Here is a 56,592-nt window from a genome sequence, read left to right as displayed (position 1 = left end):
CGGTGAAACCGTGGGTCAGTACGGTTTTATACGGCGCCTGGCCGTAGGCTGCGGTAGACGTCAGCAGCGAGGACTGGAACCAGCCGCGGTGCTGGTCGGAGCCTTCCAGGTACATATCCGCCGGGAAAGTCAGTTCTTCGCGCGCCTTGCACACCGCAGTGTGGGTCACACCGGAGTCGAACCATACGTCGAGGGTATCGGTCACCTTGACGTAATCGGCAGCGTCGTCGCCCAGCAGTTCGGCAGCGTCCAGCTCGAACCAGGCATCGATGCCGGATTCTTCAATTTTCAGCGCCACTTGCTCGATCAACTCAGCAGAACGTGGGTGCAGTTCGCTGCTGTCCTTGTGAACAAACAAGGCGATTGGCACACCCCAGGTACGCTGACGAGAGATACACCAGTCAGGGCGATCCGTCATCATGCTTTCAATACGCGCCTGACCCCAGCCCGGACGCCATTCAACGGTGTTTTTCACTTCGTGCATGGCCTGATCCAGCAGACCCGCCTGGTTCATGGAGATAAACCACTGCGGCGTCGCACGGAAGATGATTGGGGTCTTGTGACGCCAGCAGTGCGGGTAGCTGTGCTTGATGTTGGCTTTCTTCAGCAGAGCGCCTTTTTCGGCCAGAATGCCCAGCGCGCGGAAGCTGCCTTTGTCGGCAGTGCTCAGGCCAGTCAGCTCCAGAGCTTCCAGCGCCGGGTTGCTGATAAAGTTACCAGCGCCATCAACCAGCATCTGCTCAGAAGTGATACCGAAGGTCTGACACACGTTATAGTCGTCGGCACCGTGCATTGGCGCAGTGTGAACAGAACCGGTACCGGCGTCTGCGGTGACGTGGTCGCCCGTGATCACAGGTACTTGCTTGGCAGAACCGTCAGCCGCCGGCATGAACGGGTGTTTCAAAGCAAACGGTGCCGCTTCGCCCGCTGTTTTTTGTTCTGCAGTCCAGCCGAAGTCTGCGCCCTTGGCGGTGGCCAGAATCTCATAGCCTTCCGCATCTATGCCGTAACGACCCATGGCATCAGCCACCAGGTCGGCGGCCAGAATCAGCATTTCGTTCTGCTCTTTCAGCAGTACCAGCGAGTATTCCAGCGTTGGGTGAACGGATACCGCTTCGTTGGCAGGCAGGGTCCATGGCGTGGTGGTCCAGATCACCAGGCTAACCGGCTTGTCAGCCAATGCAGCATCGGCACCAAATACGGCCAGAATCGCTGCGCTATCAACAAAGTTGAATTTCACGTCGATGGCGATGGACTTCTTGTCCTGGTATTCCACTTCGGCTTCCGCCAACGCAGAACCACAGTCAGGACACCAGTTCACTGGCTTGAAGCCCTTGTGCAGGTGGCCCTTGTCGATGATTTTGCCCAGCGTGCGAACAATATCGGCTTCGGTTTTGAAGTCCATGGTCAGGTACGGGTTTTCCCAGTCACCAAACACCATCAGACGTTTGAAGTCGGCACGCTGACCATCCACCTGCTTGGCAGCGTACTCACGGCAGTGGTTACGGAATTCGCTGGCGCTGACATTAACTCCGGCCTTGCCTACCTGTTCTTCCACTTTCAGTTCGATCGGCAGGCCGTGACAGTCCCAGCCCGGAATGTACGGGGCATCAAAACCGCTCATGGTACGCGACTTGATGATCACGTCCTTGAGGATCTTGTTCACCGCGTGGCCGATGTGAATGTTGCCGTTGGCGTACGGAGGGCCATCGTGCAGGATAAATTTGTTACGACCAGCGCGAGCTTCACGAATTTTCTGGTACAGACCCATTTCTTCCCAGCGCGCCAGCATATCGGGCTCGCGCTTGGCCAGGTTGCCACGCATCGGGAATTCGGTGTCAGGCAGGTTCAGGGTCGCTTTGTATTGGCTTTCCACTTTATCGTTCATATCAGCTCGTCGCTTCTGATGTTCGTTTATTCGGTTGGTCGTGCCGACGTCATCACACTGCGAGTGCGGCGTCCGATGGCACGGAAGGAATGAGGCAAGGAAGCAAAGTACCGTTTGGCCGCTACCTTATCGTCCTCGATGGCCTGTTTCAGTTCATCGAGGCTGTTGAATTTTTTCTCGTCACGGATCTTGTGCCAGAACGACACCGTCAGATGGTGGCCATAAAGGTCACCGCTGTAGCCAAACAAATGCACTTCCAGTGACGGTTCCGGGATGTCCGTGATACTGGGCTTGTTGCCGACGTTGGCAACCCCCAGGAATTCTTCACCGCTGTCTTCGTCGAAGGCCTGTACCGCAAACACCCCTTGAATGGGCAAACGATGACGTTTCAGCAAAATATTGGCGGTGGGAGTATTAATCGTGCGCCCCAACTGACGGCCATGAGCCACCCGGCCCGACATCGAATACGGTCGGCCCAGCAGCTTTTCGACTTCCGTCAGCCGGTTGTTTTCCAGCTCCTGACGCACCCGGGTGCTGGACACACGCTCGCCGGCCATCAAATAGGTAGAAGAATCTTCAACATCGAAGCCGTGCAGTTTGCCCGCTTGTGCCAGCGCCTGATAATCGCCTTTGCGATCGCAACCAAAACGGAAATCGTCGCCGACAATCAGGTGACGCACACCCAGTGCATCAACCAATACCTGGTTAATAAATTCATCTGCCGACATGGAGCGCAGCGCCTGATTAAACGGCAGGCACAGCACGTAATCGACATGGTCGGCGTCCAGGTCCATCAGTTTTTCGCGCAAATTAGCCAGCCGCGCCGGTGCTTTTTCGAGGGCAAAAAACTCTTTCGGTTGAGGCTCAAAGATCATCACCAGCGTCGGCAGCTTGTGAGAGTCCGCCACCCGGTGCAGCGCCTGCAGGATCGCCTGATGCCCCAGATGCAGGCCATCAAAATTCCCGATGGTTGCAGTACAACCGGAGAACTCAGCGGGAATATTGTGCAAACCGCGTAACAAACGCATGGGAACGATGGGTCCTTTTTAATAGGAAATCTGGAGCAAGCTCAAACCAAGGGGCGAGATTATAGCCAAGCCGCTGCTCAGGTAACAGCCAAAGCAGCGTTTGGTCGCGGGTTTCTTGCGAATTCCGGCGCAAACACACTGATGCATCAGGCCCGTACAGCACCTGAGCGTCGTGGCTCAGTTGAAAAGTGAGCCTTTCAAGTGGCGAGGTCGCAAACCCGCCGCAATCAGCGTAACGGCGTAGGCCCCTGCTCCGGCAATCACCAGTATCGCCATCTGCACGATGCGCTGGCTTGACGTAATATCCAGCCAGACGGCGGCATCACCCATCAGCCAATAGATCAAGCCAACCATCACACCATTGGCCAGCAACAACTTACAGCCGAAGCCAAGCCAACCCGCCTGATGCGACAGCACACCCTCGCGGCGCAATACCCAGTACAACATCACGGCATTGAAATACGAGGAAATCGCCGTCGCCATCGCCAGGCCAACATGGGCAAACGAGAACACCAGCAACAGGTTGAAAACCATATTCACAACCATTGCCTGAATGCCAATTTTGACCGGGGTTTTGGTGTCCTGACGGGCATAGAACCCCGGCGCCAACACCTTGATCAACATAAAGGCCAGCAACCCGGACGCATAGGCTTGCAGGGCCACGCTCATCTGCTCAACGTCATAGGCTGTCATTTCGCCGTGATAGAAAATGGTCGCCATCAGCGGCTTGGCCAATACCATCAACGCCAGCGCCGCCGGTACCGCCAGCAGCAAGACCATCCGCAGGGCCCAATCGAGGGTTTTGGCAAAGCTGCCGGTATCATTGGCAGAATGCTTGCTGGACAACGACGGCAAAATCACCACCCCGATCGCAATGGCAAAAATCCCCAGCGGCAGGTTATTCAGGCGATCGGCATAGTACAGCCAGCTGACACTGCCACTTTCCAGAAAAGACGCCAGCACGGTATCCAACAGCAGGTTGATCTGGCTGACCGACACCCCGAACAAGGCCGGAATCATCAGTTTTACAATCCGCTGAACGCCCTCGTCCTTGCGGTCGTACACCGGCATCACCAGCAAGCGCAGACGCAACAAAAACGGCAACTGGAACAGCAGCTGAATCAAACCGGCAAAGAACACCCCCCAGGCCAGCGCAAACAGAGGCTCATCAAACCAGTCGGTGCCAAACAAGGTGACGCTGATCAGCGTGACGTTCAGCAACACGGGCGTGAACGCTGGCACCGCAAAGCGGCCATAACTGTTCAATACGCCGGCGGCAAAAGCCGTCAGGGCAATAAACAGCAAATAAGGAAAGGTAATACGCAACAGGTCGCCAGTAAGGGCGAACTTGGCCGGGTCCTGGGCAAAGCCTGGCGCAAACAACCAGGGCAAATAGTCGGCAAACAACAAGGCCACAACCGTCAGGCCGAGGATCGACAATCCCAACGCCCCGGATACCCGCGACACCAGCATTTGCACATCTGCCAATGTGCGCTGGGTGCGGTACTCACTCAGCACCGGCACAAAAGCGACGGAAAACGCACCTTCCGCAAACAGGCGACGGAAGAAATTGGGAATTTTAAAGGCCACCAAAAACGGATCGATGCGAGTACCAAAATACTGCGCCACCACCACGTCACGCACCAGGCCCAACACCCGGCTCAACAAGGTCAGCACGCTAACAATGGACGATGATTTCAGCAGGCTGCCGCCTGATGACGGGGCTTTTGCCGCCTTGTTCGTCGTCTTGTCTGTCGCCTGCTCTGTTTCCGTGTTGGCGGATTCCCCGGCGCTATCCGGTTTCCCTGTCGTCATTATTTGCTCTCGTTCGCTTTTCGTTAGCCCTTTCAGCTGTCTGACCCTTAACCACCCTGGCCCTTAACTGTTTTGGCCCCTCAACTGCTTTGGCCTTTCAGATGCTATGAAATGGTACACAGCCTGTTTCAGGCAGACACAAAAAAACCCGCACTGCGAACAGGGCGGGCTTTTTTTGGCGTCCCGGAAAGAATTAACCTTTCAGAGATACAACCTTGGAGTTCAGACGGCTCTTGGTACGTGCAGCAGTGTTCTTGTGCAGGATACCCTTGTTAACCATCTTGTCGATGTAAGGCTGTGCTTTAACCAGAGCAGCTTGTGCCTGATCGTATTCACCAGTGGCTACAGCAGCGTGTACTTTCTTGATGTAAGTGCGCACCATGGAACGCAGAGCTACGGTACGAGCACGACGCTTGATAGCCTGACGGGCGCGTTTACGAGAACCAGCAGAATTTGCCACAGTCGGCTCCTCAAAATTGGGTTCGTTTTGATAAAGGCGCCAGACAAAATGCAGGCCACCTGAGAAATAGGGCCGAGATTATCCCGACCCATTCATCAACTGTCAAGCACTAGCACCAATCAAATCGGCGTCCGGCGTCGACAGCCAATCGATCAGTCGATCACAACCTTGTCGAATGACTTCACCAACTCATCCACGGCTTTCATCTGGGCCAGGTACGGCTCCAGCTTGTCCAGCGGCAGTGCACATGGGCCGTCACACTTGGCTTCGTTCGGGTTTGGATGCGCTTCAATAAACAGACCACCCAGACCCAGCGCCATACCGGAGCGAGCCAGTTCGAAGGCCTGCTGACGACGACCACCGGCAGAATCGGTACGACCGCCCGGACGCTGCAAGGCGTGAGTGGCATCAAATACCACCGGCGCCATCACTTTCATGTCGTCCATACCCAGCATATCAACCACCAGGTTGTTGTAGCCGAAAGAAGAACCGCGCTCGCACAACATCACGCGCTCGTTACCGGCTTCGGCAAACTTCTTGATGATATGACGCATCTCGTGCGGTGCCAGGAACTGTGGCTTTTTAACGTTGATTGCAGCGCCGGTTTCAGCCATCGCAACCACCAGGTCGGTCTGACGGGCCAGGAACGCTGGCAACTGAATCACGTCAACCACTTCGGCAACCGGAGCCGCCTGGTAAGGTTCGTGAACGTCGGTGATGATTGGCACATTGAAGGTCGATTTGATCTCTTCAAAGATCTTCAAACCTTCTTCCATGCCCGGACCACGGTAGGAGGTAACGGAAGAGCGATTGGCCTTGTCGAACGATGCCTTGAACACGTACGGAATGCCCAGTTTACTGGTCACTTCAATGTAGGTTTCACAAATTTTCATCGCCAGATCACGGCTTTCCAGCACGTTCATACCGCCAAACAGAGTGAACGGCTTGTTGTTGCTGACGTCCAGTTCACCAACCTTTACGGATTCAATCATCGTCGTCCTCAGAGATTCCAAAAATAAAAACAGCCCATCAGATGCATTGAACACCCAGCAAGCTGTCGGAGTATAAGTTATTCCAACGGTGGCTCAAGCTAGGGACCCTCTGAATAACTCTACACAGCTCTCGGCTCTGGCTTCCTGCTTCGCCCTACCTCCTGCATCCATGCAGTCGTGCGCGAGTCCTACAGGGTGTCAGAACAAGGCGGCGAATGCAGTGTAATGGCCAGTCCTTTCCAAATTCGCCAACGCCGTTATGGCGGCCTGCAGGCCGCGCCCAACGGGGAAGACAGGGCATTGCTGACTCTGTGTCGCTGATTTTTGACTTGACCCGTCAGGCCTGCAAATCAGCTTCGTGATTCAGCGTCGCCCCGTCATCCAGAGCGGGCACTGAGTTATTCAGAGGGTCCCTAACCTACATCATCACCAGGTTATCACGATGGATCATTTCCGGCTCAGACACCACACCCAATGCAGCTTCCAGACCAGAGCTCGGCGTGCGGAGGATTTTGACGGCCTCGGAGCGGGAATAGTTCACCAACCCCTTGGCAATCAGCTTGCCACGGGTATCGCGACAGGCAACCACCTCACCACGTTCAAAACGACCATTCACCGCCGTCACACCAATCGGCAACAGACTCTTGTGGCCATCTTTCAACGCTCGCACTGCGCCATCATCCAGAATCAACTCACCACGGACCTGCAAGTGACCAGCAATCCACTGTTTGCGCGCAGCCACCGGGTGCTGGTCCGCCAGCATCAAGGTGCCAATCAGCTCACCGTTGCGCAGCCGGGTCAGCACATCATCAATGCGACCACCAACAATCACGGTATCCGCTCCAGAGCGCGCAGCCAGCGTCGCCGCACGGATCTTGGTCGTCATACCACCACGACCCAAACGACCACCACCGCCAGCCATATCAGCGTATTGCGGATCAGAAGCTCGCCCTTCCAACACCAACTCGGCGTCAGGGTTGGAACGCGGATCAGCGGTAAACAAGCCGTCCTGATCGGTCAGAATCACCAGCACATCGGCTTCAATCAGATTGGCAACCAAAGCACCCAGAGTGTCGTTGTCACCAAAACAGATTTCGTCGGTCACCACGGTGTCGTTTTCGTTGACGATTGGCACCACACCGTAACGCATCAAGGTACGCAGCGTGCCACGGGCATTCAGGTAACGGGTACGATTGCTGAGGTCATCATGAGTCAGCAACACTTGCGCAGTGGCTCGCTGATGCTTGCCAAACGCGGTTTCGTAGGCCTGCACCAGCCCCATCTGACCAACCGCCGCAGCGGCCTGTAACTGATGCACCTCATCCGGTCGTTCGGGCCATCCCAGCTTGGTCATACCAGCGGCAATGGAGCCGGATGAAACCAGGACGACTTCATGCCCCTGCTGCTGCAACTGTGCCATCTGATCGACCCAGGATTGCATACCTTCGATATTCAATCCCTGGCCATCATTGGTCAGCAAGGCACTGCCAATTTTGATCACCCAGCGCTTTTTTCTGGCAAGGCGCTGTCTGTTTTGTCGGTACTGATCGACTGCGGATGTCATTGAATGGTGAGTTCCCAAAAACCCTGATTGCGGGAAAGCCTGTCATGTCAGGCCGGTTAGCGGACCGGTAAATACCGGCGGTTTAGCCAAAAGCAATCAGCCCCGCAATGCGGGGCTGATGCACAAAACTGCTGAAATCATTCCTGAACGTATACTACTTCGACATCGTAGTCGTCGTCATCGTCTTCCGACGCAGCGCGACGCGCAGCGCGCTCGGCACGGCGAATTTCTTCCAGTTCTTCAATACGCTCGCGGGCCTCGACTTCCACCTGCTCGCGCTCGTCCAGCAACTGCTGGGCAAACTCTTCATCTTCCAGCGCACGCTCACGGCGCTCTTCGATGTATTCCTGAATATCACAGCTCAATTGGAAGGTGCCTTCACGGTTGAGTGCAGAAATCCGGTACACAGGGCCTTCCCAGCCCAGCTTGTCGATGATTTTCTGACAGGCTTCTTCGCGCTCGTCTTCTGGCAGCATATCCAGCTTGTTCAACACCAACCAGCGGTCACGCTGACCCAACGCCGGAGAGAAGTGCTCCAGCTCATCGGCAATCGCAGTAACACAGTCTGCCGGATCGGCATCATCCAGCGGCGCCATATCGACAATGTGCAGCATCAAATGAGTACGCACCAGATGCTTGAGGAAGCGAACACCAAGACCGGCACCCTCAGATGCGCCCGGAATCAATCCCGGAATGTCAGCCACCACAAACGAGCGATGCTGTTCGATGGATACCACACCCAGGTTTGGCACCAGCGTTGTGAACGGGTAATCCGCCACTTTTGGCTTGGCTGCCGATACCGCACGGATAAAGGTCGACTTACCAGCATTTGGCAAACCCAACAGGCCAACATCCGCCAACACCTTCAGCTCCAGCTTCAGGTTACGGGACTCGCCCGGCTGACCAGGCTTGGTTTGGCGTGGTGCCTGGTTCACACTCGATTTATAACGGGTGTTACCCAAACCGTGGTAACCGCCATGAGCCACCATCAGGCGCTGACCAATTTCAGTCAGGTCACCCAGTGTTTCACCGGTATCTTCATCAATCGCCGTGGTACCAACCGGCACCTTCAGAACAACGTCTGAACCCTTGGCCCCCGTACAGTTACGGCTGGAACCCGCCTCACCGTTTTGAGCACGGTAACGACGGGTGTAGCGGAAATCGATCAATGTGTTGATGTTCTCGTCGGCTTCGAGGTAGACGGAACCACCGTCACCACCATCACCACCGTCGGGACCACCCTTCGGGATAAATTTCTCGCGACGAAAGCTACAACAGCCATTGCCGCCTTTTCCCGCTTCAACAGAGATTCGTGCTTCGTCAACGAACTTCATTTACAACCCCTGAAAACAAACAAAAACGCCCCAACTGCGAACAGCCAGGGCGCTTTGTCGTTATTTTTTAAATAACGGCGTCTACTGACTGATAAAAGTCAGCTTACGCAGGAACAACGCTAACGGTCTTACGGTTGTTAGGACCTTTAACCTCGAACTTCACTACACCTTCAACGGTGGCGAACAGAGTGTGGTCACGACCAACGCGAACGTTGTCACCAGCGTGAGTAGCAGTACCACGCTGACGAATGATGATGGCGCCTGCTTTGGCAACCTGGCCGCCGTACAGCTTGACGCCAAGGCGTTTGCTTTCGGAATCGCGACCGTTACGAGTAGAACCTACCGCTTTTTTGTGTGCCATGGAATAGCTCCTCTGCAAAGGGTTCTGGCCGCCCCGGGGCGTTTCAAAAACCAGATCCCTTGTAGTTAATCTTTAAAGAATTCGGATTAGCCAGCGATGCTGGTGATCTTCAGCTCGGTGAACCACTGACGGTGGCCAGCTTGCTTCATGTGGTGCTTACGACGCTTGAACTTCATGATCTTCACTTTCTTGTGACGACCGTGAGTAACGACTTCAGCAGTCACTTTAGCGCCTTCAACAACAGGAGCGCCGATTTTAACGTCATCGCCGTTACCAATCAGCAGAACCTTGTCCAGTTCAACAGCTTCGCCAGTAGCCACTTCCAGTTTCTCAACTTTCAGGGTCTGACCTTCTTCTACACGGTACTGTTTACCGCCAGTTGCTACTACAGCGTACATAATGTTCTCCGCTTTTTCGAAATACCAGGGGACGAATTCAACCCTGATGACTGTCCGATTCGGCTACTTGGCGTATGATCTGGCTTGCCGGTGGCAACGATCATGACGAACCTGCTTCTACTGGGAACGCTCTGGTTACCATATGGCAGGGAGCACAAATTCGGGGCGCGAGACTATACCCCAGCACGCCAACCGTTGCAAGCCAATGAAATAAGCTGTTTCTTGACAGTCACGGCCCCGCTCCATAGGATTTGCGGCAATTTTTCAGGGACCACAACACCATGCCTGCTTCACTTGATTTGCCTGCCGACATGACACCCGCTATGTCACTCAATGACGTACTGGAACTGGTACAACGCGATTTTTCTGCCGTCGACAGCCTGATCAACGAACAACTGGAATCCCGCGTACCGCTGGTTGAAAAGATCGCCAACTACATCGTCAACAGCGGCGGCAAACGCGTGCGTCCATTAATGGTATTGCTGGCTTCCCAGGCACTGGGCAAATGCGACGAAGGCGCAGTGAAACTGGCTGCCATTATCGAATTCCTGCACACCGCCACGCTGCTGCACGATGATGTGGTCGACACCTCCGACATGCGCCGTGGCAAACCAACCTCCAACGCCAAGTGGGGCAACGCACCATCGGTGCTGGTCGGCGACTTCCTGTACAGCCGCTCGTTCCAGATGCTGGTTGAACTGGGCAACCTCAAGGTAATGCACATTCTATCTGGCACCACCTGCATCATTGCCGAAGGCGAAGTGATGCAGCTGACCAACGTCAAGAACCCCAACATCACCGAAGAACAGTATTACACTGTGATTCAGGGCAAAACCGCACAGTTGTTTGAAGCATCCACTCACGGTGCCGCGGCACTACTGGAAGCACCGCAAGAGATTCAGGAAGCCCTGCGCCAGTACGGCAAGGAACTGGGACTGGCGTTCCAGCTGATCGATGACGTTCTGGATTACGAAGGCGATGCCGCCGAACTGGGTAAAAACGTTGGTGACGACCTCGCCGAAGGCAAACCGACCCTGCCGCTGATTCACGCCATGGCGCACGCAGATGAAGCCGGTCGCAAACTGGTTCGACAGGCGATTCGCAAAGGTGGTCTGGACATCATGGACGAGGTCATGGCCGTGGTAAATGCGACCGGTTCGATGGAATACACCCGCCAACAGGCCTATAACTGCGTCCAACGGGCCGAACAGCAACTGGAACTTTTGCCCGATTCAGAGGCCAAAGAAGCCTTGCGTGCCTTGGCACGCATTGCGGTCAGCCGTACCAACTGATTCGCCGGGTTGTCGGCGCATAACGAGATTGGAGTACACCATGCGTCAGAGAACCCTTGAAACGGTTTCTGCACATGCCTTTTGGCCGCTCAACGCGAGTCCAACCATCAATCGTGTTCTAGCCACTCTGGCAACACTACTGTGCCTGCTGCTTGTATCACAGGCACATGCCGGTCTGTTTGATCAGGAGCCCGAATTTCTGCCAGTCGATCAGGCTTTCCCGCTGGATACCCAAACCGACGGCGGCCTGTTGGTCGCCAACTGGAATACAGCCCCCGAGCACTACCTGTACCAGCACCGCATATTCCTGCAGCAAGATGGCCAGAAGTACCTGCCGAGTTACTTTTCCCTTGAAGGCAAACCCAAGTTCGATGAAGCCTTTGGTGACATCATTGCCTACTACGGCCCGCTGGAAGTGCTGTTTCCACTCGACCAGCTGAAAGCCGGTCCAGCGACCCTGAACTATCAGGGCTGTGCCGATGCAGGCCTGTGCTACCCACCTCAAAAGGTAGTCATCGACCTTCAGCCTGCTGACATCGAAGCCGCCAAATCCAATGCTGCAGCCAAGGCCAGCGCAGCTGAAGCACAAGCCAACCAAACCACCTCAAACACCAGCAACCAGAGCAGCATCTCTAACAACGCCACCCAGAACACCACGGCTTCCAGCCCACGAAACTCATGGTTTGAAGGCTCCGCCTGGACCACCATCGGACTGTTCTTTTTGCTTGGCATCGGCCTGACATTCACGCCGTGCGTGCTGCCCATGATCCCGATCATGACGTCTGTTGTGATGGGGCAAAACCAACAGATATCCGCCCGCCGTGGCTTTGTGCTGTCGACCACCTATGTGCTCGGCATGGCCATTACCTACGCCGCCGCCGGTGTTGTTATGGGCCTGCTAGGTGCAGGGGCAAACATTCAGGCCTGGATGCAAACCCCTTGGGTGCTGATGCTGTTTGCCGCCTTGTTTGTACTGCTGTCGCTGGCCATGTTCGGCGTCTATGAACTGCAATTACCGAGCGCCCTTCGCAATCGCCTGAACAGCGCCAGCCAGAAACAATCCGGCGGCCACATCGCCAGCGTTTTCCTGATTGGTGTGCTATCCGCCCTGGTGGTTTCTCCCTGCGTATCCGCTCCTCTCGCCGGTGCACTGGTCTATCTCAGCACCACCGGCGATGTGCTACTGGGCGGCGCAGCCTTGCTGGCACTCGGCCTTGGCATGGGCGTGCCACTGATCATTCTCGGCACGACGGGTGGTTCGGTATTGCCAAAAGCTGGCGGCTGGATGGAACAGATCAAAGTGTTCTTTGGCATCCTGCTGCTCGGCGTCGCCATCTGGCTGCTAAGCCGTATTCTGCCGGGGCCAATCGTCCTGTTGTTGTGGGGCGTTCTGGCACTGGTCTACGGCGTGGTACTGGGCGCCTTGGAGCCTGCCAGCGGCAAACAACGCGTAATCAAGGGCGTTGCCCTGCTACTTCTGGTTTACGGCATTGCGGCTACATGGGGCGCCCTGCAAGGCAACCACGACCCGCTCAAGCCATTGGGCAATACCATAAGCTATACCGGAAGCAACACCGCTTTTGAGTCAAACACGAATACCTCGCGAAACAGCGGGCAGTCGCTGTTTTTCAAAACCGACTCAGTCGAGGAGGTTAAGCGACTGATCGACAACAGCCAGCAACCAGTGATGCTCGATCTGTACGCCGACTGGTGCATTAGCTGCAAAGTGATGGAAGACGAGATTTTCTCCCAGCCCGACGTGCAACAGCGGCTTTCCCACGTGCGCTGGGTACAATTGGATGTCACCGACAACACCGACGAACAGATTGCCTTCCTGCAAAGCGTGGCGGTATTCGGACCTCCGACCATTCTGTTTTACGAAAACGGCACCGAACTTGCGTCATTACGACTGGCAGGAGAAGCCGACAAAGCAGAATTCCTGCAACACATAAGCCCGCTCAGCCAGCCCTGAGCGGCTTTAGGTACAACCCGAGCCCTCACACCGATAAAACCCGGCAGCGGCTTGAAAGCGTGTCACACCACCCCAACTTTAAGCTCCATACTTCCTATTTATGGAGCATCCCATGCTGTACACCTGCCCATCCTGCGCCGCCATCAATCGCATTCCTGCAGACAAACAAAACCAGCAAGGCCAATGCGGCAAATGCAAACAGGCACTCTTCAATAGCCAACCGAGCGAACTGAACGACGCCGACTTCCAGCGTTTTATCGACAAAAACGAACTACCGGTATTGGTAGACTTCTGGGCTGAATGGTGTGGCCCATGCAAGATGATGGCACCCATCTTCAAGGATGTGTGTGGTGATATGCAGCACCAACTGAGGTTTGCCAAAGTCGATACCGAGAAGGCTCAACTGGTCAGCCAGCGCTACGCCATTCGCAGCATCCCGACGCTGATTCTGTTCAAGGGCGGTAAAGAAGTGGACCGACTGGCCGGCGCCTTACCGGCACCGCAACTGAAGCAGTGGATTGCAACCGCCCTGCAAAAAGCCTGACGCTTTATGACAAGATCGACAGCCGTGACCTGAATCAAGCTATCGAACAGGTGTCCAAGATAGTCTGAAAGCAAATCGAACAGGAGGCTTCAATGAGCATTGAACCACATGATCTGCACCACGACTTTCCGGAATTCAACGAGCAAATCAGCGAGTTGAAAGTCAGCAACCGTCACTTCGCCAAACTGTTTGAAGAGTACACGGCGATCGACAAGGAAGTGCATCGCATTGAGGAGCAAAAAGAAGCGGCCTCAAACGACGCACTGGAGCAACTGAAGCTGCAACGAGTGGCCCTGAAAGATGAGCTGTACAGCATGCTCAGCAAGGCGGCAGCAACGGCCTGAGCGCCAAAACGACCAGCACCGCAAATAGCAGCCAATAAAAAACGGGACATCAGTCCCGTTTTTTAATCATCCAATCCAGCCCGTACTGACGATCAGCCAGAAGTAGCAATCAGATTGGCGCTTTCAGCTTTCTTCTTGTTGTGACCTTCCCACACACCCGTCACTTCCTCACCAGCCGCCTGAGCGTCTGCATGGTAGGAAGAGCGAACCATTGGGCCAGAAGTCACGCGGCTGAAGCCCATTTGCTTGGCGATATCACCCAACTCCTTGAACTCTTCCGGGGTAACAAAGCGGTCAACGCCCAGGTGGTCACGGCTTGGCTGCAGGTACTGACCCAGTGTGATGTGATCGATGTTATGGGCACGCATGTCCTTCATCACTTCAATCACTTCTTCGTTGGTTTCACCCAGGCCCAGCATCAGACCGGATTTGGTCACCACATCCGGACGACGAGCCTTGTACTCTTTCAGCAGTGTCAGAGACCACTGGTAGTCAGAGCCTGGACGGCTCTTCTTGTACAGACTTGGAACGGTTTCCAGGTTGTGGTTGAACACGTCTGGCGGCGTCTGTTCAAGAATATCCAGCGCCACTTCCATACGACCACGGAAGTCCGGCACCAGCACTTCAATCTGGATGTTCGGGCTACGCTCGCGGGTTTCGGTGATGCAGTTGGCAAAGTGCTGGGCACCGCCATCACGCAGGTCATCACGGTCAACCGAAGTAATCACCACGTAACGCAGACCCATGTCGGCAATTGCAATCGCCAGGTTCTTCGGCTCATCCAGATCCAGCGGGTTCGGACGGCCATGACCAACGTCACAGAAAGGACAACGGCGAGTACAGATGTCACCCATGATCATGAAGGTTGCGGTACCGCCACCAAAACACTCACCCAGGTTCGGACAGCTGGCTTCTTCACATACAGTGTGCAGCTTGTGCTTGCGCAGCTTTTCCTTGATTTCAGCAATCTTCGGGGTAGCAGGGATACGAACCCGAATCCAGTCCGGTTTACGTGGCATTTCCTCGGTTGGAATTACCTTGATCGGAATACGCGCTACCTTGTCGGCACCACGGAGCTTTTGACCCTGAATGGTTTTTTGCTTTCTTTCTGTCATCGGTTACCCCTGCCTGACGAACCTCAGGATCACTGTGGCTCGAACACTAATTCGGATACTTTGAGAACGGAGCGGTAGCTCCGGACGGAATTGCGCGGATTATGCGCAAACCTCCGCTGTTTCGAAACCCAATTGCTTGATCAGCTGCTTTTCCAACTGCTCAGCAACGGCTTGCCAACTGGCCGCCTCTGGGTCTGTCGACTCATTTTTTACCTGAGTCATCTGTAGCCCGGCATAACCGCATGGGTTGATGCGCAGAAAAGGCTCCAGATCCATATCTATGTTGAGTGCCAGTCCGTGGAAGGTTTTGCCATTGCGGATACGCAGCCCCAGTGAGGCAATCTTGCGACCGTCAACGTAAACGCCCGGCGCGTCCGGTTTGGCTGCGGACTCAATGCCAAAATGCTTGAGCGCTTCAATGATGGAATCTTCCATTACGGTCACCAGCTGACGCGGGCCAATGCCCAGCCGCTTGATGTCCAGCAACAGATACACCACCAGCTGACCAGGACCATGATAGGTCACCTGACCACCGCGATTGGTCTGCACCACCGGAATATCACCCGGCATCAGTACATGCTCGGCCTTGCCTGCCTGGCCCTGGGTAAACACCTTGGGATGCTGCAACACCCACAGCTCGTCCGGGGACGTCTCATCACGGTTTTCGGTGTAGTCGACCATCTGGTCGTAGGTGGACTGGTATTCCACCAGCCCAAGGCGACGAATTCGAGCGGTTGCCATTTACAGAACCATATGCACCAGTTGATGGTCCTTCAGCTGCTGATGCAGAGCCTTCAGCTGCGCTTCACCCGTTGCAGTGATGTATACCGTCATGGAGCGGAAATTGCCTTTTGAGCTGTCCCGCACCATCACCTTGGCATAATCGAAGCCAGGGGCATGCACTTCAAAGATCTCCAGCATCAGATCCTTGAAATCGTCCGTACCCTTGCCAACCACCTTGACCGGGTAGTTTTCACAAGGAAATTCAATTTTTGGTGCTTCCTGCTCCGCTACTTGCTTCCCGTCTGCGCCAATCAGTGCCATTTTGTTACCCCAGCAAACGCGCGAAGAATAGTTGAATCTGGCCCATCAAACGGCCAAAGAAACCGGCTTCCTCAACTGCGTTCACCGCAATCAGAGGACGCTCGGCAATCAGTTCACCGTCTTTTTTGACGGCCAGGGTGCCAATGGTTTCGCCAGCAGCAATCGGAGCTTCCAGATATTCATTGGTTTGCAGTTCCACGTCCAGATCACCGACCGTGCCGCGCGGGATTGTCAGGAACAAATCTTCCTGCAAGCCCAATTGAACCTGATCCTGCTCACCCAACCAAACCTTGCGCTGCTCCAGCACATCGCTGGCGCTGTAGAGCTTGTGAGTCTGGTAATAACGGAAACCGTACGCCAGCAGCTTTTGGGTTTCCTGCGCTCGCGCAGCGTCGCTACGGGTACCCATCACCACCGCAATCAGACGCATGTCGTCACGCACAGCGGACGCCGCCAGACAGAAACCGGCTGCATCGGTATGGCCGGTTTTCAGACCATCTACCGACGGGTCACGCCACAGCAGCTTGTTGCGGTTTGGCTGACGAATGTCGTTGTATTCAAAGTACTTCTCGGAATACAGGCCGTAGTAATCCGGGTGATCGTTAATGATGTGCAACGCCAGCGTGGCAATATCGTGGGCCGTGGAGTAATGATCATCCGCAGGCCAGCCGGTGGCGTTAACAAAATGGCTGTTGGTCATGCCCATTTGCTGGGCGTATTGGTTCATCCATTCAGCGAAGGCATCTTCAGAGCCAGCGAAGTATTCCGCTACCGCTACCGACGCATCATTGCCGGATTGGATGATAATGCCGCGCAGCAAGTCGATCAGCGGCACTTCGGTGCCCTCGCGCACGAACATCTTGGAACCGCCCTTGCGCCACGCCTTGACACTGATCGGCACCAGCGTGTCGTCCGTCACATTGCCCTGCTCCAACTCGTGGGCAGCAATGTAGCTGGTCAGCATCTTGGTCAGACTGGCTGGCGGCAGCTTCTCGTCGGCGTTGTGCTCGACCAGAATATCGCCGCTCTGGGCATCCATCAGAATATAGGCCTTGGCATCCAGATCAGGAGCACTTGGCACAATCACAGCTGCCGAAGAACAGGCAGCACCAAACATCAAAATCAAACTGGCAAATAAACGCATCGCTTTGAACATGTTACCGGTTGAATGAAAGCCGGGCATTGTAGCACCGGCTGTGGAATATTGCAGCGGCCGCTCTGCTGCGCCATCGGCATAATTCATAACGATCGAGCCGCCACGAATGACAAAATGAATGTCGCCGCTGTAACAGAATGGTCACGCAACCGTAATATTGGTAATTAAGGCCCCTCTGAACAACTCAGTGCCCGCTCTGGATGACAGGACGAAGCTGAATCACGAAGCTGATTTGCAGGCCTGATGGATCAAGTCAAAAATCAGCGACACAGAGTCAGCAATGCCCTGCCATCCCCGTAGGGCGCGGCCTGCAGGCCGCCAGAACGGTGTTGGCGAATTTGGAAAGGACTGGTCATTCCGCTGCATTCGCCGCCTTGTTCTGACAACCTGCAGGGCTCGCGCAGAGCAGTGCAGAGTTATTCAGAGGGTCCTTAGGGCCAGCAAGCCAGCACCACCGACACCAGCACCACCGACAGATGACTCGTGAGCCAGAAAGACCCGCAGTCACACAACTGTCACGGGATACGGGTGACTACTGAACCTAGACTCGCCCCAATTACAACCTTGATCCTGAACTCAAATAGGACCGGAAGTTCCATGCAACGATTTGTCATTCGCAGCCTTCGCCGGCTGATCGCAGGCTCATTGGCAGCAGGCAGCCTGATGGCGCTGCCTGCTCATGCCGCTGGCGGCTACGCCACCCCGGACTATCAGCAAGGCGAAGCCTGGCTGGCCAATCGACTCACCATGCCCGCCCCGGCCACTCGCGCCCGCAACCTGATTCTGTTTCTTGGCGACGGCATGAGCGTCACCACACTGACGGCGGCACGGATTCTCGAAGGCCAACAGCAGGGCATGCCTGGCGAAGAAAACTTTCTGTCGTTTGAGCGCTTCCCCTATTCAGCACTGGTCAAAACCTACAACACCAACCAGCAAACCCCCGACTCCGCAGGCACCATGAGCGCCATCGTCACCGGCGTTAAAACCCGCGCGGGCATGCTCAGCATCGGCCCCGAACAACTGCGCGCCAGCTGCGAAGGCCAACAAGCCCACGAACTGACAACATTATTGGAATACGCCAGCCAACAGGGCATGGCTACCGGTGTAGTCACCAGTGCCCGACTGACCCATGCTACTCCGGCAGCCACCTATGCCCACACATCAGAACGTGATTGGGAAGCCAACAGCGACTTGTCAGATGAAGCTATTGCCAATGGTTGTGAAGACATTGCCAGCCAACTGATCAGCCGTGGTTTCGCCCACGGCCTCGACCTCGCCATGGGAGGTGGTCGCCGTAACTTTGTGCTGGAGACTGCAGGTGGCGTACGCACCGATCAGGATTTAACCAGCCAATTCACCCAGCAGTATCCCGAAGGCCAATATCTGGCGAGCCGAAATGACCTGTTCCATATGTCCGCCCGCACCCCGATTCTGGGCCTGTTCGCCGACAGCCACATGGCTTATGAATACGACCGTGATGACAGCCAGCCGTCATTGCAGGAAATGACCTTTGCGGCCTTGCAGGTATTGCAACAACAGACCCGGGGCAGTGATCAGGGCTATGTACTGATTATTGAAGGCGCACGGATTGACCACGCCCACCACGCCGGTAATGCCTATCGCGCTCTGACCGACGCCATTGAAATGGCCAAGGCGGTCGACTTTGCCGACCGGATGACAAACGACGCTGACACATTAATTGTGGTGACTGCCGACCACAGCCACACCTTGTCATTTGCGGGCTACCCCGACCGAGGCAACAACATTCTCGGGTTAGCGAAGTACAAGGGCGTCAGCACCAAAGCCGACGACGGTGCCCCCTACACCACACTGGGTTACGCCAACGGCATGGGAGCCAGCACCTTGCCGCCACAACAAACCACCACGGATACCCCACGCCAACTGGGAAGAATCCCCTGGCACGACGACATCAATTGCAGCCATCCGAATTTCTATCAGGCAGCACTGGGTCAACGCAGCAGCGAAACCCACGGCAGTGACGACGTTGCCTTGCACGCCAAAGGGCCAGGCAGCCAGTGGTTCCGTGGCCTGCTGGAACAAAACACCATTTTTCATCTGACCAGCCGCGCGCTGAACCTGACCACTCAAACGCCGGTAGCGGCCCAGTCCGGGGAGAACCTGTAACATGACGTATTTATTCCCCAAATCATTCCCTCGCTATCAGGGTCAGAAAAACAGCACCATGACCGCGGCACTGTTGGCCTGCACTGTTACCGTATTAAGCGGATGCGCCTCCACACTTCCGGATCAAGACTCTGCACAGCACACTGACAACACACCATTGATGTCAGGACTGACTGCAGTTACAAGCCCAACCACCACCAATGAGTGGTATCAAAATGGCCAACAGCAGGCCGACCGTCGCCAGCAGCAGGCCGCCAATACCGGCATGGCCAAAAACGTTGTACTGGTGATCGGCGACGGCATGGGGATCACCTCCCTGACGTCTGGTCGAATCTACAGCGGCCAACAGCTGGGGATGGATGGCGAGGAATACCACCTGAGCTTTGAAAGCCTGCCTTACTCAGCACTGATCAAAACCTACAACACCGACCTGCAAACCCCGGATTCCGCCGGCACCATGACTGCCCTCATGACAGGAACCAAAACCCGCGCCGGCGTCATCGCGATCAATGCTGACGCCGAGCGCAGCAACTGCGCCAGTAGCCATGGCACCGAGCTGCACACCCTGTTCAACGACGCCCGCCAGGCTGGCAAAGCCACCGGCGTGGTCACCACCACCCGCCTGACCCATGCCACCCCAGCCGTTACTTATGCTCACAGCCCGGAGCGCAACTGGGAAGCCGACAGCCTGTTGCCGGCAGACGCCATCGCCAATGGCTGTCAGGACATTGCCGCGCAGCTGATCAGCAGCGACCTCGACATCGCACTGGGTGGCGGCCTTGGCATGTTTGTGCCTGAGGCCGATGGCGGCGTTCGTGCCGACGGTCGTCACCTTGCCAACGAATGGCAACAGCAGGCGGGCCATCATTACGTAAGCACCCGCCAACAACTTCTGGAAGCCGACTTGAGTGACGGCGAGTGGCTCGGGCTGTTTGCTGAATCGCATTTGCCCTACGTTGAAGAACGTGACGAGAACGTGCCGAGTCTGACCGACATGACCAAAGCCGCGGTAAAACGTCTGTCGAACAACCCGCAAGGGTTCAGTCTGGTGATCGAAGCAGGCCGTATTGACCACGCCCACCACGCCGGTAATGGTTACCGCGCCCTGAAAGAAACCGAAGAACTGCACCAGACGGTCGACTGGCTGATCAACAATCTGGACCTCAGCAACACTCTGCTGCTGGTCACTGCGGATCACAGCCATACCCTCACATTGGCGGGCTACCCGACCCGAGGGAACCCAATTAACGGCGTGGTGAAAACCAACAACGAACACGGTCAACCACTGTCAGAGCCGAGCCGACTGGAAGATGGCCAGACCTACACCTCGATGAACTACCGCAACGGCCCGGGTGCCGTCAGTGTGCCGCGGCCGGACATCACCGAGCAGGAAGCCCTGTCGAAAGATTACCTGCAACAGGCGTTAGTGCCATTGGAGTCAGAAACCCATGGCGGTGAAGACGTTGCCGTGTATGCCGTCGGCCCTTTCGCACACCTGTTAGGTGGCACCATGGAACAACACTGGATTTACCACCTGATGCGCTACGCCATGACCGGTGAAGCACCAGAAAATTGATATAACAAAGCCCTCATAGAAAGGACTCCAATTGGCACTTCACGCCAGTATGCCTGACAGCTGCTGGCGTTTTTTATGGTAGAGACCCTCTAATAACTCGGAGCCCGATTTGGAAAGGGCCAGCCATTCCGATGCACTCACCGCGGGGTTGTTGTAAAAAACCCATGACAACCTGCAGAACTCGCGCACGACTGCATGGATGCAGGAGCTGCGCAGAGTTATTCAGAGGAGCCCTACAGCTACTGGCGTTTTTTGTGTCTGAGGGGCCCTACAGCTACTGGCGTTTTTTTTATGGCCGAGAGATTGTTAGCGGATCAGATCAATTCAAAACATCAGACGGCCGCAGTGAGAAACTGCGGCCCGGGTGCAGGGAAATATGAGGGGTATCCGCCGTCTGGCGGAAGCTTTGGCGTAACCGAAAAGCCGGATCAACACGCCGAATACAAAGCGTCAAACGCACCGTCAGCCAGCGGTAGTCATCCTGATTGGCAGCATGAATAATGACCGACGCGCCGTTTTCAACCACGGCTTCACACACTGGCTGTAGCTCGGTTTGGATCGTGGCCCGACGCTCGCTGATGGCATCCTGAGGTAAGGTAAAACGCGCAAAAGCCGGTGAATTATCCTGCTTGCGATTACGGAATTGGCGATGAACCCCATCGTCCAGCAAAGCAAGATCCACCAGCTCCAAATCAGGGGCAAACGTATCCGAGCTCTCTTGCCTGTCGACGAGTAATTCAGACGCTTGAGAGGAGATCAGAGGGGAAATAACAGCGGGCATCGGCAAACTGTCTTCAGCAAACATCGTACTTTCAGTCGCACGACGTTCGGGCGAACCCGTACCAAACGCCAGATTCGTCGCTCCAGCAGGGTCGGCTTCGCCCTCATCGTCGGCCCACCGGGTCCGCTGATCCACCCGTCGTTGAAGTTCAGCAAGGCCAGGCTGCAACGGTGTCATTTGCCAAATCTGATCCAGAATCCGCTGCACCTGACGTTGCCGACCCGCTTCAAACGCCTGTTCGGCAACAGCCATGGAACGCTCTGCCCACCGATACGCCAGCGGCAGTATGCTCCAGTCTTCAGGCCAGCGCTGACGAACCTCCTGCATGGCGTACAACAGTCGGCTACGATCCGTATCAGATAATTCAGGCGCGCTTAAACGCTGGCGAATCGCCGCCAGAGCAGCGGTCAGTTCAGGGGCCAGCTCTTGACGGGGCACTTTATCTTCACTGCTTTCGCTCTCTGTTTCCGACGCAGAGGCAGCTTCTGACACAACCACAACGTTCGACACGACCGAATCAGCATGCTCGTCCGCAGCATGCAACAGAGGTGCTATCATGGCCAGCAACATGCCCCACAAAAACATGCCCCACAAAAACATGCCCCACAACGGCATGGCCCACGAAGTAACCAGCCCCAGCGGAGCCATCCGGATACAAGACATCATAAAAGAGGAAAGATTGATCCCATGTTACTGCGTATTGGCACCATCGCGTTTACCTTGCCAGTCGTGCTGCTACTGATTGTCTACAGTATCGACCTCAACCACATCACCGACTGCGAGCAATTGGGACTAACCTATTCCCCCGCCAGCGGCCAGTGTGAATCTGGCGACGTAGAGCTAAGGACCCTCTGAATAACTCGGTGCCCGCTCTGGATGACAAGGCGAAGCTGAATCACGGAGCTGATTTGCAGGCCTGACGGGTCAAGTCAAAAATCAGCGACACAGAGTCAGCAATGCCCTGCCATCCCCGTAGGGCGCGGCCTGCAGGCCGCCAGAACGGTGTTGGCGAATTTGGAAAGGACTAGTCATTCCACTGCATTCGCCGCCTTGTTCTGACAACCTGCAGGACTCGCGCAGAGCTGTGCAGAGTTATTCAGAGGGTCCTTCACGAGCTATTACAGCCGCCACACTCTGTTGATTAACCTGTCGATGCTGGTGGCCACCGTGGGAACGTTTGCCATGATCTGGGGAATGGTTCTGAAGGGGATGACCCGCTCCCAGGACACCCACTGAGCTTTTCCACTCCAGACTATTCCCAGCAGAGCAGCTCAGGCACAGCACTTTTTGAACTTGGAACCAGAGCCGCACGGACAGGCATCGTTGCGACCGGGTTGCAGCCGGAGCCACTGCGGCTGGCCATCCAGGTACTTCCAGCCGTCCGCTTGCTTCACAAAACGAGACTGCTCGATCAGCTGGTGCCAGCCATCTTCGGCATGAAAGGTCGCCGCAAAGGTCACCTGCCCCTCATCACCAGACTCCGACGCCTGCTGAACCTGCAATTGAGTCCAGCGCGTGCCCGCTTCGGTGAACGGGCCTTGCGGACAGGTATCCGGGTGCCAGCTTTGTTGAATGTAGTCATCCAGCCCCAACGCGAATGCACTGAAGCGTGAACGCATCAAAGCCTCTGGCGATTCCGCCGGCGTGCCATTGTGCAACCGCTGACAGCAAGCCGCGTAGTCTTGTTGGCTACCGCAAGGACACAGCGCCGTCATTGCATCTGCCCGCGCACAGCACCCAGCAAACGGGTCACCGCCTGATCCAGTTTTGAACTCTGCTTGCCCGACGTGAACACCGACATCATGCGGTCACGCATGCCCGGCAGGCTCATCATGTCGGCCACCAACGCGTTGAATACGTCGTCGCCACCGGCGTTGGAAGCCAGTACTTCGAGAAAATCGAGCAGCAGGTCACCGCTCAAGTCGGCCCAACAACGGCTGGAAATCGCCGCAAGCACTTCCACCTGCACCGCTTGCGGATGGCGCAAAATCGCCGCCAGCAACAAATGCCGTTGCTCCAGATTCTGGCTGTGCGACAGCGCCCGCGCGAAGGCCGCCAGGTCATTGGCAGTAGCACCGGCCTTGATCACCGCCGCCAAACGATCATTCACCGCGGTCGTCACATCCTGAGCCGCTGCAATGTTCTCCATAAAGCCCAGCACCACGTTTAGTGGCACGGTCGGCAGGTACGGAATGGCGCGTGCCAGCAATGCTTCGTTGTTGTCCTTGTCGTGATTGGCGACCACTTCGGCCAAGCCTTGCAGGCCCAGTTGCTGCCAGTTTTCCCAACCAATATCACCGGCCAGATAAGCCCGTGTAGTGTCGTAGAAGCGGCTGTTTTCAGCACCCAACTGACGCCCCGCCAAAGCGTGGAAAAACGCCATCCGGTTGCCATCCGGCTTGAAGCTGAACGGTGCTTCACCTTCGCCCTTGTCGGCTTCCGGGCTGGCCATGCGCTGGGCAATGTAGCGAACAAAGCCATCACGGGCCTGGGCGTCCAGCAAGCCTTGCTCATCAAGCGGCAGTTTCAAAAACCAGATGGCGTGCTGGCCCGGTTCGTTCGGATGCCAGCTCAGCAAGCCCAACCAGGCGTGCTTCAAATAAGGCGACGGGTACGGGCGCTTTTGCTGCTCGATATCGTCGAACAGTCCCGCATCCAATGACTGGATACGACGACCCATATCGAAAATACACAAGTTGGCGCCACGCTGGCGAACCAGTTCTGAAATGGTCACAGAAAGCCTCGTCAAACCCTGAATGGAAAGCGGCGCAGTGTAGCAGATGCGATAGCCACTGACTGCACCGTGCATTTCAACCAGCCGGGCTGCGGGTTACCATGGCTGCCCCAAGAGGATTTTCTGGAGCAAGATATGATCGTCAGTATTGCCGCACTGTTGGCCGGTTTTCTGCTGGGAGGCGCGTTGGTGAGCTTCTGGCTGAGTCAGAAATGGAAGCAACAAGTGGCGGCGGCCGAACAAAGCCTGAAAGAAATTGCCGAGCAGCACAAAGCCGAGCAGCAGCAAAGCAAGGAATTGCAACAGCAGGTAGCCGACCTCACCTGGCAACTGAACGAAGCCAACAAGACCAACCGCTACCTGCAAAGTCGTCTGGACGGTAACGCCCAAAACGACAACTGATCAGAACGCCGCCGATTGCAACGACGCCCGTTTTTGCTTGGCCATTCGGGTGAACAGTCGGCGCGCCAGATCGGCCGACTTTTCGCCCGGATTACTGGTCACCGTCGCCGTCATCAACGACAACTCGCCAATGCCTGGCCATTCGGTTTCGCCCAGATGACGCCGAATCCGCTCCATCAGCACAATCGCGCCATCTTCGGGGCAATCCGGCAACATCAGCACAAACAGGTCATCTCGCTGGCGAAATACTTCATCACCAGCACGCACATCGTCTTGCAAGGCTCTGACAAACGCGGGCCATAAACGCGAGAACAGCCGCACATTGGTCTGATTCTTGAGCTGGTCGTAATCGTCAACCTGAAAACCAATCAGCGACAGCTGCTTGCCGTTGTAACCACTGCGCAACAGCTCCTGCTGCACCATCGGTTCCAACTGCCGTTCGGTGTAAGCCAACGACTCCCAATCCTTCAACGCCAGCGCATTGAGGGACGCATCCCGCATCCGTACCATCACCGCATAACAGGCCACCGAGCCGGTAATCATGGCGTACTGAGCGGTGCCTTGTAGGGCCAGCAAAGGGTCAACCGACAACAGTCCTATCAGCAATACCAAAGCTCCCAAACCGGCCGCAAACACATGGGCGACTTTTTCTCGCAAGCAAAAATACCCCACCAACGGCGGCATCAGAATCTGGTGCCATACCAACTGCGGATACTCTGGCAACAGGCATAACGCACCGGCGGCACAGATCACCAACGCAGGCAGCACCACGGAATCGTTGTGGGATTTATGCTTGCGCAACCACAGCAGCACCGCCGCCAGCAACAGCACAGGTATCAACACCATTTGCCACAACACCTTGTCGTAGCGACCCAGCATAAAGTCCTCGAAGGTGTTCCAGCTGTACACCAGCACCATGAACACCAACACACTGCAACGCAGCAGCGGCTGCTGGCGGTGTCGTTCAGCGACTGAAATCATTCACCGCCTCCTCAATCCGCGCCAACAGCGATTCCTGATCGTCATCCGGTTGGTAGTGCAAGGCCACCATCGGCAGCTCATCCGGATTGCCCAGTACCGGCGCCATGCGGGTTTCAATCATTTGCATATCGAGACTTTTGCCGTGAGGCATCAACACCACGAAATCTTCGGAATCCAGCTTGTAGACCTTGTGAAACGGCAGCGCGTACTGGCGCAGGGCATCGGCAATATCACAAAGATGCTGCTCCAATACTTCCCGCCCCTGGGTTTTCCACGGCTGCGGAATCACCACCACCGCCAGCAGCAGACGACTGGTTTGACGGTCGGCGCGAGGAATTTCCTTGGCCAGATCCTCAATCAACTGACGCTCGGTATAAGCCCGGGTTTGCGGGTCCTGACCCAATTGCGCCAGCATGTGTGCTTCACCCCGGTCGTTGAGCCAGCCAAAACACAGCGCGGTTGCAGCACTGACCAGATAAGTCGTCAGAATCTGACCTCGAGCCCCCAGATCCCCCATCAGCACCAACATTGAAAACAGCGCCGAAAATACCGCAATGGCCATCGCCGCATGCGCCCAGCGCACAGCAAATACCAGATAGAAAGGCAGCCAGTAGGCAGCATGAACCCCCAACAGGTCTTCCATCACGCCAGAAATGGTCCAGCCTGCCAGCGCAATCACCACCAGCCATTCCGGCCAGCTGCTGTCGAACGGACGGTCGCGCCATAAAAGAAAACCGCCATAGGCGGCCAACAATGCTGCCAGCCCACCAATACTGATGGAGTCCAGCGTGCTGGTTTGCAGATAGTCGACCAGCGCCAGCACCGACAGCGCTGCGGCCATTAATAAACAGTAGGTCGCCACCAGCCGGATCGACTGATGCCTTAGAAAATAGGGATTATGCTTGCCTGTGAGCATACGCTCGCTGTCCTTGGTTACCCGTTTGATCGCCCGTTTTATTGCCAGACAACGGCCGGATCTGATGTTGAATTCCACCTTCGGGACGGCCTGAAATCCGCTGCGGATTTGCACGTGCACTGCGCGTTACCTGTCGCCGCCCCTCATGTATACTAGTCCACTTTTGTACCCGCGACTCAACGCGATTTTGACCGATCAGGTGTAATAATGGATGTAAGCCAATACATGCTGGAGCTGGGCCAACAGGCTCGCGAAGCCGCCACCAAGATTGCCCGTGCTTCCACCAGCAACAAGAACAAGGCACTGCTGGCCATTGCCAACAACATTCGTGAACAACGCGAAGCCTTGCGTCAGGCCAATGCTGAAGACCTCGAAAACGGCCGCCAGAAAGGGCTCGACGCCGCTTTGCTGGACCGTCTGGAACTGACCGACCCGCGCATCGACACCATGATCGAAGGTCTGGAACAGGTCGCATCCCTGCCCGACCCGATTGGCGAAATCACCGACCTGAAGTACCGTCCAAGCGGCATTCAGGTGGGCAAAATGCGTGTACCGCTGGGCGTTATCGGCATCATTTACGAAAGCCGCCCCAACGTCACCATCGAAGCCGCCAGCCTGTGCCTGAAGTCCGGCAATGCCACCATTTTGCGCGGCGGTTCTGAATCCATCGCCAGCAACCGCTTTCTGGCGGGCTGCATCAGCGCCGGTCTGAAAGCCGCCGGTTTGCCGGAAACCACGGTACAGGTGGTTGAAACCACCGACCGTGCCGCCGTTGGCGAGCTGATCACCATGCCGGACTACGTCGACGTGATCGTCCCCCGTGGCGGCAAGGGCCTGATCGAGCGCATCAGCAACGACGCCCGCGTGCCGGTCATCAAGCATCTGGATGGCATTTGCCACGTGTTTATCGACGCCGCCGCCGACAAGGCCAAGGCGATGAACATCGCCATTAATGCCAAGACTCATCGCTACGGTACCTGTAACACCATGGAAACCCTGCTGGTGCACCAGCAAGTGGCTGCCGACATCCTGCCGGAACTGGCCGATGCCTACAGTGGCCTGGGTGTGGAACTGCGTGGGTGCGAACAATCCCGCGCCATCGTTTCCAGCATGAAGGTTGCCACCGACGAAGACTGGGACACCGAATACCTGGCGCCGATTCTGGCGGTGAAAGTGGTGGCCGATATCGACGAAGCCATTCGTCATATCAACCGCCATGGCTCCCACCACACCGACGCCATCATCACCGAAAACTACAGCCTCACCCGTCGTTTCCTGACCGAAGTCGATTCCGCTTCCGTCATGATCAACGCCTCGACTCGCTTTGCCGACGGCTTTGAATACGGCCTCGGCGCTGAAATTGGCATTTCCACCGACAAGATCCACGCCCGTGGCCCGGTGGGTCTGGACGGCCTGACCTCGCAGAAATACGTGGTCTTCGGCAACGGGGAAGTGCGTAAATAATGACGGCTGCAAGCGCGCCGTCGGCCCACTGGGCCATTCTCGGCGGCACTTTCGACCCGGTGCACGTTGGTCACCTGCGTATTGCCCTGCAACTGCGTGACGCCGGTTTCGACAAGGTGTTGCTGATGCCTAACCGCATTCCGCCGCACCGTCCAAGCCCACAAGCCAGCAGCGATCAGCGGCTGGCCATGTTGCAGTTGGCGACCGCTGGACTCGATGGCATCGACGTCAGCGATATCGAGCTGCAACGCCCCGAATGCAGCTACAGCGCCATTACGCTGGAAGTGCTGCGTCAGGAACATCCGGGAGTCTCTTTTACCTGGGCGATGGGCACCGACGCCTGGTTCAGCTTCGACCGCTGGCACCGCTGCGACGACATTCTCAGGATGGCCAATCTGCTGGTCATCAGCCGCCCCGGCGACAGCCAGCCGCTGGCGCCATGGCAATCCCAGCAATGGCATAAACGCCGTGCCACTCTGGAGGAGTTATTAGCCTCCGACCACGGCTCAATTTGCCAACAAACACTGCCGGGACTCGACATTTCTGCCACAGGCTTGCGAAAAGCCCTGTCAAAAGGCGACAATGTTCGGTTCCTCACTCCAGACTCCGTGCTGGAGTACCTTACTCAACAACAACTTTATCGATAAACAACGAATGCAAACCGAACAAATCAAAGATCTGGTTATTGACGCGCTGGATGATATGAAGGCCAAAGATATCACCGTTCTGGACGTACGCGGTCGTACCTCCGTGACCGACTGGATGGTGATCGCCACGGGTACTTCCAGCCGCCACGTCAGCGCCGTTGCCGGTAACGTTGAAGAAAAAACCAAGGATGCCGGCCTGCGTCCAAACGGCACCGAAGGCCGCTCCTCTTCCGATTGGGTACTGATCGACCTGATCGACGTGGTTGTCCACGTAATGACCGATCAGGCTCGTCAGTTCTACGACCTGGAACGCCTCTGGGGTGAACCTGCCGACGCTGGCAAGGGAACCGCTCAGGAATGAAAATCCGCCTGCTGGCGGTAGGCCAGAAGATGCCCTCCTGGGTGACTGAAGGCTATCAGGAATACGCCAAGCGGTTACCGGCAGACTGCGCGCTGGAACTGGTGGAAATTGCACCAGGCCACCGCAGCAAGAGCAGCAGCAAGGAAAAGGCCATGCAGCAAGAGGCCGACGCTCTGCGTAAAGCCTTGAAGCCGCAGGAACTTCTGCTGGCGCTTGATGTTAAAGGAAAGCCCTGGTCTACCGAACAACTCGCCGATGAACTGAAACAATGGCGAATGGACGGTCACGACGTCGCCCTGATCGTCGGCGGACCAGACGGCATTCACCCGGAATTGCTGCAAATGGCACGCAAACGTTGGTCGCTATCCAGCCTGACGTTGCCGCACCCACTGGTGCGGGTGGTTGTAGCAGAACAGATATATCGTGCATGGACCCTGCTACAGGGTCATCCGTACCACAAATGAGGCAAGCATGTGGGAGCAATCCTTTCGCGACAAATCGGCTGAAATCAGGCTGTTTCGCTCCCGCGCCATCATTCTCGCAATCGTTATCACCCTGATGCTGGCGGGTCTGGGATGGCGAATGGCGCATCTGCAGATCACCCTCTACGACAAGTACCAGAACCTGTCGGAAAACAATCGCATCAAGATTCAGCCACTGGCACCCAAGCGCGGCCTGATTTATGACCGCAACGGTGAGCTATTGGCCGAAAACGTGCCAACCTACAGCGTCACGCTGGTGCCGGAAAAAGTCCCCGACATCGAAGAAACGCTGAACTTCCTCGACGACCTGATTGGTGTCAGCGAACGCGACCGCGAGCAATTTGAGCGGCGGCGTGAATTGCGTCGACGCCCTTACGACCCGGTGGTGGTGCGCCACAAGCTGACCGAGGACGAAATCGCCAAGGTCATGGTTAACCGCAACTACCTGCCAGGCGTCGACGTCGAAGCGCAACTGGTTCGTCATTACCCGCAAGGGGAAACCTTCGCCCATGTGCTGGGTTATGTTGGCCGCATCAACCAGCGCGAACAGAACCAGCTGGATGCCGACCCGGATACCGAACGCCGCTACAGCGCCAGCCGTTACATTGGCAAGCTGGGTGTCGAGAAGCACTACGAAAGCGACCTCCACGGTGAACCCGGCTATCAGAAGGTCGAAACCAATGCTCGTGGCCGCATCACGCGGGTACTGGAGCAGGTTGACCCGATTCCGGGAGAAGACATCACCCTGCATCTGGACGCCCGTATGCAGCGGTTGGCCAGTCAGTTGATGGAAGGACGCCGTGGTGCAGTGGTGGCCATCGAAGTGAAAACCGGCGGCATTCTGACCATGTACAGTAACCCCGGCTTTGACCCCAACCTGTTTGTCACCGGCATTTCGCACAAGGATTACAACGCCCTGCGCGACAACCCCGACCTGCCGCTGTTCGACCGCTCGATTCGTGGCCGCTACCCACCAGCCTCCACGCTCAAGCCATTCCTCGGCCTTGGCGTGGTCGACATGGGCGTTGCCAGCTGGAGCCAGACCATCAACGACTACGGTTCCTTCCAGCTACCCAACAGCGAACGGGTGTACCGGGACTGGAAGCGTCAGGGCCATGGCAAGGTTGATCTGAAACGCGCCATCGTTGAATCCTGCGACGTCTATTTCTACGACATGGCGGTGAAGATGGGCATCGACCGCATTCATCCGTTCCTGCAAAGTTTCGGCTTTGGCCAACGTACCGCGCTCGACGTCGACAACACCTATTCCGGCCTGCTGCCGGGACGGGAGTGGAAACAGGCAACCCGTCGCTCACACTGGTACGCCGGTGACACCGTCAACCTCGGCATCGGTCAGGGCTATATGCAAGCCACACCCTTGCAGCTGGCCACCGCCACCGCCGTCATGGCCAACCGTGGCAAGTGGGTCGCCCCGCGTTTGATGTTAAGCCACAGTGGCGATACCACCATTGACGAAAGCACCACCCCACCGGATGTGGTGCTGAACAACGAGAAAAACTGGGACCGTATGTTCAACGCCATGCAGAACGTTGTCGAAGGCACCCACGGCACCGCCCGTGCGCTGCTGCGCAAACTGGAACACCCGATTGCCGGCAAGACCGGTACCGCACAGGTCGTTGGTATTGCCCAGGATGCCGAGTACGACTCCGAAGCCCTGCGCGAGCGTCTGCGTGACCACGCCTTGTTTGTGGCCTTCTCTCCGGTGGACGACCCACAAATTGCGGTTGCAACGATCGTTGAAAACGGCGAATCCGCAGGCCGTACATCAGCGCCGATTTCTCAGGCACTGATTAACTTGTACCTTGGTGGAGGCGAAGGCGAGTGAAGTCATCGGATTTTTCACGCACTCTGGAAACCGGCTCACTGGCGGGTTACAAACGTGGCCGCGCGGCATTGGCGCACGTCCACCTCGACCTGATTCTGTTACTGCTACTGGTGCTACTGGGCGCCACCGGCTTGCTGATTTTGTACAGCGGCAGCGGTCAAAGCAGCTCTATGGTGATTCGTCAGGCCATTCACTTTGGCATCGGCACCGTGGGCATGATCATCGCCGCCCAGTTTCCACCCCGCTTTTACCAGCTGGTTGCTCCATGGGCCTATCTGATTGCGCTGGCGGCCTTGGCCGGTGTGTTGGTGGCCGGTGTTGGCGCCAAAGGGGCACAGCGCTGGCTGGCCCTGCCGGGACTACCCCGCTTTCAGCCCTCCGAACTGGTGAAGTTGATTTTGCCGCTAACAGTAGCCTGGTACATGGCCCGTCGACCGATTCCACCGACCATACTGGACTTGCTGAAAGCCGCGGTGATCATCTTTGTGCCCACCGTGATGATTCTCAAACAGCCCGACCTCGGTACCTCACTGCTGATTTCAGCCTCCGGTTTGCTGGTGCTGTTCTTTGCCGGCATGTCGTGGAAACTGATCGGCACTCTGGTGGCTCTGGTGGCTGCCAGTGCACCAGCCATGTGGTTCTTTGTGATGCACGGTTACCAGAAGCAGCGGGTGCTGACGTTCCTGAACCCGGAAAGTGATCCGCTGGGCGCTGGCTGGAACATCATCCAGTCGAAAACCGCCATTGGTTCCGGCGGCATCGAAGGCAAAGGGTTCCTGCAGGGCACCCAGTCACAGCTGGAATTCCTGCCCGAAAGCCACACCGACTTCATCATTGCGGTGCTGGCAGAAGAACTCGGCCTGATTGGTGTTTGCCTGCTGCTGGCGCTGTACTTCCTGATCATTGTGCGCTGCCTGATTCTCAGCAGCCGCTGCGAAACATTGTTCGGGCGCTTGCTGGCCGGTAGTCTGTCGGTCACCTTCTTCATCTATGTGTTTGTAAATATCGGCATGGTGAGCGGAATTTTGCCGGTCGTGGGTGTCCCACTACCATTGGTAAGTTATGGCGGCACCTCGGTGGTCAGTTTGCTGGCCGCCTTTGGATTGATCATGTCCATGGCAACCCACCGCAAGCGTTAAAACAACAAAGCGTCACAGGGATTCAATATGAAGACTTTGCAGAAAATGGTTATGGGAATGGGTTTGGCAGCCAGCGTCATCGGTGTATCCGCTGCCAACGCAGGTTACGACACCCATCCGAAGTTCGAGCAGTTTGCGGACGAACTGGAAAAGGAATATCAGGTGCCGCGCGAAGAAGCGCGCCAATGGCTGTCGCAGTCGAAAAAGCAGCAATCGGTATTGGATGCCATTTCCCGTCCGGCTGAAAAAACCATGGAATGGGATCGCTATCAGGACATTTTCCTGACCGAGAAACGCATCCAGCAAGGCAAGGAGTTCATGGTCAAATACCAGGACTTGCTGGCCGGTGCGCAAGAAAAATACGGTGTGCCACCGCACATCATCTCCGCCATCATTGGCGTTGAAACCTACTACGGCCAGCGTCAAGGCAACTACCGGGTGCTGGACTCACTGGCAACACTGGCGTTCGATTACCCCAAGCGTCCGATCTTCTGGCGTGAGCTGAAAGCCTTCTTTGCCGTTGCCGAAACCGAAGGCATGGACCCGGCCACCATGAAAGGCTCCTACGCAGGCGCCATGGGTTATGGCCAGTTTATTCCGACCAGCTTCCTTGCCTACGCCGTGGATGGCGATGGCGATGGCAAACGTGACCTGTGGGGCAATCCGGCAGACGCTATCTACAGTGTTGCCAACTACTTCAACCGTCACGGCTGGAAAAGCGGCGAAGACGTGACTCAGCGGGTGCATGTTTCCGGTGACCAATACGAAGACGCCGTCAACGACAGCCTCAAGCCCAAATGGACCGTGGCCCAGCTGAAAGCCAAAGGGGTCACCCCAACCGAAGCCGTGGAAGATGATGCCGATGCCAGCCTGGTCAAACTGATTGGCAAAAACGGTGCTGAATTCTGGCTTGGCGAATACAACTACTATGTGATTACTCGCTACAACCACAGCCGCCTGTATGCCATGGCGGTTTATCAGCTGAGTGAGGCACTGCGATCGTGAAACTCTGGTTCACCATCCTCCTGCTGCTGGCACTGAGTGCCTGCAGCAGTCGCTATCAGCACAAGAACGACTTTACCCCGCCTGAACACCCCGACCCTACCAGTGTTGCAGAACCCACCCCTAGGCAAGAGCCGATGGCAGTGATGGGCAATGGCCCCACCTACAAGGTACTGGGCAAGCAATACACGGTAATGGACAACCCGACGGTGTTTAACCAGAGCGGCATCGCCTCCTGGTACGGTATGAAGTTTCATGGCCATGCAACGTCCAGTGGCGAAATCTACGACGTGTATCAGTACACAGCAGCCCATAAAACGTTGCCGCTGCCAAGTTATGTCCGGGTGACTCGCACAGACAATGGCAAAAGCGTCGTAGTGCGCGTTAACGACCGAGGCCCGTTTCACGAAGGCCGGGTCATTGACCTTTCTTACATCGCCGCCATGAAAATCGGTCTCGACAAGGACGGTACTGCGCCGGTCAAGGTTGAGCTACTGATGCCACCCGGCAATGAAAAAGTGCGCTGGGTGCAGGTTTACGCCTTGTCGGATAAGGCACGCGCCAATCAACAGGTGGCCGACTTACAGCAATCACTGAAACCTCTGGCCTGGCCGGTTGAGCTGCACTCGGAAATGCAAAACCAGAAAATGCTGCACAAGGTACGCATTGGCCCAGTGCCGGATGGCTCAGACCTGCAGCAGGTGCTGCAACGGTTGCGGGAAATGGGTATCAAGAAGCCAGTAATTCTGGCCAGCCATCAACTGGATGGCTCAAAAGTGCTCAAGTAGAAAGTTCCAAACCAGCCTCACAATAGCCCCCGCCGCTATCAGGCCGCATCAGAGTGCCTGCAAAACACAAAAAAAAGGGCCATGACCAAACTGGTCAGGCCCGTGGCAAGGGTACTCAGCGCAGAAAACAGGTTGGCAAGAACAGCGGCTTATTCGCCTGTGCCGTGCTTGCGGATATCCTTACGAACGGCCATATAAACACCGCCAAAAAAGGCGCAGGTAAGGCCGACAATGATCAATCCGGAAAGAACTACTTCATCCATAAACATAGTGGGTTACCTCTCGTCTTTTGTTGTTTGAGGGTGTTGGCCGTGTCGATGAATTAACAATAGCAGCGCGCGAGCGGCTGCCATTGACGTACATCAAACGGATTCTGGCGCTGAAACGAATTGGCGAAGCTCTGTTGATACACATCAAAAGAGTGTGATTGGTGAACGATCGACGGGTTCCAGAAAGAGAAACTGGCCCGGTTTTATCAAGCCCTGACAGACTCAGGCAGTGCCCGATGCTTGAAGGTTCAAGGCTGACGGGCTCAGCAGCCAAACCATCCCCGCACTGTGACGGTTTACACAGATACGGTGTGATGGCCTACACGAACTGTCTGTGACGGTTGGTACAAAAGCGATGTTATAGGGAACATCTATTTAATCCTGCACAGCTCTGCGCGAGTGTTGCCGGTTCTCAGAGCAAGGCGGATAACACAGTGAAATGACGTGTCCTTTTCAAGTTATCTAACGCAGCTATGTGAAGCGGCAACCCGCGCCCTTCGGGGGCTGATGGATGATTCCGACTCTGTGTCGCCAGTTTTTGACTTGACCCGTCAGGCCTGCAAACTGGCTTCGGGATTCACAATCATCCAGAACCCCAGAGCGGGCACCGGATTAGATAGATGTGCCCTAAAGTTATCAGACTCGCCATTTGCACCAAAACACGACAGATTGTCTGCTACCGGTATTTACTGCACCACAAAACGACAACGATTGTCGTTAACCACTAACGATACGACCACGGTATACCCGGGTCGATGGCCCAATACGCTCACGGTCGTCGATCATCACAGTCGCACCGCGATAGGTTTTGGCACCGGTTGGCACCTGTCCTGTAGGTTCGGTCGTCGGCAAAAATTCTTCCACCAGAGCCAGTAAATCCTCACTAACCCCGCTTCTTACCAGTGTTCTCAGGTCCTGCTCGAGCGTTGGCGAGTCATAATGGATGACGCAATTTTGTTCTTCTTTTGCCAACTTTTTGATTTTTTGCAGCAGCGCGATGCTGGTGCGGTTGAACTCAAACATGGTGTTCCCCCCTTGGAATACATCCAGAGAGTTGCAACCCTCATACCATTCTGCGACGAATCAACCGATTCTGTTCATCGCAGCGTTCGAGCTGGCGTTCAATGTGACCCACAAACTCCGCCGCGATGCATTCCCAACTGATCGCCTCTGCGGTAGTACGCGCCCGATGACCGGCCTTGACCAGGTCAGCGTCGAGCATCCGCTGGCTGGCTTCAATAAAACCGGATTCATCATCAGGTGCTGCGAGTTCGCCGTCTTTGCCAGACGTCACGTGCATATGAGCGGCCGCCATATCAAAGGCAACAACCGGCAAGCCGCTGGCCATGGCTTCAAGGGTCACCAACCCAAAGGTTTCCGTCAGGCTTGGGAACACAAACAGATCAGCAGACGCATAATGCCGAGCCAGTGCCTCACCAGTTTGTACCCCAGCCAGAATCACTTGCGGATATTGCTGCTGAACTTCGGCTTTGAGCGGCCCATCTCCAACCATCACCAACGTCAGATTGGGCTGGCTTTGCTTCAAGGCGCTCCAGGTCTTTAACACCAGTGGAATGTTCTTTTCAGCGGCAATACGGCCTACGTACAGCATCACCTTGCCATCCCCGTCGCCCAACCACTGCTGGCGCAGAGCCGGACTGCGCCGGCGTGGATGAAACAGAGTGCAATCCACCCCGTGAGGCAGAACGTCCACGTTATTGAAACGCGACTGGCGCAGAAAACGGGCGACTTCTTCCGACGGCACCAGGGTGCCGGCCGTACGATTATGGAAACGCCGCAGCCAATTCAGCGTCAGGGTCTTGATCCAGCCCATGCCGTAGTAGCTGCTGTAACGATGGAAATTGGTGTGAAAGGCGCTCAATACCGGAATATTGCGCTGACGAGCCAGTTTCAGGGCCGAATTACCCAAAGGGCCTTCCGTAGCAATGAACACGAATTCCGGCTGAAAACGCTCCCAGGCATCCCTGATGGTATTGGGTGCAGGCAAACCGATTTGCAGGTCGGGATACATGGGAATGGTGACACCGCGACACCATACCTCCTCGATTTCGGGCTTCCAGTCAGAACGCGGACGGGTACGGATTAACTGAATGTGAAACCGCTCCGGGTCCAGTGCACTGATCAATTGGCGCAGGGAGTTGGCCACACCGTTAACATCGGGAACGTAGGTTTCAGTGATGATGCTGATACGAAGCTGGGACATGCCGGTAACGCTCTGACCAAATCAGCAGAGTGTGCCTGCATGGGAATGACACTTTGATGAAGAGCGCCTTCTCAATAACGTTCTTATAGCGCTATGAGAAAATAGCGGAGGTAAGAGACAGGAACAACGAGCGGACACAGCCGAGAAACGACGTGGTTGAGCAGCAGTATTAAGAGCAGTAGAGGTGGTAGCGGTAAAAGGTAAAGGTAGCAGTACCAATAAAGGTGAAACCAAATACAGAAGTTTGGCCGCCTAATGGGCTTGCAAAACGGATTGCCCTACGGCTTTAAAGGCAGCCTTCACTCCCCGATCCACCCATTTGCCCTCACATTCGTCCATACATTCATCAACACATGCGTCCAGGCAGAGGCGAACGACGGGGAAGAAGACCGGAGCCTGAAGCTCCGGTTTCCGGAAGAGTTGCCAGGTTACATCAATGAGCCAGTTCGGCTTCCTTGGCGTCTTCACCCAGCTTGGCCAGACGGTAGCGCAGCTGACGTGGCGTCAGACCCAGCACCTTGGCAGCCATGGTTTTGTTGCCATTGCATTTTTCGATAGCAGCGTGGATATCATCCAGCTCGCTTTCCTGCACACGCTGATAAGGACGGGCGTACAGGGTTTTGAAGTTTGGAACCACCTGGGTCGCCAGCACCTGAGCGATTTGAGCACCCAGACAACGCACCAGATTCAAGTCAACACTGTCGAGTTGCTCGCCACGCAGGTCCATCACCAGTACAGCCAGTACCGACTGACGAATGGTCAGGGGAACCAGCAGGCAACGATCCTGAGCGCTCAGGGAGCAGGAAGCAGCGTTCACGGATTCCGGACGCTCACTGCCTTCCTTGATCACCAGCCATTCGCGGGATTCAAACAGACGGCACAGAGCGTGCTGCACAGCAAAGCTGTAAACACCATTGGAAACACCGGTTGAACAAAACGCAGCCTTGAAGCGGCTTGGAGAATCCGGCATCGCAATGGATACATTACGCAGACCGGAACTTTCGGAAATCAGCATCAACAGGCGTTGGATGCTTTCTTCATCCTGATAACGTCCTTCGATAATGTCAGTCAAACCATTCAGCCACAGTGCAGCGTTAGCCTTTGGTTGGCGATAGTCTTGCATTTCAGCGATCTTATACATGGGCAACTCCTCCTTTACCCCTGCTATCGCAAACTCCATACCAGCTCTTTGCCAATGACGACTTTTTTTACATTTTGAATCACTAGACCGTCGCATTTCGCCATTTTGGTCATAATTCAATCACCTTTTGTCCTAATTCTATCAACCAGAGTGACAATCCTGTCTTTCACACCTGGATTAAAAAATAGATTTATCAATATCAATTTATTGAATTATCAAGTTTGCGCACTTGAATTGCACAACAAGCAATCACAATGACATGAATGCGGTTCAAAAATAGTGCAATCAGGGAACCCCGCTCACCAAATGCCCCTGACACGTCCGTTCTAGCTAATGAATGCAGAGTAAGAGTGAGCAAAGCAGCAACAGGAAGGGATAGAAGATAAAGAGAGAAAAAGAAAGAGGGATAAATCGAGGGCAACAAAATCAGGCAGCAGATCCAGACCGAATAAAAGAACCGGAGAGCCATCCGCTGCCTTTAAGCTAGCATTGCATTACTTGTTTACACCAGTACTCTGCAATATGGGCAGTGGTATCAAGGCTCAGGCAATTCCCGGATCGTCGTCAGGCAGATACTCTTTCTTCAACCAGCGGGAAAAGAAGCGGCAGGCGTCGTGAGTCGTCAGAATGCCCGCCAGCTTTTCGTTTTTCATCACAATGACGGCGTTGAGGCCTTCCTCCCCCATGCCCGTCAGCACAATATCCAGCCGGGTGTGCAGATCGACCTTGGCAAACCGGCGGCGGCACAAATCACCAGCAACCAGTTCCTCAAAGTCCTGATCTTCATGTCCGGGGCTTTGCGCCAATTTGATGTCTTCGCCGCTTAGCAGTCCCACCACTTGCTTGCCGCCCATCACCGGCAGGTGATGGCATTGATGCTCTTTCATCAGATCGAGGGCTTCGGCAAGTGGCGTACTTTCCTCTACATGTACCGGAAAGGCCGTCATAACTTCGGTGATGGTAGGCATGTGACGCATCGTGTGACTCTCCGAATAGTGTCAGGAACATCTGTTGAATCCGGCGCTAGCTCCGGGGTATTGGATGGGCTAAACCCCAATACGACCCAGGGTTTCGACGATCTGGCGCAGCACTTCCGACAGGGTCGGATGATCCTGCTCAAAATCGAGCGCCAATCGCTGCACGCCTTCGGTCAGTTCGCCGTGATCGGTCAGTTCCATCAACTCGATATCTGCCGCGATCTTACGCAGCATCTCAGCCGACTCGGCATCAATTTTCGGGTTGTCTGCCAATTCCTGATGCAATTGGCCCAGCTGGTCTTTCAGTTCATCCGTCATCATTCACTCCCCTTTTTGCTCGAGTCTAGGCAAGCTTTGCGGGTTTTCCCATGACACAGGCCACGTTTGAGGACTCTGACACAGGTCCGGCGCAAGAATCTGTAACCTTGCCGTTACTTTGGGATGATTTTCGTAAGGGATTGGTTCCGACCGATTCGAGGAATTCTGTCGAGCAGTGTCATCGGGCGACGTGGAACGAATAAAGAAACGCAGAAGGGATGCACAGGCTCGGGGCAGAGAGCCCCGAACTCGCGTTAGTCAATCAGTAGGTTGCCTGACAGAACACCGGCATTTGGCCATCGTGGCCCAGCTCACGCACAGCGGCAAAATTGGCGTAGTCACCAATGTACAGCAGTGGCGCATGACGCAGGTCCAGTCGCAGTAGCTCCGGTGCCAACATGCGCAAGGCGTTCATCAGCATGCTGTGACTGGCGGCCAACGGCACCCAGGCTTCATTTTTACCTGACAAACTTCGCAATACACCTAGCAAGGTGGCCGCACATTCGCCCAAACTGCGGGTGCAATCGAGGTACACCAAATTCAGCGTTTGAGCCAAAGGCAGGTGATAGAAGTTTGCCATGTGGACGACGGTCGGCATCAGGTTTTCAGCAAACAGCTTGATCTTGCGATCCCCTTCCGTCTTTTCAATATCTGTTGAGTCAGGTGCCACAGTTGTATTGAGCAGACGGACTTGCCAGCCTGCTGACGTCGCTGCCGAGGCGGCTATTTGAGCGGGATAGCAAATGCCCAAATTTTGCGCAGCTTCCATTTTTCCTCCGATCGCGCGGCTAACCGCGCAATGTCACTGTTTAGTTTCAATCTAGCAGTGGATACTGCACATGCAGTGCCAAGTGGAGAAAATCGGAGAAAATGGTCAAAAACCCTTACAAATCGAGCAATTCCACCAATACGGTCTTGACGATAAATCCGAGCATGCCCAAGCCCAGTGCAAAAAAGAGCACCGCCATCCCAAACTTGCCCGCTTTTGAGCGTTTTCCCAGATCGTAAATGATGAAGAACATAAAGATGATGAGCACGCCAATGCCAATGGTCATGGCAATATCTTCAAACTGACCGGCGTTCATTCCGCGATCCTCATGTGTTAAAAGGCGCATAATCCTAGCAAACGTGGAATGGGATCGCACTTTCAACCATGACCGACTTTGATCTGTGTATTGTTGGCGCCGGCGTCGTTGGGCTGGCGTTGGCCCGCTCGCTGTCTACGCACTATTCGGTGCTGGTTATCGAACAGCACGACCGCATTGGCAGTGAAACCAGTGCGCGCAACAGCGAGGTGATTCACGCCGGGCTCTACTATCCGGCCAACTCCCTCAAGGAACGGCTTTGCATCCGTGGTCGGAAGCTGCTGTACGACTACTGCCAGACGCACCATGTCGAACACCAGCAAATTGGCAAGCTGATTGTTGCCCCCACTGCGGATCATCCCAAACTGGCAGCACTGGCCAGCAACGCCAAGCGACTGGGTATTCCGTTAACGCTGTTCGACCGTCAGCAACTGCATAAAATGGAGCCTGAGGTTGCTGCAGAGGCTGCGCTTTGGTCTCCCGAGACCGGCATCATCGACAGCCACGGTTTAATGGTGTCGTTGCTCAGTCAAGCGCAGCAACAAGGCGCCACACTGACGTTGAATACCCGCTTCCGCTCTGCGCATCCGGTCAGTCCTCTGGCTTCCAATAGAGCTGGGCAAAAGGAAAAGCAGGGGCACTGGCAGGTCAGCGTCGACACAGCCGATGGGCCATTTGAATTTAGCTGCAACACGCTCATCAATAGCGCCGGGCTCAACGCAGTGGATCTCTATCAGGCGTTGAATACGACACAGCCACCGTCAACAGACCAGTCTGAACAACAAAGCAAGCCAGAACGTGACGAGCCCGAGCTGCAACAGTGGCCAGCACGCGGGCACTATTTCAGCTATCAGGGACGTTCGCCGTTTTCACATCTGGTGTATCCACTCCCTGAGCCGGGACTGGCGGGACTGGGCATCCACGCCACCCTCGACCTCGGCAAGCAATTGCGATTTGGCCCGGACGTGCAGTTTTTAACCCGCTCGCAATATCAGTCAAACCAACGCTACGCTGTGGCTGAAAACCTGAAAGAACATTTTGCCGAAGCCATTCGCCAGTATTGGCCAACGCTCGATTCAACCCGGCTGCAACCGGATTACGCCGGTATTCGTCCCAAATTGAGCGGTCCAGGCATGGCTGCCCGGGACTTTGAAATCCAAACCCAACAGATTCAGCAAGCAACCCTGGTGAACTTGCTGGGCATTGAAAGCCCCGGCTTGACCGCCAGTCTGGCAATCGCCGAGTACGTCACCGAACAGTTGTTAGAAGGCAGAAATATGTGATAAACATCACATAACCAAAAGCGCTTGAACACCCTTAGAACACCATCAAAACCGTGTGAACAGGCGTTAGACGCTTGAACTCCAGAGGTCGCCGCAGGTTTCAGGCGTCGACCTCTGAGACGATTCAAATCCACTAAAGAGTAAATTGTCAGTTTATTTTGACAATTTAGTTATCAAGAAAGCGTATCAAGTAGCGAATCACTGCTAGCCTGAAATGACACAATTGCGTGTAATCCAATTCAGGAGTTCAGATGATCTACCCCTTGCCGAAAGCAGTAATGGCAGATGTATACGAGGGACACGTGAGTACCATTTTATCTGACAAGGTCAGCATTCCGATTGCTTGTGACCGCTGCGACTGTGAAACCGAATACAGCATTCAGACGCTGAAAACGCTGCCTTCCATCAGTTGTGGGCACTGCGGCCACACGCGCAAATTCAGTCAGGCTGAATTTGAGGTGCTGAAACAGTTTTTGATTCAGGCGGGATTCCACTTTTCCAACTGATTGCGTTTACTCCTTTCTACCAACCCGACACAATTCTGAATCGCTTAACTCACCCGCTGGCAACCCATTGCCTGCGGCAAGGATGATGGACCCGATAGCCATGGAAACCCGGCTTATTCCTGCCGCAGCGCATTCGCCCAACCGCCCTAAAAACCCACAAACCATTGATAAATAAGCTATTTTGTTTTTGGCACCACGTTTGCTTTCTATCAGTATCGGCGAACTTGGGCACTTTCTAGAGGTAGTAGCTACTAGGTACCAGACGCCGTTCCGTATGACGCTGGAGACTGACGATGTTACTGGGCTCACTAACCAACTATCTGCAAAATCAGGGACCGCTGACAAGCAGCACGGAAACCGATGCTGCAACAGCTGCCGTGGCCGCAAGCCAGAGTAACGAAGCCGGTGCCGAGCAGGCCGCCAACAGCGACTATCAGCCATCCACCCGCGCCATTCTGATCAGCGCCATTGCCACCGATTTTGATGTCGCCAACCTCAAGCCAGAACAGCTGTCCGAGCTGCAAACCAACCTGCAACAGTATGGACTGATCAACCAGAAAGACCTGCTGGCGTTCTCCCAATTGCGCGCCCATATGAGCAACAGCGAAACCTCATCGCTGGAAAGTCTGGATACCATGGTGTCGCAGGAGCAGGGCTACCAGAACCAGCAGTCGGCCAAACGATTGCAGGCGTTGTTCCAGAACCTGGCATCGGCACGCACCAGCAATAACCCGGAAGCGGCATAAAGCCTCTCTTGCCATTGCCGACCTATTCCTGACTGCCTGCTGGTTTCACGTCCTTTAACCGCCTCTATTTTGCTCTTATTCCCCTGTTTTATCACTTCACTCTGCTACTCCCGCCAATCTCTCCTGTTGGCCTCTTTCTCCCTGTAGCGCGGATCGCTTTCGCCTTTTACTGCGGGTCGCTTTCTCCCTTTACCGTGGGTCGCATTCGCTCCGGAGGCTTTCACCCGATTGTCACTCACCGTTCAAGTAACTGTCATACAGCCAGCGCAGAGTAAGGAGTCAAATACAGAGAATGTAGCGACCATGACAGAGCAATTGCAGCGCGTCACCATTGTGACTGAAACCTTTGCCCCGGAGATCAACGGGGTGGCCCACACGCTGACCCAGTTGGTAGAAGGCATGCGCGCTCGCGGCATCATGGTGCAAGTGATTCGTCCACGGCAGAACAAGCAAGACGTTTCTTGCTCGGAAGAGAACCTGCAAACCGTCACCCTGCCCGGGATGCCGATCCCCGGCTACAAGGAGCTTCGGTTCGGTGTGCCGTTCACCGGTCGAATCAGCCGCGCCATCAAGCAATTCGCCCCCACCGCGGTATACGTCGCCACCGAAGGGCCGATGGGGTACTCCGCCGTGCGGGCAGCCCGCAAAGCCGGTATCCCGGTGTGGAGTGGCTTTCACACCAACTTTCACCAGTACATTGAACACTACCGCCTGCGCGGCCTGGAGCGACTGGCGTATCGCTATCTGCGCCATTTCCACAATCAGACCCACGGCACCCTGGTGCCTACCCGTATCCAGCGCGATGAACTGGATGCCCACGGCTTTCACAATGTGCGAGTGCTATCCCGTGGGGTGAACAGCGATATGTTCACACCACAGAAGCGCAGCGCCGCCTTGCGCAAAGCCTGGGGCGTCAGCGATCAGGACCTGGTGCTGTTGTACGTCGGCCGTATCGCCGGTGAAAAAAACATGGATCTGGCACTGGCGGCCTATCGCCGCCTGCGCAATAGCGACGAACGCGTTCGTATGGTGCTGGTGGGAGATGGCCCCGAGCTGCCCCATATAAAAGAGCAATACCCGGAAATCATTTGCTGCGGCATGCGCCGTGGTGACGATCTGGCAACACACTATGCCAGCGGCGATGTGTTCCTGTTTCCCAGCAAGACAGATACGTTTGGCAATGTGGTTACCGAAGCACTCAGTAGCGGCCTGGCCGTGGTCAGCTTCGACTACGCCGCAGGCCATGAGCACATCGTTTCTGGCAAAAGCGGCATGCTGGCACCGTTTGGAGAAGACGAGGCCTTTATCCAACAGGTCGAAATGCTCTCTGACAGCCCTAACCTGCTGACCAATATTCGTCAGGAAGCTCGCCGCCACGCGGAAGGCATTTCCTGGAACAGCATTGTAGATGAGTTTGTTCTGCGCCTTGGTTGCGCCCCTACAAAGGTAACTCAAAATGGCAATCGCAAAGCAGTTACACCCGAAGACAGCGCTACTGTTCAATAAGGCAGACCGCCTCGAACTGAGCCTCTGCCAGTGGATGAACCAACTGGGTTACCACCGCAGCGTACGGCTGTTTTTCAAAGGCATCAGCCGCGCAGGCGATGGTGTGTTCTGGTACTCGCTGGCACTGATGCTGCCACTGGTTTACGGCATTGAAGGGCTTGAGGCTCTGGGCCACATGGCCGTACTTGGACTGCTGTGCGTGGGTATTTACAGCCAGTTGAAAAACCGTCTGGTACGCCAACGGCCGTTTATTTCGTTTGATGCCATTCAGGCCCACACGGCTCCGCTCGATCTGTACAGTTTCCCGTCCGGCCACACCATGAACGCGGTGAACTTTGCCACCCTGATTTGCTGGTTCTTCCCGGAACTGTTCTGGTTGGTTGTGCCATTTGCTGCTCTGGTTGCGGTTTCACGGGTGGTGCTGGGCATGCACTATCCGACCGACGTGGTTGTCGGCGCAGCGCTGGGATTGTTGTTAAGCCTGGGATCGTTTCTGATTTGGCCTGCGGGGATGTTTGCTTCTATCAGCCTCTAAGGTTCCAAGATAACAAGCACCGCAAAAACAAAAACGCCCGGGCGTTTTTCTGTTTAAAACAAACAGCCCTGTGCCGGATTCTGTTCCGGGTGACGAGCACCTATGCCCAGCAACCGCACCTGCTTGTCCTGTCGTTTTAGCGCCGACCGGAGCATGCTCTGGAATCCTTCCAAATCCGCATTCACATGGCAGTCAGCCAGCGTGGTTTGGGTAAAATCGGCAAATTTCACCTTCACAAACGGCTGCAAGCGCTCCTGCTGCCACCCGGCTTGCACCACCCGCTCCTGCCAGCGTTGCCACAGCAACGGCAGCTGGTTCAGGCATTCGTCTTCGGTACCCATGTCCTGACTAAAAGTGCGTTCAACACTGACGCTTTTACGCACTCGTTCAGGCTTTAACGGCCGCTGATCAATACCACGACAGCGGTCGAACAGCGTCGCCCCCATGCGCCCGTAGTGATGAATCAGATGGGCCAATGTCAATTCCTTGAGCTGGGCACAGGTGCGAATGCCGTCGGCATTCAAACGTTCTTCCAGTTTTGGCCCCACACCGGGAATCGCCCGCACATCAAGGCCATCGACAAATTCAGTAACTTTCTCCAACGGCACCCATGTCACGCCATTGGGCTTGTTGTAATCACTGGCCACCTTGGCCAGAAAACGATTGGGGGCAACACCAGCAGATACCGTCACGCCAACCTGCTCGGCCACTTGCTTGCGAATGATCTCAGCCACTTGCAGCGCTGACGCTGGTTCGGCCACTTCGAGGTAGGCTTCGTCAATGGACACCTGCTCAAACACCACCGCATGCTGGCGAATGATGTCCATAATGGCGACGGACGCCTGCTTGTACTTTTGCATATCGCCGCGCACCAACTGCAACGACGGGCACAGCTTCAGCGCCTGTGCCGAAGGCATGGCCGAGCGCACACCGTATTGCCGAGCCACATAGTTGCAGGTTGCAATCACACCCCGGCCAGAGGGGTCTCCGCCAATGGCCAATGGCAATTGAGCCAACGCCGGGTTGTCGCGCATTTCAACGGAGGCAAAAAAGCAGTCGCAGTCGATATGAATTACTTGTCTTTGGATCGGGTTCATCCGCGGCTTCTCTCGAAAGAGCAATACTGTATAAAAAAACAGTACCAGAGATTTTCCCCGTTGAACATCCCGATCAGCCCGCAATTTTCGCCTTTAAGCGCCGATTTGGCCTCTTGTTCCATAGCAACAGCGTGCCGGCAGTGGTAGCCTGCTGATTGAAACAGAAGGAATAACACGTGACTGATATCCAAGCATTTGCAACCGCTATTGAGCGCCCTGACCACCCATTTGCCGACACCCTGGCCTTTATTGAAGCCAACTATGAATTTACCGCCTCCGGTTTCCAAAACGGCGACCTGCGCAACGAAGCCGACCAGAACCAGGGTTCCTGCAAGGTACTGGCGTTGGCGGAACTGGCCGGATTCAGCAGCGAACAGGCTCTGAAATGCTTTGGTGAACACTACCGTGATGTGGTTGAAAGCCCGCAAGGCGACAGCCACCAGAATATTCGCCAGCTGCAACAACATGGCCTCGACGCGGTCCGTTTTGATTCCTTTCCGCTGGTTGCCAAACAGGAGAGCTGAGCTCGCGAATGGAACTCAGAACCGGCATGGTGCCGTTAACCACCATTCAGCTGGACAGTACCGATGCTGAAGTCCTTGATCAGGAACTTCAGCGTCGCAAGAACGAAGCGCCGGCCTTGTTTAACGGTCTGCCAAGTCTGCTGTCATTGGCAGACTATGATGAAGAATCACTGCCCGCAGAGCAGTTGACGGCATTGGTTGAATGCCTGCGTCAGCATGGTCTGGCAGTCATTGGCGTCCGCAGTTGCCCAGCGCACCTGCAACCTGCCTGTCAGCAGTTGGCACTGGCCGATTTCGGCAAGCAAAGCGCCGGGCGCTCCCGCAAAGCCGCGGTAGAAGAGCCTGCCAATAACGCCAACAGCACCGAAGCAGCCAGCGATTCAGAAACCGCTAACGCCGAAACAAACGAAGCAAGCGCTGCCGAATTGCCCATCGCCTCGACGACCCGGGTCCATCAGGGCAACGTGCGCTCTGGCCAACAACTGTATTTTGATGGTGACCTGTTCATCATCGGTATGGTCAGCGCCGGGGCTGAAGTGCTGGCTACCGGCCATATTCACGTACTGGGCGCGCTGCGCGGCAAAGCCCTTGCCGGGGTTAAAGGCTCACCGGACGCTACCATCAGTTGCAGCCGGTTTGATGCCCAGCTGGTCGCCATTGCCGGTCAGTATCAATTGTTTGAAAATGAACACGCCCTGATGAACCAGAGTGTGCTGGTCAGTTTGGAAGACGATCAGCTGGTCATTCGTGGCGCCGAGAAATAAGTAACCAACAGCAGAACTATCAGGACACCCATCGTGGCAAAAATCATCGTAGTGACCTCGGGTAAAGGCGGGGTCGGAAAAACTACCACCAGTGCGGCATTTGCCTCGGCGCTGGCTTTGAAGGGACACAAAACCGTCGTCATCGACTTCGATGTGGGTCTGCGTAACCTTGATCTCGTCATGGGCTGCGAGCGCCGTGTGGTTTACGACTTCGTCAACCTGATTCAGGGAGAGTCGACCCTCGGCCAAACCCTGATCAAGGACAAGAAGCTCGACAACCTCTATGTGCTGCCGGCCTCACAAACCCGCGACAAGGACGCGCTCAGCCACGAAGGGGTTGAGAAGGTTCTGAACGAACTGTCCGAGTCCTTCGACTACATCGTCTGTGACTCACCGGCCGGTATTGAGCACGGTGCCCAGATGGCGCTGTACTTTGCCGAAGAAGCCATCATCGTCACCAACCCGGAAGTGTCATCAGTACGCGATTCCGACCGCATCATTGGCATTTTGCAAAGCAAGTCACGCCTGGCTGAACAAGGCAAGGCGGTGAAAGAGCACCTGCTGCTGACCCGATACAACCCGGAGCGGGTTGAGCGTGGCGAAATGCTGTCGGTACAGGACGTCGAAGAAATTCTGGCGATTCCGCTGCTGGGTGTGATTCCGGAATCCGAAGCGGTTCTGAAAGCCTCCAACCAGGGTGTTCCTGTGGTGCACGATTCCGAGAGCGACGCCGGCCAGGCCTACGACGACGCGGTATCTCGCTACCTTGGCGAAGACCGTCCTCACCGCTTCCTGGAGAAGCAGAAGAAGAGCTTCCTGAAGCGCGTATTTGGAGGTTGATATGAGCCTGATGGATATTTTTCGCAAGGAGCAGAAAAGTAGCGCATCGGTTGCCAAAGAACGCCTGCGGGTGTTGGTGGCCCACGACCGCTTGCGTCACAACGGCCCTGACTACCTGCCTCAGCTGGAACGCGACATTCTGGAAGTGATTCGCAAGTACGTTGAAATTGGTGAAGACGACGTGTCCGTGCAACTGGACAACCAGGGCCAGACCTCGATTCTGGAACTGAACGTCACCCTGCCAGACCGCAAGGACTAACACCGCCTCGCCCTGCTCTCGCACCTGCCGGATTCTGAACTAGACTTCAGGAACACGTCCGGCAGGAGCCACCCTATGGCCAGTTCTTCCCCGCAACGCATTGCCCTGCAACACATTCTGGTTCGCAACCGCCAGCTGGCCGAGCAGCTTCATGGTGAATTGATGGCTGGTGCCGAATTCAGCGCCATCGCACGGGAATACTCGGTGTGCCCGAGCGCGACCAATCAAGGAATCTGCGGCAGTCTGCCGCTGGATGATTTACCCACTGCCGTGTTGGCGGCACTGGCACCGTTGGAAAACGATCAAGACCCGGCAAACAGCCTCTACCCTGCGCCGATAAAAAGCCATCATGGCTTCCACTTGCTGAAAGTCACCGAACGACTTCAGCGTGCACTGCTGACAGAAGCCGAGGAAGTCTGAGCTTCACTCGGCTACTGTCATACATCTCAGCTGGCTCAGCAGTCTTCCGTGCCAGCCGTCAGCCCTCTCTCAACCCTGACAGAGACTCAAGCACTTCCAGAAACGCCATGCAGGCGCCGAGGTCTGCCGATTCGTCCATGGTGTGGTAACCGGTGGTCGGAATTTGCAAAGTAGTCCCGTCCACCAGCCCATTCGATGCCGACACAATGCGCCCCAGCTCGGTACTGCCAAGCGACTTTTCCGGTTTTCCTGCCGCCAGTAATTCGCGGTTTTGCTGCTCGATGTACTTATCCTTGAAGCTCACCTGCAAGCCCAATTTGTCGCACACCGACATCAACTGCTCGGTCATCGAACGGTTAAATGCGGCGTTGGCATCGCGGTTACGCAATACCAGCTGCTGCTGATTCGCGGCCGCAATATCGGCATACGGACTGGTATCGACCACCACCAGCTGGTTGGTGGAGCCGCCAAACCGACGGAACCACTCCAGCAAGTAACGCCAGCTTTTACCGGCTTCTTCCTGCGCGGTAAAAAACGCCGTGCCCTGGAAACCACGCTCGAACAAATACACCAGCATGGCGGCCGTCAGCACGTTATCCAGCTGCCCCCAAAGACGTCCTTCTTCCACCCGCAGGCGATCCTGAAACGCCACTGGCGTACCGGCCACCAGATGCGATAAACCATCCAGTTCAAAGATCAGGTTGTTGCGGTTAGGGCAAATATAGGCATTGCTGATGTGTCCCTGACCGCGGTACATACCCGACCACGGGTCGTAGGCGTAAACGCGCTCATCGGCAAACCGATCCACAATTTGCATCATCAGCTCTTCGGATACCGAGTTGCCCAGCAAGTCAGAACGGGCACCGGCCACAAACGCAGCGTACTGGAATTCATTGGGGCCGGTACACACCAGCCCATGACGGTCGATATGAGCCGAGAACATCAGCGACATAGGGTCATTCCCCTGCGCCACCAACAGCCCTTCATACCAGGTTACCCTGGCGCCCCGATCTTCCAGCTCCCGCTGTAAAACGCGGAAGAACGCATGCTCATGGCCCACTACCGAAGGGCAGCGGATCAGGCTTTTCAGTACGTCAACCAGTGACGATGGCAAGGTGTTCAATGGTGTAAAAATGTCCTTGGAATTGGGTTAGCCGTAATCCGGGTAGTCAACATCAAAGCCCAGCATGTCCTGCAGACGACGCTTTTCCAGATAGGCTTCGGCACGGCGCTTCTTGCGCTCGTAGTCGGGGCTGCGCTGGCGCATGCGGCGCTTGGGTTCTTCGTCGAAATCGTTTTGTTCGTATTCTTCAAATTGCTTGGCCATGACCATTCCTCTTTTGCTGATCAATAACGCCCTGGAAACTGCCTGACGGCATAAATTGCTATTTACTCCTCCGCCTGATCGATGACCAACAAAAGTTTCAGATCGACAGGACAACAAAATTTCGCTGTCTTGCCGGCCAACAAGGCACGAAACTCGCGCGCCTTTTGTTTCGTTGCCCGGAGCCGACAGCCGCCCCATGCAAGACTCGTTGTTCGACGCCATTGCCAATGACCTGCGCCAAACAGGCCTGTCGGTGGTACGCCTGAAAGATGTCAGCGTCGCCACAGACACCACCGAATGCCTCGCCAGCCGCCTGTTCAAACGTCTGATGCAGTTGCAATCCCATCAAATGGAAAGTGCTGGCACCGGGCGTTTGCAGGAACACCAGCTCAATGAGCGCGTGCGCCGCGACAAGATTCACTGGTTGAGCCGACAGGATGACGCCGAATCCTGTTGGTTGAATTTTATGGATGAAATGCGAGTCGCCATGAACCGCCGCCTGCTGCTGGGGCTGTTCAGCCATGAATGTCATTTTGCCCACTACCAGCCCGGTGCCTTTTACAAACGCCATCTGGATGCCTTCAAGGGCAAGTCCAACCGCATGCTGACCACGGTGTTTTACCTCAACCCGGAGTGGCATCTGGCCGATGGTGGCGAGCTGGTGGTATATGAAAGCGAGCACAGCGATGCCGTACGGGCGGTACTGCGGCCGGAATTCGGCACGCTGGTGACCTTTTTGAGCGAAGAGTTTCCTCATGAAGTGCTGCCTGCCAAACGCGATCGTTACAGCATTGCCGGCTGGTTCCGCATCAACACCTCAGTGAACGGGGTCATTGATCCGCCACGCTAAAATTAATCCGGCTCCAGCCGATACAGCGACTAGGCTTAAAGAATCCCCCAAAGGGATGGCCCCGCGATCGCATGACTCTGGAGTACTTTATGAATTGGTCCAACCTCGGCCTCACAAGCAAAATCCTCTTGCCTACTGCCCTCACGGCGGTACTTATGCTGGTGCTGTCGTACGTGCAAATCAGCAGCATGGGGCAAGTTGCCAGGGAATATGGCCAGATCAACACCGAGTACCTGCCGGCCATCGGCCTGATTCTCAACGCCGACCGCGACCTCTACCAGGCCAAACTGGCCGAACGCAGCATGGCGCTGGGGATGACCGACGAGTCACTCAAGGGCGAGCATGACGAAAACGTACAACAGGTATTCGACCGCATCACCAAAGTCAAATCCCTGCAGGTGAGTGACGGTATCCGCAAACAAGCCGATGCCTTTTTGGCGGCGTTTGAACAATGGCGGCAGCAGAGCAGTCAGTTTGTTACTGCACTGGAGCAAGGCCGCTTCAACCGCCAGCAAGCCCAAACCATCACCACAGGGCAGCTCGACAGCCAGTTCGGTGCGGTTCGGGATCTTCTCGACAAGCTGGGTGAAATGGCCAGCAAGGAATCACAAGCCCAGAATGCCCTTGCTACCGAGCACCGTGAATCGGCCATGACCACCATTCTGACGCTGGTTGGTCTGGCCCTGCTGATGGTGGTGGTATTTGCCGTCACCTTCCCCAAAGCCATCACCAAACCGGTACGCACCATGAGCGATGCGCTGGAAAAACTGGCCAAGGGCCAGGGTGACCTGAACGCTCATATGAACCTGAAATCCGCCGACGAGCTGGGTGTTATGGCGCAGCATTTCAACGACTTTATGGACAACCTGCGGGCCATGATTGGCAACATTCGTCAGGAGTCCGATGGCGTTGCCAATACCACCGAACGACTGCAAGCCAGCGCCTCCGACAGCCAGAACATCAGCATGGAATATTCATCGGCGATGGACATGGTAGCCACTGCCAACGGTCAAATGGGCCTCGCCATTCAGGAAGTATCCATCAATACCCAGCAGGTCTCTGAAGAGACCAAAGCCTCTGAAGATACTGCGCAAATGGTCGCCCAGGAATTTGCCAAAGCCATGGAAGAGCTACGCATTCTGGTGCAGCGAGTGGACGACTCCGGCGAAGTTATTCAGGCCCTGGAAGCCGAAACCACCAATATCGAATCGGTGCTGGACGTGATCAAGGGCATTGCCGAACAGACCAACCTGTTGGCGCTGAACGCTGCGATTGAAGCGGCCCGCGCCGGTGAGCAAGGCCGTGGCTTTGCGGTGGTGGCCGACGAGGTACGAACGCTGGCCAGTCGAACCCAACAGTCCACCGGCGACATCAACGAGATGATCGAACGTCTGCGTGCAGGAGTCGGTCGTGCGGTGGGTGCTATGGAAGAAAGCCAGAACAAAGCCGAGCAAACCGTGGTTTTGGCCAGCCGTTCGCAGGAAAACATTCAGACGATCTCTGGTTCACTGGTAAACATCAGCGACCGCATCATCCAGATTGCCTCCGCCATTGAAGAGCAAACCTCAGTGATCGGCCACATCAACGACAACCTCACCTCGGCCAAGGCCATGAGCGAGCAAGGCAACCAAAGTGTGAATACAATGAAGGAAGCCGTTGGCGACCTGAAATCCCGCGCCAGCCGCCTCAACCAGCAGGTATCCGGCTTCCGCTTGTAAGTGGTCTTCCTTACCCACTAGGGAGCAAGGACGAGGGAACAAAGACGAGGGAGCTTCGCTCCCTCTGGTATTAACTACCGGGGCCAATCCTATTTATTTACATCCACAATCACCCGCCCACGCACCTGTCCAGCCATCAATCTGCCTGCAGTATCAACCACCTCTGCCAAACCGATTTCATGACTGATGCCGTTGAGCATGTCGTCGCTGACCAATTGCTCCAGCCGTCGCCAGGCCTCAACCCGGTCGGCTTTCGGACGCATCACACTGTCGATGCCCGCCAGCGTCACTCCGCGCAGAATAAACGGCATCACCGTCGCCGGCAGCTCGGCCCCTTGTGCCAGACCGCAGGCCGCGACCGTGCCGCCATAACGGGTACTGGCCAGCACATTGGCGAGGGTATGAGACCCGACCGAATCCACCGCCGCCGCCCAGCGTTCTTTCTGGAACGGCTTGCCGGGTTCTGACAGCTCAGTACGATCAATAACCTCGGCCGCTCCCAGTTGCTTCAGGTAATCGGCTTCTTGTGGCCGTCCGGTTGAGGCCACCACCCGATAACCCAGCTTGGTCAGCAAACCAATGGCAAAACTGCCTACCCCACCATTAGCTCCGGTTACCAAGACATCGCCGCTGGCGGGAGTAATACCGTGATTTTCCAACGCTTGCACACACAACATGGCGGTGTAGCCCGCCGTACCAATCGCCATGGTTTGTCGGGCTGCAAGCCCCGCAGGCTTATGAATCAGCCAGTCACTGCTGAGCCGAGCCATGCCCGCCAGCCCACCCCAGTGCACTTCACCGACGCCGAAGCCGTTCAGCAGTACTTCGTCGCCAACGGCAAATTCATCACTACTGCTGGCGCTCACCGTGCCGACCAGGTCGATACCCGGCACCATCGGGAAGCGGCGCACCACAGGGCCTTTACCCGTGATGGCCAAACCATCCTTGTAGTTCAGGGTGGAATACTGCACCTGAACCTCAACATCGCCGTCGGGCAAGGCGTCGCGAGACAGCGATACCAGCTCAGCCCGATAGCCGTCGTCGTCCTTGTTGATTTGCACCGCCTTGAAGACAGAATCCGGGGTAGCGTTCATAACCCACTCCTGTTGTGTTGTTGGATTGTGGTGTTTTGAGGTCTGATGTTTTCAGATCCAGCGCGTAGCGCTATTTATTTAGACCGACCGTCTTTTAATTTTTCAAAAAATACCCCGTCTTTGCGGAGCCGATCATTCCGGCAAAAGCAAGGCAGGTATTGCGTATATCAAGTGGCTTGCGTTCATAACGTCACGTCACAACCTCATGACTTTACGGGTTCAAACTGCCAACAAACCACTGATGCCAACGGTGCAGTGGCTCGGCGCTTTGCTCCAGTCGGGCCCGCATCACCGCGCCTTCCCAACCAATCCAGAATACGTGAGCCAGTGTCTCTGCGTGTTCGATGCCCGCCGCCTCAAGACATTGGGCCACCTGTTGCTCCCAGCTTGCCAGAATCTGCTGCAACGGTGCTCTGAGACTTTCGGGTAACTGGTTCACCTCTTGTCCGAGGTTACCCACCAGACAGCCACGTTGATACTGATGTTTGGCCATCCACTCAGCCGCGTTGTTTACAAAGCGCTGCAGACGTTGCAATGGCGCCAGCTGCTGGCACTCAAAGCTGTCCGCCAACAAGCGCTCGAACGAGCGGCCATAGTGCTCGACCACCGCGTGTACGTAGGCTTCCTTACTCTCAAAGAAGTGATAGAACGAGCCTTTTGGCACCCCCACCCGCTTCAGTAGCTGGTCCAGTCCGGTGGCACTGAAGCCTTGGGCAGTAAGAACTTCCACCCCACTGCGGATCAGCAATTGGCGGGTTTCCGCTGCACTGCGGCCGTCCTTTGGCGGACGTCCCCGCCCCCGTTTCAGGGTCTGGGCCGATTCTATGCTGCGGTTGCTGGATTGGTTACTGCTGTTGGCGCTCATAAATAGCGAACTCAAAGCCTGATTCAGTGACTGATCGCAAATATAGACCGATCGTCTTTTAATAATCAAGAACGCAACGCACAAACACATTTCATGGCGACCGGAACGACACCAGCTCGAATTGCACCGAACCGCCCTTGAACATCGCCAGATCCATTGGCTCATTACGCTCTAATCGCACCAGCCCAACCCCGGGCGCGTACCATTCTTTCTGGGTAACTTCGACTTCCTGATAGCCCAGCCGCGGATCGGCGTACAAGCCAATCAAGGCCCGTCCTTCCAGTAGAATGCAGTTGTCGAACCTGCCTGCTGGCGTAGCAAGCGTGATGCCTTCTTCCACCAGTTCAAACGTCAGCTCAAAGCCATTGCTGGCACGGTTCCAGGCCACATGACTCTGGGTGCTGTGCAACAGATACGGGCGAGTCGGCATGTTCCAGCTGATGCCGTGCTGCAAAACGTCCAACGCCGGTATCGTCAAAAGTGGCTCGGTGCGCAGCCTCGGCCGGTACTCAATCAGATTCTGGACGCCCAGCTGCATGACCCCTTCGTCGGTCACGCTGTAGAAATAGCGAGTGCCATCGCTGGTGTAGCGAGCAAACACCGGAGCAGAATCACCCTCCAACAGGTCGTTAAAATAGTCTGTCGACGCCACGGCACGGGTTTCAACATCAAAGCGCCGAATATGGGTCGCCGTGACAGCCTCGGCATCGCCAAAGCGTTCTTCAACCGCTTCGGACACCCGTTCGGTCACCTGATAGGACCAGTGATACCCCGGTTGCAACGGAAACCAGCCATGCGGTTCAGAAGGCGAAGAACAACCCGTCAAGACGCCACACATCAGTCCCAGCCCCAGCAACAATATCCGACGCATCATGTTATTTCTCCGGTAGGGCTGGATCAGGAACCGGAACAAACTCCAGCTCAATCGGCTTGTCGCCCAGCTCCATCCGGAAACGCTTCACCTCGGGCAGGTCTTCGGTACTGCGCTTGAGGCCCAACTGCAAATTACCGGCCTTGGCTCGCCGCATGGCACTTTCCACCTTGGCATGAAGTTCCTGCGAATACGGCTGGCGATAGGCCCGAGGCACGTCCGCTAACTGATTATTGGCGAGATCGGTGGCCCAAAGGTAGATAGCGCCTTCGGTACCCGCCACGTCGTCGGGCTCTTCGATCACGGAATAGTGCAGCAGAAACTTGTCTGGCAAGGCGGTGCTGGTTGGCCAGCCCTGACTTTGCTTCCAGCCTTCATAACTGGCCCAGAACAGCAGCCCGCTCAGCAAGACCAGCAGCAACTTGGGACCGGCTTTCCAGCGACTGTAGAGCAGCGCCAGAATTAACAGCAGCGTCACCACCAGATAGGCCAGTACCAGAATCAGAAGGGTTTCAGTCATGCTGTACTCCGCTGTCGAAAAATCTGCTGTCCATCGCTTCACTCCTCAGGCGTATGGCGCCCATGTGTGTGTTGGCCGGCATCATTTGTTCTGCCCCTGCACCAGGCGCTTTTGCAGTTCATTGATATTGGTTACCCGACCATCGGGCAATATGGTGAACCGAAAGGCTGTGATTTCATCGCCTTCCTTTTGCAGCTCTTTGGTGTTGTAAAACAGCACTTTCATACGAGGGTTCACCTCCGCCAGATAGACGGTAACCGGCACCGTCGCAGCATTCGTACT

At 55.7% G+C, this 56,592-nt stretch carries 62 protein-coding genes (2 of these 62 running past the window's edge); 28 read left to right on the top strand and 34 right to left on the bottom strand.

Going from position 1 to position 56,592, the window contains the following annotated elements:
• The 9 genes from ileS to rplU all read right to left on the bottom strand — a co-directional run.
• Window positions 1–1,888 carry the 5' portion of an isoleucine--tRNA ligase gene (gene ileS / locus G516_RS0109225; RefSeq protein ID WP_028293412.1) on the bottom strand. The gene continues 1,019 nt to the left of window position 1, outside the view, so the window shows 1,888 of its 2,907 coding nt (coding positions 1–1,888); the start codon lies at window positions 1,886–1,888; its stop codon lies off the left edge, out of view.
• 26 nt (window positions 1,889–1,914) lie between these two features.
• Window positions 1,915–2,916 carry a bifunctional riboflavin kinase/FAD synthetase gene (gene ribF / locus G516_RS21790; protein WP_051219170.1) on the bottom strand — a complete coding sequence of 334 codons (1,002 nt, stop codon included), beginning with the start codon at window positions 2,914–2,916 and terminating at the stop codon, window positions 1,915–1,917.
• Window positions 2,917–3,093: 177 nt separating this feature from the next.
• Window positions 3,094–4,731: a murein biosynthesis integral membrane protein MurJ gene (gene murJ, locus G516_RS0109215; protein ID WP_084644969.1), complete on the bottom strand. Its 1,638-nt coding sequence runs from the start codon at window positions 4,729–4,731 to the stop codon at window positions 3,094–3,096.
• A 193-nt stretch (window positions 4,732–4,924) separates the two neighbouring features.
• Entirely contained in the window at window positions 4,925–5,191 is a 267-nt protein-coding gene (rpsT, locus tag G516_RS0109210) for a 30S ribosomal protein S20 (RefSeq protein ID WP_028293410.1), read from the bottom strand.
• A gap of 152 nt (window positions 5,192–5,343) precedes the next feature.
• Window positions 5,344–6,183, bottom strand: coding sequence for a 3-deoxy-8-phosphooctulonate synthase (gene kdsA / locus G516_RS0109205; RefSeq protein WP_036535528.1), 840 nt, complete (start codon window positions 6,181–6,183; stop codon window positions 5,344–5,346).
• A gap of 418 nt (window positions 6,184–6,601) precedes the next feature.
• Entirely contained in the window at window positions 6,602–7,747 is a 1,146-nt protein-coding gene (gene proB, locus G516_RS0109200) for a glutamate 5-kinase (RefSeq protein ID WP_028293408.1), read from the bottom strand.
• Between the two features lie 137 nt (window positions 7,748–7,884).
• Complete coding sequence (cgtA, locus tag G516_RS0109195) at window positions 7,885–9,081, bottom strand: Obg family GTPase CgtA (RefSeq protein WP_028293407.1); 1,197 nt, start codon at window positions 9,079–9,081, stop codon at window positions 7,885–7,887.
• A 103-nt stretch (window positions 9,082–9,184) separates the two neighbouring features.
• The gene (rpmA, locus tag G516_RS0109190) at window positions 9,185–9,442 is read right to left on the bottom strand and encodes a 50S ribosomal protein L27 (RefSeq protein WP_028293406.1); all 258 of its coding nucleotides are present in this window, start codon (window positions 9,440–9,442) and stop codon (window positions 9,185–9,187) included.
• An 86-nt stretch (window positions 9,443–9,528) separates the two neighbouring features.
• Window positions 9,529–9,840 carry a 50S ribosomal protein L21 gene (rplU, locus tag G516_RS0109185; protein WP_028293405.1) on the bottom strand — a complete coding sequence of 104 codons (312 nt, stop codon included), beginning with the start codon at window positions 9,838–9,840 and terminating at the stop codon, window positions 9,529–9,531.
• 323 nt (window positions 9,841–10,163) lie between these two features.
• Between rplU and G516_RS0109180 the strand changes: the two genes are divergently transcribed.
• The 4 genes from G516_RS0109180 (at window position 10,164) to G516_RS0109165 (ending at window position 13,992) form a co-directional block, all read left to right on the top strand.
• A complete protein-coding gene (locus tag G516_RS0109180; protein WP_028293404.1) occupies window positions 10,164–11,132 on the top strand; it encodes a polyprenyl synthetase family protein in 969 nt (322 codons plus the stop codon).
• Between the two features lie 40 nt (window positions 11,133–11,172).
• Window positions 11,173–13,104, top strand: coding sequence for a protein-disulfide reductase DsbD (gene dsbD / locus G516_RS21785; RefSeq protein ID WP_084644968.1), 1,932 nt, complete (start codon window positions 11,173–11,175; stop codon window positions 13,102–13,104).
• 112 nt (window positions 13,105–13,216) lie between these two features.
• Complete coding sequence (gene trxC, locus G516_RS0109170) at window positions 13,217–13,648, top strand: thioredoxin TrxC (RefSeq protein ID WP_028293403.1); 432 nt, start codon at window positions 13,217–13,219, stop codon at window positions 13,646–13,648.
• A gap of 92 nt (window positions 13,649–13,740) precedes the next feature.
• On the top strand, window positions 13,741–13,992 hold the full coding sequence (locus G516_RS0109165) for a YdcH family protein (RefSeq protein WP_028293402.1): 252 nt from the start codon (window positions 13,741–13,743) through the stop codon (window positions 13,990–13,992).
• A 92-nt stretch (window positions 13,993–14,084) separates the two neighbouring features.
• On the opposite strand, the gene lipA is transcribed toward G516_RS0109165, so the two are convergent.
• The 4 genes from lipA to G516_RS0109145 all read right to left on the bottom strand — a co-directional run bounded on the left by lipA (window position 14,085) and on the right by G516_RS0109145 (window position 17,295).
• Window positions 14,085–15,107, bottom strand: coding sequence for a lipoyl synthase (gene lipA / locus G516_RS21780; RefSeq protein ID WP_051219168.1), 1,023 nt, complete (start codon window positions 15,105–15,107; stop codon window positions 14,085–14,087).
• 99 nt (window positions 15,108–15,206) lie between these two features.
• Window positions 15,207–15,848 (bottom strand): lipoyl(octanoyl) transferase LipB, encoded by a 642-nt coding sequence (gene lipB, locus G516_RS0109155; RefSeq protein WP_028293401.1) that lies wholly within the window; start codon window positions 15,846–15,848, stop codon window positions 15,207–15,209.
• Window positions 15,849–16,151: a YbeD family protein gene (locus tag G516_RS0109150; protein ID WP_036535525.1), complete on the bottom strand. Its 303-nt coding sequence runs from the start codon at window positions 16,149–16,151 to the stop codon at window positions 15,849–15,851. It abuts the gene before it with no gap.
• Between the two features lie 4 nt (window positions 16,152–16,155).
• Window positions 16,156–17,295: a D-alanyl-D-alanine carboxypeptidase family protein gene (locus G516_RS0109145; protein ID WP_028293399.1), complete on the bottom strand. Its 1,140-nt coding sequence runs from the start codon at window positions 17,293–17,295 to the stop codon at window positions 16,156–16,158.
• 609 nt (window positions 17,296–17,904) lie between these two features.
• On the opposite strand from G516_RS0109145, the gene G516_RS0109140 reads away from it, so the two are divergent.
• Window positions 17,905–19,452 carry an alkaline phosphatase gene (locus G516_RS0109140; RefSeq protein WP_051219166.1) on the top strand — a complete coding sequence of 516 codons (1,548 nt, stop codon included), beginning with the start codon at window positions 17,905–17,907 and terminating at the stop codon, window positions 19,450–19,452.
• A gap of 1 nt (window position 19,453) precedes the next feature.
• Complete coding sequence (locus tag G516_RS21775; RefSeq protein WP_156879001.1) at window positions 19,454–21,028, top strand: alkaline phosphatase; 1,575 nt, start codon at window positions 19,454–19,456, stop codon at window positions 21,026–21,028.
• Between the two features lie 319 nt (window positions 21,029–21,347).
• Here the strand turns inward: G516_RS21775 and G516_RS0109130 are convergent, their stop codons facing one another.
• Entirely contained in the window at window positions 21,348–22,475 is a 1,128-nt protein-coding gene (locus G516_RS0109130) for a hypothetical protein (protein ID WP_156879000.1), read from the bottom strand.
• Window positions 22,476–22,496: 21 nt separating this feature from the next.
• Here G516_RS0109130 and G516_RS24655 point away from each other — a divergent pair, with 21 nt between their 5' ends.
• Window positions 22,497–22,664, top strand: coding sequence for a hypothetical protein (locus tag G516_RS24655; RefSeq protein ID WP_156878999.1), 168 nt, complete (start codon window positions 22,497–22,499; stop codon window positions 22,662–22,664).
• Window positions 22,665–23,080: 416 nt separating this feature from the next.
• Here the strand turns inward: G516_RS24655 and G516_RS0109120 are convergent, their stop codons facing one another.
• Window positions 23,081–23,524: a YchJ family protein gene (locus G516_RS0109120; protein WP_028293396.1), complete on the bottom strand. Its 444-nt coding sequence runs from the start codon at window positions 23,522–23,524 to the stop codon at window positions 23,081–23,083.
• On the bottom strand, window positions 23,521–24,543 hold the full coding sequence (locus G516_RS0109115) for a DUF3549 family protein (RefSeq protein WP_169449514.1): 1,023 nt from the start codon (window positions 24,541–24,543) through the stop codon (window positions 23,521–23,523). The genes G516_RS0109120 and G516_RS0109115 overlap by 4 nt, the downstream gene beginning before the upstream one ends.
• A 135-nt stretch (window positions 24,544–24,678) precedes the next feature.
• Between G516_RS0109115 and G516_RS0109110 the strand changes: the two genes are divergently transcribed.
• Window positions 24,679–24,945, top strand: coding sequence for a hypothetical protein (locus tag G516_RS0109110; protein WP_028293394.1), 267 nt, complete (start codon window positions 24,679–24,681; stop codon window positions 24,943–24,945).
• Here the strand turns inward: G516_RS0109110 and G516_RS0109105 are convergent, their stop codons facing one another.
• Both G516_RS0109105 and G516_RS0109100 read right to left on the bottom strand, forming a co-directional pair.
• Window positions 24,946–25,926, bottom strand: a complete 981-nt coding sequence (locus G516_RS0109105) for a GGDEF domain-containing protein (protein WP_028293393.1) — start codon at window positions 25,924–25,926, stop codon at window positions 24,946–24,948.
• Window positions 25,910–26,842, bottom strand: coding sequence for a nucleotidyl cyclase domain-containing protein (locus G516_RS0109100; protein ID WP_156878998.1), 933 nt, complete (start codon window positions 26,840–26,842; stop codon window positions 25,910–25,912). Before G516_RS0109100 ends, G516_RS0109105 begins: the two co-directional genes overlap by 17 nt.
• A gap of 207 nt (window positions 26,843–27,049) precedes the next feature.
• Between G516_RS0109100 and G516_RS0109095 the strand changes: the two genes are divergently transcribed.
• From G516_RS0109095 to G516_RS25155, 8 genes are read left to right on the top strand one after another with little or no spacing between them, the layout of a single operon-like run.
• Window positions 27,050–28,306: a glutamate-5-semialdehyde dehydrogenase gene (locus tag G516_RS0109095; protein WP_028293391.1), complete on the top strand. Its 1,257-nt coding sequence runs from the start codon at window positions 27,050–27,052 to the stop codon at window positions 28,304–28,306.
• Entirely contained in the window at window positions 28,306–28,953 is a 648-nt protein-coding gene (nadD, locus tag G516_RS0109090) for a nicotinate-nucleotide adenylyltransferase (RefSeq protein WP_028293390.1), read from the top strand. Before G516_RS0109095 ends, nadD begins: the two co-directional genes overlap by 1 nt.
• 7 nt (window positions 28,954–28,960) lie before the next feature.
• A complete protein-coding gene (gene rsfS, locus G516_RS0109085) occupies window positions 28,961–29,314 on the top strand; it encodes a ribosome silencing factor (protein ID WP_028293389.1) in 354 nt (117 codons plus the stop codon).
• A complete protein-coding gene (gene rlmH / locus G516_RS0109080) occupies window positions 29,311–29,778 on the top strand; it encodes a 23S rRNA (pseudouridine(1915)-N(3))-methyltransferase RlmH (protein WP_028293388.1) in 468 nt (155 codons plus the stop codon). The genes rsfS and rlmH overlap by 4 nt, the downstream gene beginning before the upstream one ends.
• A gap of 7 nt (window positions 29,779–29,785) precedes the next feature.
• Window positions 29,786–31,642 (top strand): penicillin-binding protein 2, encoded by a 1,857-nt coding sequence (gene mrdA, locus G516_RS0109075; RefSeq protein WP_028293387.1) that lies wholly within the window; start codon window positions 29,786–29,788, stop codon window positions 31,640–31,642.
• Complete coding sequence (gene rodA, locus G516_RS0109070; RefSeq protein WP_051219157.1) at window positions 31,639–32,781, top strand: rod shape-determining protein RodA; 1,143 nt, start codon at window positions 31,639–31,641, stop codon at window positions 32,779–32,781. The genes mrdA and rodA overlap by 4 nt, the downstream gene beginning before the upstream one ends.
• A gap of 27 nt (window positions 32,782–32,808) precedes the next feature.
• Window positions 32,809–33,786, top strand: coding sequence for a lytic murein transglycosylase B (gene mltB, locus G516_RS0109065; protein ID WP_028293385.1), 978 nt, complete (start codon window positions 32,809–32,811; stop codon window positions 33,784–33,786).
• Window positions 33,783–34,571 carry a septal ring lytic transglycosylase RlpA family protein gene (locus tag G516_RS25155; RefSeq protein ID WP_051219155.1) on the top strand — a complete coding sequence of 263 codons (789 nt, stop codon included), beginning with the start codon at window positions 33,783–33,785 and terminating at the stop codon, window positions 34,569–34,571. The genes mltB and G516_RS25155 overlap by 4 nt, the downstream gene beginning before the upstream one ends.
• A gap of 149 nt (window positions 34,572–34,720) precedes the next feature.
• Here the strand turns inward: G516_RS25155 and ccoM are convergent, their stop codons facing one another.
• From ccoM to G516_RS0109020, 8 genes are all read right to left on the bottom strand, one after another.
• On the bottom strand, window positions 34,721–34,840 hold the full coding sequence (gene ccoM / locus G516_RS25150; RefSeq protein WP_281168016.1) for a cytochrome c oxidase subunit CcoM: 120 nt from the start codon (window positions 34,838–34,840) through the stop codon (window positions 34,721–34,723).
• A gap of 717 nt (window positions 34,841–35,557) precedes the next feature.
• Complete coding sequence (locus tag G516_RS0109050) at window positions 35,558–35,863, bottom strand: hypothetical protein (protein ID WP_028293383.1); 306 nt, start codon at window positions 35,861–35,863, stop codon at window positions 35,558–35,560.
• A 40-nt stretch (window positions 35,864–35,903) separates the two neighbouring features.
• A complete protein-coding gene (locus G516_RS21765; protein ID WP_051219153.1) occupies window positions 35,904–37,064 on the bottom strand; it encodes a glycosyltransferase family 4 protein in 1,161 nt (386 codons plus the stop codon).
• Between the two features lie 433 nt (window positions 37,065–37,497).
• Window positions 37,498–38,205, bottom strand: coding sequence for a helix-turn-helix domain-containing protein (locus G516_RS0109040; protein ID WP_028293382.1), 708 nt, complete (start codon window positions 38,203–38,205; stop codon window positions 37,498–37,500).
• 542 nt (window positions 38,206–38,747) lie between these two features.
• Window positions 38,748–39,182, bottom strand: a complete 435-nt coding sequence (locus tag G516_RS0109035; protein ID WP_051219151.1) for a CBS domain-containing protein — start codon at window positions 39,180–39,182, stop codon at window positions 38,748–38,750.
• 69 nt (window positions 39,183–39,251) lie between these two features.
• Window positions 39,252–39,503, bottom strand: coding sequence for a DUF4404 family protein (locus G516_RS0109030; RefSeq protein WP_028293380.1), 252 nt, complete (start codon window positions 39,501–39,503; stop codon window positions 39,252–39,254).
• 259 nt (window positions 39,504–39,762) lie between these two features.
• Window positions 39,763–40,269: a hypothetical protein gene (locus tag G516_RS0109025; RefSeq protein ID WP_028293379.1), complete on the bottom strand. Its 507-nt coding sequence runs from the start codon at window positions 40,267–40,269 to the stop codon at window positions 39,763–39,765.
• A gap of 115 nt (window positions 40,270–40,384) precedes the next feature.
• On the bottom strand, window positions 40,385–40,585 hold the full coding sequence (locus G516_RS0109020; protein ID WP_028293378.1) for a DUF2788 domain-containing protein: 201 nt from the start codon (window positions 40,583–40,585) through the stop codon (window positions 40,385–40,387).
• Window positions 40,586–40,653: 68 nt separating this feature from the next.
• Between G516_RS0109020 and G516_RS0109015 the strand changes: the two genes are divergently transcribed.
• The 5 genes from G516_RS0109015 (at window position 40,654) to G516_RS0108995 (ending at window position 45,161) form a co-directional block, all read left to right on the top strand.
• Window positions 40,654–41,868, top strand: a complete 1,215-nt coding sequence (locus tag G516_RS0109015) for an NAD(P)/FAD-dependent oxidoreductase (protein WP_028293377.1) — start codon at window positions 40,654–40,656, stop codon at window positions 41,866–41,868.
• A gap of 302 nt (window positions 41,869–42,170) precedes the next feature.
• The gene (locus G516_RS0109010; protein WP_156878997.1) at window positions 42,171–42,374 is read left to right on the top strand and encodes a hypothetical protein; all 204 of its coding nucleotides are present in this window, start codon (window positions 42,171–42,173) and stop codon (window positions 42,372–42,374) included.
• A 293-nt stretch (window positions 42,375–42,667) separates the two neighbouring features.
• Window positions 42,668–43,120, top strand: coding sequence for a hypothetical protein (locus G516_RS0109005; RefSeq protein WP_028293375.1), 453 nt, complete (start codon window positions 42,668–42,670; stop codon window positions 43,118–43,120).
• A gap of 303 nt (window positions 43,121–43,423) precedes the next feature.
• Window positions 43,424–44,626 (top strand): glycosyltransferase family 4 protein, encoded by a 1,203-nt coding sequence (locus G516_RS0109000; protein ID WP_028293374.1) that lies wholly within the window; start codon window positions 43,424–43,426, stop codon window positions 44,624–44,626.
• Window positions 44,577–45,161, top strand: a complete 585-nt coding sequence (locus tag G516_RS0108995; protein WP_028293373.1) for a phosphatase PAP2 family protein — start codon at window positions 44,577–44,579, stop codon at window positions 45,159–45,161. The genes G516_RS0109000 and G516_RS0108995 overlap by 50 nt, the downstream gene beginning before the upstream one ends.
• Before the next feature lie 53 nt (window positions 45,162–45,214).
• On the opposite strand, the gene dinB is transcribed toward G516_RS0108995, so the two are convergent.
• On the bottom strand, window positions 45,215–46,258 hold the full coding sequence (gene dinB / locus G516_RS0108990) for a DNA polymerase IV (protein ID WP_028293372.1): 1,044 nt from the start codon (window positions 46,256–46,258) through the stop codon (window positions 45,215–45,217).
• 176 nt (window positions 46,259–46,434) lie between these two features.
• On the opposite strand from dinB, the gene G516_RS0108985 reads away from it, so the two are divergent.
• From G516_RS0108985 to G516_RS21760, 5 genes are all read left to right on the top strand, one after another.
• Entirely contained in the window at window positions 46,435–46,782 is a 348-nt protein-coding gene (locus tag G516_RS0108985; protein ID WP_028293371.1) for a HopJ type III effector protein, read from the top strand.
• Window positions 46,783–46,790: 8 nt separating this feature from the next.
• Window positions 46,791–47,546, top strand: coding sequence for a septum site-determining protein MinC (gene minC, locus G516_RS0108980; RefSeq protein ID WP_028293370.1), 756 nt, complete (start codon window positions 46,791–46,793; stop codon window positions 47,544–47,546).
• A gap of 33 nt (window positions 47,547–47,579) precedes the next feature.
• Entirely contained in the window at window positions 47,580–48,386 is an 807-nt protein-coding gene (gene minD / locus G516_RS0108975) for a septum site-determining protein MinD (protein WP_028293369.1), read from the top strand.
• A gap of 1 nt (window position 48,387) precedes the next feature.
• The gene (gene minE / locus G516_RS0108970; protein ID WP_028293368.1) at window positions 48,388–48,645 is read left to right on the top strand and encodes a cell division topological specificity factor MinE; all 258 of its coding nucleotides are present in this window, start codon (window positions 48,388–48,390) and stop codon (window positions 48,643–48,645) included.
• Between the two features lie 75 nt (window positions 48,646–48,720).
• The gene (locus tag G516_RS21760) at window positions 48,721–49,065 is read left to right on the top strand and encodes a peptidylprolyl isomerase (RefSeq protein ID WP_036535515.1); all 345 of its coding nucleotides are present in this window, start codon (window positions 48,721–48,723) and stop codon (window positions 49,063–49,065) included.
• 58 nt (window positions 49,066–49,123) lie between these two features.
• On the opposite strand, the gene G516_RS0108960 is transcribed toward G516_RS21760, so the two are convergent.
• Window positions 49,124–50,188, bottom strand: a complete 1,065-nt coding sequence (locus tag G516_RS0108960; protein ID WP_028293367.1) for a hypothetical protein — start codon at window positions 50,186–50,188, stop codon at window positions 49,124–49,126.
• A 27-nt stretch (window positions 50,189–50,215) separates the two neighbouring features.
• A complete protein-coding gene (locus G516_RS0108955; RefSeq protein ID WP_156878996.1) occupies window positions 50,216–50,392 on the bottom strand; it encodes a PA3496 family putative envelope integrity protein in 177 nt (58 codons plus the stop codon).
• 196 nt (window positions 50,393–50,588) lie between these two features.
• Between G516_RS0108955 and G516_RS0108950 the strand changes: the two genes are divergently transcribed.
• Window positions 50,589–51,242, top strand: a complete 654-nt coding sequence (locus tag G516_RS0108950) for a 2OG-Fe(II) oxygenase (protein ID WP_028293365.1) — start codon at window positions 50,589–50,591, stop codon at window positions 51,240–51,242.
• Window positions 51,243–51,331: 89 nt separating this feature from the next.
• Window positions 51,332–52,960, top strand: coding sequence for a methyl-accepting chemotaxis protein (locus G516_RS0108945; protein ID WP_169449513.1), 1,629 nt, complete (start codon window positions 51,332–51,334; stop codon window positions 52,958–52,960).
• 89 nt (window positions 52,961–53,049) lie between these two features.
• Here the strand turns inward: G516_RS0108945 and acuI are convergent, their stop codons facing one another.
• The 5 genes from acuI to G516_RS0108915 form a co-directional block, all read right to left on the bottom strand.
• Window positions 53,050–54,054 carry an acrylyl-CoA reductase (NADPH) gene (gene acuI, locus G516_RS0108940; protein ID WP_028293363.1) on the bottom strand — a complete coding sequence of 335 codons (1,005 nt, stop codon included), beginning with the start codon at window positions 54,052–54,054 and terminating at the stop codon, window positions 53,050–53,052.
• Between the two features lie 211 nt (window positions 54,055–54,265).
• A complete protein-coding gene (gene acuR, locus G516_RS0108935) occupies window positions 54,266–54,919 on the bottom strand; it encodes an acrylate utilization transcriptional regulator AcuR (protein ID WP_084644965.1) in 654 nt (217 codons plus the stop codon).
• A 91-nt stretch (window positions 54,920–55,010) separates the two neighbouring features.
• Window positions 55,011–55,793, bottom strand: a complete 783-nt coding sequence (locus G516_RS0108930) for a hypothetical protein (RefSeq protein ID WP_028293361.1) — start codon at window positions 55,791–55,793, stop codon at window positions 55,011–55,013.
• Between the two features lies 1 nt (window position 55,794).
• Window positions 55,795–56,310 (bottom strand): hypothetical protein, encoded by a 516-nt coding sequence (locus G516_RS21755; protein WP_051219150.1) that lies wholly within the window; start codon window positions 56,308–56,310, stop codon window positions 55,795–55,797.
• Window positions 56,311–56,391: 81 nt separating this feature from the next.
• Window positions 56,392–56,592, bottom strand: partial view of a hypothetical protein gene (locus G516_RS0108915; RefSeq protein WP_028293360.1) — the 3' end only. The gene runs 447 nt beyond the window's last position; the window shows 201 of its 648 coding nt (coding positions 448–648); the start codon falls outside the window, past its right edge; the stop codon is at window positions 56,392–56,394.

The organism is Oceanobacter kriegii DSM 6294 (genome assembly GCF_000422845.1).
In the GTDB taxonomy this organism is placed as follows: domain Bacteria; phylum Pseudomonadota; class Gammaproteobacteria; order Pseudomonadales; family Oceanobacteraceae; genus Oceanobacter; species Oceanobacter kriegii.
This window is presented reverse-complemented; position numbering and strand designations above follow the sequence as displayed.

Excerpts from the sequence above, each read along its gene's own strand:
- ribF (WP_051219170.1), bottom strand. The coding sequence starts at position 2,916 with ATGCGTTTGTTACGCGGTTTGCACAATATTCCCGCTGAGTTCTCCGGT.
- murJ (WP_084644969.1), bottom strand. The coding sequence starts at position 4,731 with ATGACGACAGGGAAACCGGATAGCGCCGGGGAATCCGCCAACACGGAA.
- kdsA (WP_036535528.1), bottom strand. The coding sequence starts at position 6,183 with ATGATTGAATCCGTAAAGGTTGGTGAACTGGACGTCAGCAACAACAAG.
- proB (WP_028293408.1), bottom strand. The coding sequence starts at position 7,747 with ATGACATCCGCAGTCGATCAGTACCGACAAAACAGACAGCGCCTTGCC.
- cgtA (WP_028293407.1), bottom strand. The coding sequence starts at position 9,081 with ATGAAGTTCGTTGACGAAGCACGAATCTCTGTTGAAGCGGGAAAAGGC.
- rpmA (WP_028293406.1), bottom strand. The coding sequence starts at position 9,442 with ATGGCACACAAAAAAGCGGTAGGTTCTACTCGTAACGGTCGCGATTCC.
- rplU (WP_028293405.1), bottom strand. The coding sequence starts at position 9,840 with ATGTACGCTGTAGTAGCAACTGGCGGTAAACAGTACCGTGTAGAAGAA.
- G516_RS0109180 (WP_028293404.1), top strand. The coding sequence starts at position 10,164 with ATGTCACTCAATGACGTACTGGAACTGGTACAACGCGATTTTTCTGCC.
- dsbD (WP_084644968.1), top strand. The coding sequence starts at position 11,173 with ATGCGTCAGAGAACCCTTGAAACGGTTTCTGCACATGCCTTTTGGCCG.
- trxC (WP_028293403.1), top strand. The coding sequence starts at position 13,217 with ATGCTGTACACCTGCCCATCCTGCGCCGCCATCAATCGCATTCCTGCA.
- G516_RS0109165 (WP_028293402.1), top strand. The coding sequence starts at position 13,741 with ATGAGCATTGAACCACATGATCTGCACCACGACTTTCCGGAATTCAAC.
- lipA (WP_051219168.1), bottom strand. The coding sequence starts at position 15,107 with ATGACAGAAAGAAAGCAAAAAACCATTCAGGGTCAAAAGCTCCGTGGT.
- lipB (WP_028293401.1), bottom strand. The coding sequence starts at position 15,848 with ATGGCAACCGCTCGAATTCGTCGCCTTGGGCTGGTGGAATACCAGTCC.
- G516_RS0109150 (WP_036535525.1), bottom strand. The coding sequence starts at position 16,151 with ATGGCACTGATTGGCGCAGACGGGAAGCAAGTAGCGGAGCAGGAAGCA.
- G516_RS0109145 (WP_028293399.1), bottom strand. The coding sequence starts at position 17,295 with ATGCGTTTATTTGCCAGTTTGATTTTGATGTTTGGTGCTGCCTGTTCT.
- G516_RS0109140 (WP_051219166.1), top strand. The coding sequence starts at position 17,905 with ATGCAACGATTTGTCATTCGCAGCCTTCGCCGGCTGATCGCAGGCTCA.
- G516_RS21775 (WP_156879001.1), top strand. The coding sequence starts at position 19,454 with ATGACGTATTTATTCCCCAAATCATTCCCTCGCTATCAGGGTCAGAAA.
- G516_RS0109130 (WP_156879000.1), bottom strand. The coding sequence starts at position 22,475 with ATGATGTCTTGTATCCGGATGGCTCCGCTGGGGCTGGTTACTTCGTGG.
- G516_RS24655 (WP_156878999.1), top strand. The coding sequence starts at position 22,497 with ATGTTACTGCGTATTGGCACCATCGCGTTTACCTTGCCAGTCGTGCTG.
- G516_RS0109120 (WP_028293396.1), bottom strand. The coding sequence starts at position 23,524 with ATGACGGCGCTGTGTCCTTGCGGTAGCCAACAAGACTACGCGGCTTGC.
- G516_RS0109110 (WP_028293394.1), top strand. The coding sequence starts at position 24,679 with ATGATCGTCAGTATTGCCGCACTGTTGGCCGGTTTTCTGCTGGGAGGC.
- G516_RS0109105 (WP_028293393.1), bottom strand. The coding sequence starts at position 25,926 with ATGATTTCAGTCGCTGAACGACACCGCCAGCAGCCGCTGCTGCGTTGC.
- G516_RS0109100 (WP_156878998.1), bottom strand. The coding sequence starts at position 26,842 with ATGCTCACAGGCAAGCATAATCCCTATTTTCTAAGGCATCAGTCGATC.
- G516_RS0109095 (WP_028293391.1), top strand. The coding sequence starts at position 27,050 with ATGGATGTAAGCCAATACATGCTGGAGCTGGGCCAACAGGCTCGCGAA.
- nadD (WP_028293390.1), top strand. The coding sequence starts at position 28,306 with ATGACGGCTGCAAGCGCGCCGTCGGCCCACTGGGCCATTCTCGGCGGC.
- rsfS (WP_028293389.1), top strand. The coding sequence starts at position 28,961 with ATGCAAACCGAACAAATCAAAGATCTGGTTATTGACGCGCTGGATGAT.
- rlmH (WP_028293388.1), top strand. The coding sequence starts at position 29,311 with ATGAAAATCCGCCTGCTGGCGGTAGGCCAGAAGATGCCCTCCTGGGTG.
- mrdA (WP_028293387.1), top strand. The coding sequence starts at position 29,786 with ATGTGGGAGCAATCCTTTCGCGACAAATCGGCTGAAATCAGGCTGTTT.
- mltB (WP_028293385.1), top strand. The coding sequence starts at position 32,809 with ATGAAGACTTTGCAGAAAATGGTTATGGGAATGGGTTTGGCAGCCAGC.
- ccoM (WP_281168016.1), bottom strand. The coding sequence starts at position 34,840 with ATGTTTATGGATGAAGTAGTTCTTTCCGGATTGATCATTGTCGGCCTT.
- G516_RS0109050 (WP_028293383.1), bottom strand. The coding sequence starts at position 35,863 with ATGTTTGAGTTCAACCGCACCAGCATCGCGCTGCTGCAAAAAATCAAA.
- G516_RS21765 (WP_051219153.1), bottom strand. The coding sequence starts at position 37,064 with ATGTCCCAGCTTCGTATCAGCATCATCACTGAAACCTACGTTCCCGAT.
- G516_RS0109040 (WP_028293382.1), bottom strand. The coding sequence starts at position 38,205 with ATGTATAAGATCGCTGAAATGCAAGACTATCGCCAACCAAAGGCTAAC.
- G516_RS0109035 (WP_051219151.1), bottom strand. The coding sequence starts at position 39,182 with ATGCGTCACATGCCTACCATCACCGAAGTTATGACGGCCTTTCCGGTA.
- G516_RS0109030 (WP_028293380.1), bottom strand. The coding sequence starts at position 39,503 with ATGATGACGGATGAACTGAAAGACCAGCTGGGCCAATTGCATCAGGAA.
- G516_RS0109025 (WP_028293379.1), bottom strand. The coding sequence starts at position 40,269 with ATGGAAGCTGCGCAAAATTTGGGCATTTGCTATCCCGCTCAAATAGCC.
- G516_RS0109020 (WP_028293378.1), bottom strand. The coding sequence starts at position 40,585 with ATGAACGCCGGTCAGTTTGAAGATATTGCCATGACCATTGGCATTGGC.
- G516_RS0109015 (WP_028293377.1), top strand. The coding sequence starts at position 40,654 with ATGACCGACTTTGATCTGTGTATTGTTGGCGCCGGCGTCGTTGGGCTG.
- G516_RS0109005 (WP_028293375.1), top strand. The coding sequence starts at position 42,668 with ATGTTACTGGGCTCACTAACCAACTATCTGCAAAATCAGGGACCGCTG.
- G516_RS0109000 (WP_028293374.1), top strand. The coding sequence starts at position 43,424 with ATGACAGAGCAATTGCAGCGCGTCACCATTGTGACTGAAACCTTTGCC.
- G516_RS0108995 (WP_028293373.1), top strand. The coding sequence starts at position 44,577 with ATGGCAATCGCAAAGCAGTTACACCCGAAGACAGCGCTACTGTTCAAT.
- dinB (WP_028293372.1), bottom strand. The coding sequence starts at position 46,258 with ATGAACCCGATCCAAAGACAAGTAATTCATATCGACTGCGACTGCTTT.
- minC (WP_028293370.1), top strand. The coding sequence starts at position 46,791 with ATGGAACTCAGAACCGGCATGGTGCCGTTAACCACCATTCAGCTGGAC.
- minE (WP_028293368.1), top strand. The coding sequence starts at position 48,388 with ATGAGCCTGATGGATATTTTTCGCAAGGAGCAGAAAAGTAGCGCATCG.
- G516_RS21760 (WP_036535515.1), top strand. The coding sequence starts at position 48,721 with ATGGCCAGTTCTTCCCCGCAACGCATTGCCCTGCAACACATTCTGGTT.
- G516_RS0108955 (WP_156878996.1), bottom strand. The coding sequence starts at position 50,392 with ATGGCCAAGCAATTTGAAGAATACGAACAAAACGATTTCGACGAAGAA.
- G516_RS0108950 (WP_028293365.1), top strand. The coding sequence starts at position 50,589 with ATGCAAGACTCGTTGTTCGACGCCATTGCCAATGACCTGCGCCAAACA.
- G516_RS0108945 (WP_169449513.1), top strand. The coding sequence starts at position 51,332 with ATGAATTGGTCCAACCTCGGCCTCACAAGCAAAATCCTCTTGCCTACT.
- acuI (WP_028293363.1), bottom strand. The coding sequence starts at position 54,054 with ATGAACGCTACCCCGGATTCTGTCTTCAAGGCGGTGCAAATCAACAAG.
- acuR (WP_084644965.1), bottom strand. The coding sequence starts at position 54,919 with ATGAGCGCCAACAGCAGTAACCAATCCAGCAACCGCAGCATAGAATCG.
- G516_RS0108930 (WP_028293361.1), bottom strand. The coding sequence starts at position 55,793 with ATGATGCGTCGGATATTGTTGCTGGGGCTGGGACTGATGTGTGGCGTC.
- G516_RS21755 (WP_051219150.1), bottom strand. The coding sequence starts at position 56,310 with ATGACTGAAACCCTTCTGATTCTGGTACTGGCCTATCTGGTGGTGACG.